This is a genomic window from Pseudomonas sp. DF5 (genome assembly GCF_058148225.1).
This window is the reverse complement of sequence record NZ_JBYVYM010000006.1, coordinates 115,344-173,014: the sequence shown is the minus strand read 5'-3', so window position 1 is coordinate 173,014 and position 57,671 is coordinate 115,344. Positions and strand designations below refer to the sequence as shown.

Genomic DNA, 57,671 nt, shown 5'->3' with positions numbered 1-57,671 from the left:
GCCACCCTCGGCGAAATGGCCACTGGGCTTGCCCATGAAATCAATCAGCCGCTGAACGTGATGCGCATGGCCATCGTCAATGTGCTCAAGCGCCTGAGCAATGGCGACGCGCAAATCGATTACCTGACCGACAAGCTCAATCGCATCGACGCACAAGTCCAGCGCGCCGCGAAGGTGGTGGATCACATGCGGGTGTTCGGCCGGCGTTCGGAGGTCGAGCAGCAGCCGTTCAATCCGGCTCAAGCCATCGAGGGCACCCTGGCGCTGCTGTCCGAAGGCCTGCGCGGCAAAGGCATCGAGCTGCGGGTCAGCGAGAGCGGTTTTGATGTGCAGGTGCGCGGTTACGTCGACCAGTTGGAACAGGTGCTGATCAACCTGATGGTCAATGCACGGGATGCGCTGCTGAGCAAACGCGAAGCCGACCCGGCGTTCAAACCGTGGATTTCGCTGTACGCCGAACGTGATGAGCATTCAGTGCGGTTGTGGGTCGAGGACAACGGCGGCGGCATCGACCCACGGTTGCTGGAACGGATTTTCGAGCCATTCTTCACCACCAAACCGGTGGGCGTCGGCACCGGGCTCGGGTTGTCGGTGAGTTACGGCATCGTCGAGAACATGGGCGGACGGTTGAGCGTAAGAAACTCGGCCGAAGGCGCGCGGTTCTGCATCGAGTTGCCGATTGTCCCGGGCGATCAGATCACCAGCGACGCGCGCCCTGAGTGACAACTGAGGTTGGCGCCGACGTCGACCTTGTTCAAGTCGACCCCAAGGCTTATCAGCACAGTGTTGATCAGACTGTCGAGCAACGGGTTGAGCACGCCGTTGATTGCGCTGACCAGCAGACTGGTCACGCTGCTCAGGATCGCCCCCAGACCGCCGACGAGACTGCCCGACGGGCCATACATATCGACGTGAAGGTTGACCGGGGTGTTGAGCAAGTTGCTGACAATGCTGCTGGTGGAAAATGAGTAGTAAAACGGCGGCTGGTTGATGTCCGGCAGGCTGTTGGCCGGTGGTGCGGAATAGACATGGGGCATGTTGGTGTTCGCCGCCACACTGGTGTCGGCAACGACATCGATGCCACCACCGACGCCAGGCACACGCGGATCGCAAGTGATGGGCAGGAACAGCAGCCTGCGACAGGTTTTGATGCCGATATCGATCAGCTTCAACGACTGCACCGTGACCGTCGGCGGTGCGGTGTTGCTACCGAACATACTGGCGGCATCGATCCGGCCGACTTTCAGGTTCACCAGCGATGTTCTGGTGTTGGTGGTCAGGGTTTTGTTGGTGTTGCTGATGCAGCTGTAAGCCGTGACGTAACTATCGGCACTGGCGACGTCCAGCGCCACGTCGAGCCGTATCGGGCCCGGTAGCACGATGACGTCGGGCGTCTGGCAGGGCACGCCGATGGCACAGGTCAGTGAATTGAGCACCGCCACCAGGTCGAGATTGAGCAAGGCGTTGAGGGTGTTGGTCAACGGTCCTGCCAGATCCGCCGCCGCATTGGCCAGCGCCGCAATGGCGTCCAGCGCTGGCAAATCGATCGACAACAACGTGCGAAGCTGTGCGGTTCTCACGTAGATCCGATTGGGCCCCAGCGGATCCAGCGCGGCGTTTTTCGGATTGCCGATCGCGGAGAGTTGCGGCGGCTCCAGTACCTGCACCCGAGCGGTGATTTGCGCCAGGCCCACCAGATTGATCGGCACCGTTGCCACCACACCGTTTTTCTTGTTGGCCAGTTGCACGACGCCTTCGATCAGGTTGAACACACTCACAGTCGTCGCGAACGTTGAGACGTCGCTGCCGTTCTCGACGTGCAGCAGATTGCCCAACACCACGGTCGTGGAGCCAGCGGCCACCTTGAGGGCTTGCAGACCGACAAGGGTCGCCGTCGCGCCGAGGGTGCCGCCGGGGTCCAGCACATTGACGGCGGTCTGGATCAATTGGCTGACGGCCACCGAAGCGCCCAATACCTGGTTATACCCGGCGGCGTTGAGGCCGAGGTCGACCTTCAGTCGATCAAGGTAACCCAGCAGGCTGATGTTGGTGTTCACCAACCCATCCCACCCTGCCACGGACACGTTCAGACTGCCGCCGAGCAAACCGCCGAACAGCGCATTGAGGGTGGCCGACTTGCTGCTATCGATGCTCAGCGCTGTGGTGCGAAGGGTCAGCGATGCCAGCGGTGGCGGCAGCCCCGCAACGGCGGTTGCCGTCAGGTTGAGGGTGGCCCCGGCCGGCGCACCGCCGAACAGGGCGCCAACGCCACCGGCGAAACTCTGCGGCACTGAATGACTGACGATCACCCGAATGGCTTCGCTGCTGCTTGGGTTAGCCACAAAAACCCGAAGACTGTTGGCGTCCAGGCTCAAGGTGCCACAGGCTACCGCCAGGTTGCGCGTGGGGTCAGGAAGGGTGAAGCCGTTGCGATTTACGCTGGCGGTGGCATAGGCGGTAGCGCTGGCACCCACGGCGCAATCACCGTTGCGCGTGGCAGCTTCCAGTGCGGCCATGTCGGCTATCCGCTGCAAGCTGCGTTTTTCCAGGTACAAGCGGCCACTGTCGACCACGAGCAGCAGGAACACCAGGGCCATGCCGAGGGTCAGCACCGCCATCAAACCGATCGCTCCCCGTTGCCGGGCCGGGCTACGAAACTGCAAGCAGGGAGACATGGCGCACTCCTTTGCCGGCGCACCGCCGAGGGCTACCTCCATTGATGAACAGCAGTGTAGACAAGGGTTTGCCGGATTGCTGGCAACTCGCCACCCCACCAACTTATTGTGGGCTTGTGTGACGACGAAGATCCTGTAGGAGCGAGGCTTGCCCGCGAAGAAGATATCGCGGTTTTTCAGGCATTACGCGTTATCGTTCTTCGCGGGCAAGCCTCGCTCCTACAGGGGCTGTAGTGTTAGAGGGTTAAGCCATTTAGCGCGGTGGATAGTTAGCCAATATGCGCCCGACCGTCTGGCGTATCGTACTGCTGCGGTCCTCTGGCTTCGGTGTGCGGCTGAGGGTTTGCTCGTCGCTGCCACGCCACACCAGTTTGCCGTCCTTGCCATCGAGCAGGTCGATCTGGATGGTCGCCACCTTGTAGCTGACGTTGCGGGTTTCGTTGTACATCGGCCCGCCCCAGTAGCCGTTCCATGGGCCACCATAACCGCCGCCATAGGAGGTGGTCACTTGTTGCTGGCGATCTTCAACGATCAGGTAGGTCTGCACCTTAAGGTCTGCCTTGGCGCCGGCGGCGGCCGGACGCAAGCCACGCTGATCCAGTTGATCGGCAACGGCCTGGCGGATGCGTTGCTCGGTCAGGTCACTCTTGATCCTTGGGTCGTCGGGACGGTATTGCACGGCGGGCTCTTTCCAGCTCCAACTGCGATAGGCGGCAAAGTCGCGACTGGCATCGAAGTCATGATTGACCTCGTTGGCGGCGCAGGCAGTGAGCAGCGCGGCGATGGCCAGTAAAACGAGACGGCGGAACATGATTTTTCTCCGATTGAAGACATGCACCTGCGGGGCGCTCCCTTAATAGGGAGCTAACTAGGAGGATACGCCGACATGGCCTTTTCGACAGCTTCGCGCAGGGCATCGGCACGTTCGCTCTGGTTGCCCTGACTGCTGGTTTCGGCACTGGCACTCCACACCGGTTGTCCGGTGCTTGCGTCGAACAGATCGACCCGCACCACCACAACCTGTACCTGATAAGTACGGACGACCGGCACGCTGTTGTACATGCCGTAACCCGTGCCGTAGCGGTTGTAACCACCGCCGTAATACCCGCCGCCATAGCCGCCACCGTAACCAGAGCCGTCCTGCACCTGACGCAAGCGGGTTTCCAGATGCAGGTCGGCGCTGACCAACAGGTCCGCCGGGCGGTTGTCGTGCAGTGGGCGCAAGCCGCGCTGGTCAAGGGCATTGCTGACGACTTCGGCCACCTGCTCCGAATCAGCCCAGGCCGTGCCCGCAGGCAAGTGCCCGTTGAGCCAGGCCCAGCTGCGGTAGCGACCGTAATCCCGTGGCGCCGCCGGGTAGGCGCTGCGGTCGAAAGTGCCGGCGGCCTGGGGCGGTGCCGGTGGCAGGGGATTGGACGTCGCGATGTAAGGGTTGTTGCCCTGACAGGCCGCCAACCCCAGACAGATCACCAGTAACCCTGAACGACTTTTCATTGCGCACTCCGGTCAGATCGGCCGACAGATCCAGTGCAAGTAGCGCCCAAGCCCGGCGAAGCTTGGGTGACGGCGGTGAGCCAATTCCATTTCCAACAAGTCGAGCAGTTCGGCGCGGGCCTGGAATTCCACCGGCATGTAGTCGTGAAAAACCCGCACTCCACTCTGGGTTTCGACCCGCCACAGACCCTCAAGTTGCGCTGCCAGCTCCCGTGGATCAAGCGGCTGTTGCGGCGTCAGGCTCTGCTTCTCGCCGGCCATGTCGTTCTTGCGCATCTTGCGGAAATGGCCCTTGAGCAGGTTGCGGTAGATCAGCGCATCGCGGTTATAGAACGCCAGGGACAACCAGCCGTCTGGCTTCGTCAGTTGATGCAACACCGGCAAAATGGCATGGGGTTCGGCCAGCCATTCCAGCACCGCGTGGCACAGCACCAGGTCGTAGGGTTCGGTGAGCTGACCAAGCAACTCCTGCCACGGCGCCTGAATGAATGTCGCGGTCTGCCCGGCTTCGGCAAAACGCTGGCGAGCGCCTTCAAGCATCGGCTCGGCGGGTTCGGCCAGGGTCACCTGGTGACCGCGCTGGGCCAGCCACAACGACATGTGGCCCAGGCCGGCACCGATGTCCAGTACGCGCAACGGGCGGTCCGGCAGGGTTTCGGCCAGGTCGGCCTGCAGCACCGCGAGGCGGATCGCCCCTTTGGCGCCACCGTAGATTTTTTCAGCGAAGCGGGTCGCCAACTGATCGAAATGACGGTCGCTCATCAGCTGAACCGCCGTTCGCTGTCCGCGAGCTTGTTACGTACCACTTCATTCATGTCCAGTCCCAACTCGCTGCACAGCAGCAGTAAATACAGCACGATGTCGCCGATTTCCTGCCCGGCATGGGCCAGTTTGTCCGCCGGCAACTGGCGCGACTGGTCTTCGGTCAGCCACTGGAAGATTTCCACCAGCTCGGACATTTCCACGCTCGCGGCCATGGCCAGGTTTTTCGGGCTGTGAAATTGCCGCCAGTCATTGCGGTCACGAATGGCGTGCAGGCGTTCGGTCAGTTCAACAAGGTTCATCGGGCTCTCCTGAAGGCGTATAGCTTCAGGGGGATGACGGGTGAAGGCAAGTGGCAGCGTTGTGCCTGCGTACTTGCGCCATACTCAAAAAAATCGCAGCCTTCGGCAGCTTCCACGGGAACCCGGGAGCACGATCAATAGCCCAAGGCTCGGATCCGGCAACCACGCCACCACTCCATCAGGACGTACACATGCAGGTAGACAGCTTTTTCGAATGGCTCGGCCAGGCAATCGGTTCGGTCATCCGTTTTATCATCGACACCCTCAGTGGCCTGTTCAACCTGTTGAGCAACGCCGGCAGCAATTTTGTCGAAGGGCTGGCCCAGGCATTGGGCATGGAAACCTCGATCATCAGCATCATCACCTTGATCCTCGGGCTGATGCTGCTGTGGTCGGCGATCCGCGCCTTCATGAACGCGTCGATCATCATGGGGATTATCTGGTTGCTGCTGGGGTTGTGGTTACTGAGCTGGATCATTCACTAAGGCAGCCACACAGGCTCGCTTCCACAATGGATCGATGCGGATTCCGAGTTCGTCGCTACAATGCAGGCGCCCCCAAGGAGCCTGCATGCCCAACCTGATTGCCGACTGGCGCGACCGCCCGACCCATCGTCGCGTCTGGGCGCTCGCCGCCCCGATGATTCTCTCGAACATTTCCGTACCGCTGGTGGCGCTGGTCGACAGTACCGTCATCGGTCACCTGCCCCATGCTCATCAGCTCGGCGCTGTCGCGGTAGGCGCCAGCCTATATACCTTTCTCGCCTGGGCCATGGGGTTTCTGCGCATGGGCTCAACCGGGTTTGCCGCTCAGGCAGCCGGGCGCGGAGATGGCGCAGCATTGCGGCAGATTTTGTTGCAAGGTTTGTTGTTGGCCGTGGGCCTGGCCACTCTGTTGGGGGCGTTGGGTGTGCCGTTGAGCGGGGTCGCGTTGCACTTCATGCAACCGTCGGCAGAGCTGGATCAACTGACCCGCGAGTTTTTCCACACACGGCTGTTCGGCCTGCCGGCGGCGCTGGCCAGTTATGCGCTGGTCGGCTGGTTTCTCGGCACCCAGAATGCCCGGGCTCCGCTGGCGATTCTGCTGAGTACCAACCTGGTCAACATCGCACTCAATTTGTGGTTCGTGCTCGGCCTGGAGTGGGGCGTGGTCGGCGCGGCGCGGGCCTCGGTGATCGCCGAGTGGACCGGCGCGCTGATTGGCCTGTTCATGACCCGCAAAGCCCTGCGAGCCTACCCCGGCCATATCGCCTGGGCAGCGTTGCGATTGTGGCAGAGCTGGCGCCCGTTGCTGGCGGTCAACCGCGACATTTTCATCCGCAGCCTGGCGTTGCAGTCGGTGTTCTTCCTGATCACCGTGCAGGGTGCGCGACTGGGCGATGCCACGGTCGCCGCCAATGCGCTGCTGCTCAACGGCCTGCTGCTGACCGCCCATGCACTGGACGGTCTGGCCCACGCCGTGGAAGCCCTGTGCGGACACGCCATCGGTGCTCGCGACCGCGATGCCCTGCGCCGCTCGCTGGTGGTGGCGTGCGGTTGGTCGCTGCTGGCAAGCCTGGGGTTTGCCCTGCTGTTTCTGTTCGCCGGGCACCTGTTCATCCAGATGCAGACCAACATCCAGAGCGTGCGCGACACCGCCTTCATCTACCTGCCATACCTCGCCGCGCTGCCGCTGATTGCAGTCTGGAGCTACCTGCTCGACGGTCTGTTCATCGGTGCCACACGCGCCCGGGAAATGCGCAATGGCATGTTGTTGACGGTAATCCTACTGCTGCCCTTCGCCTGGATGCTGCAAGGCTTGGGCAACCATGGACTGTGGATAACCTTCCTGCTGTTCATGGTGCTGCGCAGCCTGACCCTTGGCACATTCGCCTGGTACTTGCGCAAGAACGACGCCTGGCTCAAAGGATGACGAGTTGCAAGCCTCCTTCAGGGTTGATCGTTCTGCCACAGGTTGCGCAGGCTATCGAGACGCTCCTGCTGGGTGGTTCCCGATAACGGTTGCCCCGGCACGGCGTCAGGGTGCTGCAAGCGCAGCCATAACCAGCCATCGAGCACCGGGCGCTCACTGAAACCCAGTTCCAGCCCTTCCTGCAGGTGAGCCCACAAGCTGTTGTAGTCGGTCCCGGTGGACCGGCTCCAGCGCCAGGTGTGCTGTTCCAGCAGGCAGGTTTGCAAGGTGTCACGCTGACGCTGGCTGAGGTTTTCCTCGATGGCCAGCGGCCTGACGGCAAGCCGCGGATTGAATAGCTGCTGCCAGCCCTGACAGCCAATGGCCCGGTCGGCCCAGGTACCGCCGAACCAGCGTAACTGATCGATCGGACCGAGCCAGCGACTCAGCTCCCGCGCATCACAGGCATCGAAAAAGTAACTCGCCGTTTGAGGGTTGTAGTAACTCAACAAGGCCCGGTGATGAAGACTGAAGGTGACGGTGAGCATGCGGCGCAGATGCTCCAGCAACTGCGATGAAGAGACCTCACTGACCAGCAGCAAGCCGCTCCAGGTGTGCGGTTCACATAGGTACAGCTCGGCGAGTGACGGGCATTCGCGAAGGTCGACCAACACTGGTCCGCTCTCACGCAACGGATGAAATTCGGTGCCTTCGAACAGCCAGAACCATCGGGCATGAGCAAACTGTTGCCGCAGCATCGCACCGGTCTGAGGCACGCCCGGTATATCGAGCAACAGCCATCGCGGGGTCGAGTCAGGCGCCTGAACGGCAATCATGCCGCACCGCTCTGGCCAGGCAGCATCGCTGCCCGGCAAGTGCAGAGGGATTGCGCGCAATGACTGAAACTGCCCCCACCGGGCAGTAGACACAGGAGCATCAAGGGCTCGCTGGATTGCAGCAAGCCCAATAAACCATCAACCACGCGACCGGCTTCAGTGGTCGAGGCGCATAGCCGCTCGGCCATGGCTGACTCTGCGCCGGACGGTGGTCCGGGAAGAAATCCGCTGATCAAGGGTTGATCGGGATCACCTTCGATAAAGCTCACCAGCACTTGTGCGCCCTCATTCAACGGCATGACACCTGCGCTTTCCAGCTCGCCAGACAGCGGCAACCAACAGTGGCTGGGGGCTGCGCCTTCGCCCTGATAAAGCCAGTCGAACTGCACGGCAACCGGTCGGGAGGAATCGGGGCGAGACTCACCTACGTCCACTACCCATCCCCGTTGCAGGCTGTGCATCCTGGGTTTCACGACCGGATGAGCTGCGATGAAAGGCACCTCCTGCAGTGCGACGCGCAGCTGGTTGCGATACAAAAAATCTGGCTGCTGTCCTCCCTGGTGCTCGACATGGGTCAATAGCCAGAGTCGATTCCAGTCTTCACACGGATGGCCGGACAACGGCATCAGTTGACCGCTGCGCAGCGTTGCCAGGTTCGTCTGCGCCTCGGCAACCTGCCCGCAGCCATGCAGCTTGAACTGATGCACTCCCGGTCGTTCGCGCCCCTCCTCGAATCCCCTCTCGTCGCCTTGGCAAAACTGCCCCAGACCGTCACCCAGGACCAGACAATGCCCGAGCGCGCGGTGCTCGAAGTAGTAATGAAACCGCTCCTGGGCGCATAGACGCTGAAGAAACTGCAGGTCCGATTCCCGATACTGCGTGCAGAAATCACGAGGCGGGTAATCGCCGTTCAGATCGAAACGACGATCCTTGCCGGCAATCCCATGCTCCTTGAGCACCTGAGCAAGAATCTCCGGCACCGAGCGATCGCTGAAAATTCGCTGATTGAAGCGCTGTGCCAGGAAAGCAAGCCTGGGGCCCAGACGCACACGACAAAGCCTGGGTTCGTCGCCATGACCGTGTTGAACGAGGCCAAGCAACTGCCCGTGAATACCCTCCCCCTCAGGCCCGAAGTGCAAAAAGGCCGAGCGGTACAGCAGGCTTGCAAGGTCCAGCGTCGGGTCATCGTTCAGCAGATCCACGTCGAACGCAAAAGGCTCGCTGATGGCTTCACTACCGGTAAAGGCCAAGACCTCAAAGGGGTCGGGAAGACCCGCTATATCCAGACGAAATGACGGCTCGTTGACTGGATCGAACATCGGCGATTCTCTACAGGAGGGGCGGCCGGGGATTCTCGCTGAGAGACATGGCCGAGTAGAGTGCCGAAGTACAACTTAGGAAATGACCTACGTGAAAAGAAGACCACATCGCTTGGATTGCTCGGAATGTGGGTCATTTCGCAAGAAAAAAGAGAAGCCCCACACCAGGTCATCTGAAATTTCCGCAACGTATGGAGAAATTTCAGACAACCTGATGGGCGCGGCGCCTTACCTCAAGAAGACAGGTAAGACGAACGGGTCAGGCCCAGACGCAAGGCATCGAGGAACTGGGTGCGCTCGCTGGCGCTGATGCGGGCACTGGCGCACTTGTCGCGGTAGTGGGTCATCAGCTCTTCCGGCGACAAGTGCACATAACGCAGCATGTCTTCGATGGTGTCGTGGGTTTCGATACCGGCGTGGTATACGCTGCCGTCAGCATTCTGATAGATGTTCACCGAGTCGGTGTCACCGAACAGGTTGTGCATATCGCCAAGAATTTCCTGGTAGGCACCGACCAGGAAAATCCCCAACAGGTAGTCTTCTCCCTCGTTCAGACCGTGCACCGGCAGGCTGGTCTCGATGCTCTGCTCGTCGACGTACTGCTTGATCTTGCCGTCGGAGTCGCAGGTCAGGTCTTGCAGCACCGCACGACGCAGCGGCTCTTCGTCGAGACGGTGCAGCGGCAGGATCGGCAGGACCTGGCCGATGGCCCAGGTGTCCGGCAGGCTCTGGAAGACCGAGAAGTTGCAGATGTACTTGTCGGCCAGCTTGTCGTTGAGTTCGTCGAGCACCTGACGGTGGGAACGCTGACGGGCCTTCAACGAGTTGTGCAGGCGGCGGCAAACGGCGAAGTAGCATTGCTCGGCCAGGGCTTTTTGCGCCAGGGTCAGCTTGCCATCGGCGTATTGGGTGGCCACGTCGCTCATGTAGTGCGTGGCGCGCCAGTAGGTCTCGGTGACCATTTCGATGTCGGTCGGGCCGAGCAGGTCAACCAGCCACTGCACGGTTTCCGGCAGTTCTTCCTTGTTGTCGATCTTCGGCACGTCGTCGTTGTGTTTCTCGACGTCGGTCACCTGCACCACCAGCATCGCGTGGTGGGCGGTCAGGGAGCGGCCGCTTTCAGAGAAGATGTTCGGGTGCGGCAGGCTCTGCGCGTCGCAGAATTCCTTGAGCATCCCGACCACGACACCCGCGTAATCGTCCATGTCGTAGTTGATCGAACTGGCGTTACGCGAGTGAGTACCGTCGTAGTCCACGCCCAAACCGCCGCCGACGTCGATGTGATCGACCGGCAGGCCAAGGTTGCGCAGTTCGCCGTAGTAACGAATCGCTTCCTTGAAGCCGTGCTGGTAGTCCGCCAGGTTGGCGATCTGCGACCCCATGTGGAAGTGCAGCAGGCGAATGCCCTGGTCCAGGCCAGCGGCACGGAAACGCTCGACCACCGACAGCAGTTGCGCCGCCGACAGGCCGAACTTGGATTTTTCGCCACCGGTGTCCGCCCACTTGCTCGACGCCAGGGACGACAGACGCACACGCAGGCCGACCTGCGGCTTGACCTTGAGCGACGCCGCTTCTTCGATCACCAGACCGACTTCGGATTCTTTCTCGATCACGATGAACACGTTGTGGCCCAGCTTCTGGCCCATCAGCGCCAGACGGATAAACTCGCGGTCCTTGTAACCATTGCAGACGATGGTGCCGCCCTTCGGCGCCAGCGCCAGTACCGCCAGCAGCTCAGGCTTGGAGCCGGCTTCCAGACCGATCGATACGTTCTGGGTGGCGATGATGTTCTCGATCACCGCTTCCTGCTGGTTGACCTTGATCGGGTACAGCGCGGTGTACTTGCTCTGGTATTCCAGGCGCTCGATGTTGGCATCGAACGCGCCGGTCAGCTGACGCACGCGGTCTTGCAGGATGTCTGGGAAACGCACCAGCAACGGCAAGGACAAACCGCTTTTGCGCAGTTGGTCGACTTGCTCGAACAGATCGATAGGCGAACTGGTCGGGCCGTTCGGACGAACTTCGACGCGACCGGCGTCATTGATCGCGAAATACCCGGCCCCCCAATGGCGAATCCCGTAAACACTGCGGCTGTCCGCAACTGTCCATTGGCTGCCATCGTCTTTGCGTGTGCGTCTTACGGACATCGAAGTCCCCTATAAAGAAGTCATAGAGCGTCGCCTTGAGTTCAGGCCGGCGCAGTCTAAAGAATGAAAATGACGTTTCGTCAACGAGGGGGTAGACCTCGCTGACCGCAGTGAGTTTAGAAACCGGTCATGAACAGGCTCTGTGAAAACCATGGAGACGACGCCAGACCAGAATGAAATCAGGACTGGATCAAGCCGCGGGTGGCTTTCACAGAGGCTGCTAGCCGCCGGACTTCTTCGCTTTGAAACCGTGTTTGATCAGCTCAGCCAAGAGTAGCTCGACATGATCGCCCTGGATTTCGATGATCCCGTCTTTCAACGCCCCACCGGTCCCGCAACGTTTCTTCAACGTGGTGGCCAGTTCCTTGAGCGCGTCTTCGGCCAACGGCACGCCGGTGATGGTCGTCACCGTCTTGCCGCCACGGCCCTTGCTTTCGCGACGCACGCGAGCGATGCCGTCGCCGGCCGGGATAACGGTTTGTTTGCAGATGCAGGCATCCACCGGTTTACTGCATTCCGGGCAATGACGACCTGCGTCGGTGGAAAATACCAGGCCACCAAGGGCGGCGAAGGATGCGGCTTTTTTGGCCACCGGCAATCCTCTTGGGAGGACAAAGACTGATCGCAACCTTGGGCAAGGTTATCGACCGCGAAGCCCCACTCAGGCAGGGGCAGCGCTACTGAGCCGGGCACTGCCGGTTCAGCTTGAAAAGGTCGCGCAGTGTAACGGCAAAAAGCCGACTTGCTAAGAGCCAATCGGCGCCAATTTACAGCTCTTTTGCGACGTCATCCCCTTGGGCGCGAAGATAGCGCTTCAGGGCTGCCAAAGAGTCCGGGCAGTACGGTTTTTGCTGGATTTCCAGCAGGACCTGATCGATCGGGATAAAGCGCGCTTCCAGCACCTCTTCCGGTTGCAGGATCAATGGGCCGTCCCACACCGCCGAAAACGCCGAACACCAGAGCCGGTTGCCGGTGTCCTCGAAGAAAAAGTGATCGTGGGCGGTCAGTTCCACACCGCTCACCCCCAGCTCTTCTTCCAGCTCACGGGCCGCCGATTCGGCGTAGGTCTCGGTGGCCAGCACCATGCCGCCGGCCGCCACGTCCCAATAACCGGGATAAATCGCTTTGCTCAGGGTCCGCCGGTGAACGCACAGCTCACCGGCAGAATTGAACAGCATGATGTAGGTGCCGCGCCCGATCAGCCCACGCTCACGCAGGTCGGAGCGCACCAGGGCGCCGAGCAGGTTGTCCTGCTCGTCGACCCAGGCGATCTGTTCGGCATCGGAGGCCGCGCGGTGGGCGGCCTCTTTAGCGCTATCTACCATGACTCAGCCCTGATTGAGCAGTTGACGCAAGTCGATCACCGCGGCGTTGGCCCGGGAGATGTAATTGGCCATGACCAGCGAGTGGTTGGCCAGCACACCGAAGCCGCTGCCGTTGAGGATCATCGGGCTCCAGACCGGCTCTTGCGAAGCCTCCAGCTCACGGATGATCTGGCGCACGCTGACCGTGGCGTTTTTCTTCGCCAGCACATCGGCGAAGTCGACTTCGATGGCGCGCAGCAGATGGGACAATGCCCAGGCCTGACCACGGGCTTCGTAGAACACGTTATCGATCTGCATCCACGGGGTTTCAACGACTTCTTCGTCAACCTGCGGCACCTGACCGAGCGCCGGGACTTCGGTTTTCAGCGCAGTGTTGAGCTTGACCCGGCCAACGCTGGCCGACAGCCGTTGCGACAGCGAGCCCAGACGAGTCCCGACATCACCCAGCCAGTTGTTCAGGTTGTCGGCACGGGCGTAGAACAGCGCGCTCTTCTGGTCAGGCCCCGACAGACGTGCCTGATAGCGGCTCAGGGAGTTGATGCCCTCCTGATACTCGGACTCACTGGATGGCAGCACCCAGCTCTTGTTGTCGAAGTTGAAGCGCGGCTCGGCCTTGGCCAGGTCGGCGTCTTCGGCGGACTGCGACTGGGAACGGGCGAAGTCTTTACGCAGCGCACGGCTCAGGTCGCGGACCTGGACCAGCACGCCATATTCCCAGCTCGGCATGTTGTCCATCCACAGGCCCGGCGGGAAACGGTCGTTGGAAATATAGCCACCCGGTTTGGTCAGCAAGGTACCGGCGACAGTCTTGAGAGTTTCCACCGTGGTGTACCCGACCACCATCTGCTTGCCTTCTTTCTCGGCTGCCACCTGGGCATTTTGCTGAACCGGAAAGAGCGCGGGCTCCTGGCTCCAGTACCAGCCCAGCGCGATAGCCACCAACAGGTAAAGGCAAATCAGAGTGGCCAGCGCCCGACTGAACAACAGGCCACCAAAATAACTGCGGGTGGCCGATTTCGGTTCAGCGGCACGCTCAGGCGCGCTGCCCGTGCGGTTCTTCCAGTCCAGCATGGCGATATCCTTTCAATCACTTGAGTTCATCGGTTCGACTACAACCCTACGCCATCGTGCCTCATTTGCCGCACATTAAATCCTGAGGGACACAGCGAACACACAATGACTGCAATCGAGCCGCCACTATAAATGAAGCACAGCGTTGAGCCTATGCGACCAGTCGGTCGGGAACTGAATGATGTCGCTTTGCAGATTATTGACGTAGGACACTCATGCAATTGAAAAGAGGTGCTAGCATAGAGCCACCAGTCGATCTCAGCATGCACCCTAACTAGTAGTCAGGATATGACCGAGCCAGAAGACCCCAGCCGTGAGCGCCTCAAGCACCACTTTGCCCAGCGGGTAATTCATCAGGCACGTCAGATTCTTGAGATATGGCAACGCCTGCAGCGCAACGAATGGTCCACCACCGACTTGTCGGAGCTGAGCGAGGCCAATCTGCGCCTGCTGCGCTTTGCCGAACGTTTCGAACAACCGGAACACACCCTGCTGGCCCGTCATATCGGCCAGTCGCTGGAGGCCGTCGACGCCAATCGCGGACGCCTGAGCAGCGGATTGATCACCGACCTCAACCGCCTGATGCAGCGCTTGTCCCGCACCGGCCTGCGCCATGGCGATCAGCTCGAACACACCTTTCTGCCACCGCTGCGCAAACCGATCTACGTGATGTTGCAGGATCACGACCGGGCTGAACGGCTGGCCAAGCAACTTGAATTCTTCGGGCTCAGCGCCCAATCCCTGGGCAGTGTCGCCGCGTTCCGCGCCTCGATGGTCGAGCGGTTGCCGGCGGCGATTGTCATGGACGTCGACTTCAGTGGCGCCGGCATCGGCCTGAAACTGGCGGCCGAAGCCCAGCAAGGCCTTGAGCAGCCCTTGCCGCTGTTGTTTTTCAGCCTGCACGAAACCGATACCCCGACCCGCCTCGCCGCCGTGCGCGCCGGTGGCCAGGAGTTTCTCACCGGCACCCTCGAAGCCTCGAGCCTGCTGGAAAAGATCGAAGTGCTGACCTGCGTCGCCCAGTACGAACCTTATAAAGTGCTGATCATCGACGACTCCCGCGCACAGGCCTTGCACACCGAACGCCTGCTCAACAGCGCCGGGATCGTCACACGGACCTTGATCGAACCGATCCAGGCCATGGCCGAACTGGCGGATTTCCAGCCTGACCTGATCATCCTCGACATGTACATGCCGGCCTGCACCGGTACGGAACTGGCCAAGGTGATCCGCCATAACGACCGCTATGTCAGCGTGCCGATCATTTATCTGTCGGCCGAAGACGATCTGGACAAGCAGCTCGACGCCATGAGTGAGGGCGGCGACGACTTCCTGACCAAACCGATCAAGCCGCGACACCTGATCACCACCGTGCGCAACCGTGCGGCGCGGGCGCGCAATCTGAAAGCGCGGATGGTGCGCGACAGCCTGACCGGTTTGTACAACCACACCCATATTCTGCAGCTGCTCGAAGACTGTTCATTCCGTGCCCGTCGCGAAAACAAGCCGCTGAGCTTTGCGATGCTCGACATCGACCACTTCAAACGGGTCAACGACAGCCACGGCCATCCCATGGGCGACCGGGTGATCAAGAGTCTGGCGCTGTTCCTCAAGCAACGGTTGCGCAAGACTGACTTCATCGGCCGTTACGGCGGTGAAGAGTTCGCCATCGTCATGCCGGACACCGATATTGAATCGGCCTACAAGGTGCTCGATGAAATCCGTCAGCGCTTTGCCGAAATTCACTACCCCGCCCAGCCACAGGACCTCTGGTGCACCTTCAGTGCCGGCGTCGTAGAGCTGCACGAAGGCTCCGACAGCCTGATGATGGCCACACAGGCAGACGAGGCGCTGTACCGCGCCAAGGACGCCGGACGCAACCGCGTGCAAGCCGCGCGGGAGTCAAAGCAAAGTGCCACTTTTTCATCGGAATCGACCGATTCGGTCATAACGCTGTAACAGAAACGCAATAACTTCAGGCACTTACCATTCTGCCGTTGGTAGTCCGCAATGCGCCTGAAGCTGTTGACCAATCTCAATACCCTCCTTCTGGTCGCCGTGTGCGTGGCCCTCGGCGCTACCCTCTGGTGGTCGCAAAAAGCCCTGGAGCGCCCCTATCTGTTGATGGAGCGTTACCTGGGCCTGTCCCAGCAGTTTCAAAATGAAGTGGCGCGCAACGTCGAGGATTACCTGGCCAGCGGCGATGCCCTGCGCCTGAGCAGCGCCAGCCAGGCCATCGACAGCCTGCAAAAGGAGCTCGGCGAATTACCTCCGAGCCTGGCCGATACCTTGCACCCCAGCCTGTCGAACCTGGAAGAGTTCAGCAAGACGGACTTGCTGGCTGCCGGCAAACTCGCCGGCGATCCACAAGCCCTGCTGCTGCAAGCCGAGCGCGAGCTCGGCGCCAGTCTCGATCAGCTCAGCCGGTACGCCAGCGGCAACGCAGCGTACCTTACGCCCCTGCTCGAGGCCGCCCAGCATCTGGGCAAGCTGTCGCTGGCCCGGGACAAACTGGTCAGCAGCGGGCGCAGCGAACTGGCCGCCGATGTCGAGCGCGAAGTCGCCAGCATCCGCGTTCAAGCTGAACAATTGAACAGCTTGCCGCTGCTGGGGGTGACTGCCAGCAGTGAATCGAACACCGATGACTTCTCCGCCATGATGGGCCTGGAGAACACCGAGAAAGCCGTCGCCGAAGACGCCGGTGTCAGCCTCAAGCGTGAACTCAATAGCCTGCTCACCCGCTACCCGGCTGAACTGGCACGCACGCGCGAGCAGATCCAGAAACGCGCCGACCTCAGCGCCGCGACTCACTTGAAAATCACCGCCGTGCAGCAGGCCATCGCCGGGCTGGAACCGGTAGTGCGCGCCCAGCACGGGCAAATCCAGGGCGAAGTGCGGCTGATGCAGGGCGTGATGATCGGGCTGATTCTGCTGATCGCCTTGCTCATTGATACCTTGCAGCGACGCCTGGCCCGAACCCTGACCAATCTGGCACCAGCCCTTTCGATCTGGGCCGAGGGCGACTTCAGTCGCGACATTCAACTGGGTGCGACCAACCGCGAACTGCATGACATTCAAGCCTCGCTCAATCGCTTGCGTGCCTATCTGGTTGATCTGGTGGGGACCATTCGCCTCAATGCCGAGCAAGTCGCCGGCAGCAGCCGGACGCTGGCCGAATTGAGCAATGACCTGCACAGCGGCGCCGAGCATCAGGCCGGCGACACTGCGTTGATCCGCGACTCTCTCGGTGAACTCGAGGCGACGATTCAACAAGTCGCCGGTGATGCCAGCCAAGCCGCGGACGCCAGTCGTCATGCAGGGTTGGCGGTGGAACATGGTCAGAAGGTCATCGGCCTGAGCCTCACCGGGCTGCATGCGCTGGTGGGTGAAGTGCAAGGCAACGCGCAGATGATCGAACATCTGGCCGAAGAGTCGGCGACCATCGGCGGCGTGCTGACGGTAATTCGTTCGATTGCCGACCAGACCAACCTGCTGGCGCTGAATGCCGCCATCGAGGCGGCCCGCGCCGGGGAGATGGGCCGGGGATTTGCGGTGGTGGCCGAAGAGGTTCGTTCACTGGCGCAGCGCACCGCCGGTGCCACCTCCGAAATTCAGACGCTGATCGCCGGCCTGCAAACCGCCGCGCGACAATCGGTCGAAGGCATGCGCGCCCAAGTCGAACACGCCGAAGCCACGGCCAACCAGGCCCAGGCCGCCGACGGTGCATTGGATAAAATCGTCGGAGCGATCCAGACCATTTCCGACACCGCCGTGCGCATCGCCGATGTCACTGCCCAGCAGAGCGGCGCTGTCAGCGAAATCCGCGATCACAGTGAGCGGATTCATCAATTGGGTGGGGATAACTTGCTGAGGATTGGTGAAGGGCGCAGCCAAGGCGAACATTTACTGACATTGGGTGGGCAGTTGCATACAGCGGTGCAGGCATTTCGGGTTTAAGGGTTCGGGCCTGAACGCTACCAACGAGCAAGATTATCGACACCTGAGTTCTTGTATGAAAACTCCTGTTTATCTATACGGTGCTTTTAGTCATCGTTTTGATGCTAGAGTTTAGCGCTTCAATCAATCGAGCGTGCACAGGAGTGCCCCGTGATAGTTCCAACGTCGCCCCCTGGTGTATCAACGCCCGATACAGGAACTACTCAAAAAACTGCATACACAATCGTCGCCTCCTCCCTGCTAGTTGTATGCTTGGCTTACATCGGCTGGACATGGCTCATGTCTTCCGGCAACCCGGTGCTGACCGATGTAGTACTCAAACTGCCCCTTGGCGAAAACAGCTTCATCTACGGCGTCAAGGATGATCGAGGCGGAGCAACAGTACCGTTCAGCTATCGATACTATGTCTATCGCGAACTGACATCCAACGAGCAAATAGCGTCTGAACTCAAGACCGCTGGTCCGTTTTTAGTCACCCGAGATCCAGCCATAAAGGTCGATATCCAAGGTTCAACTATCAATGTATCGACCAACCAGGAAGTCTACGAGTATCACAGCAGCACGCTGTTTCGACATACCAACAGTAACCACTACACCCCTGTAACAATCAACTTGTGTAAACACTCCAGCGATCAACCAACAAAGTAAGCCCGAAGCCTGACTGAAACACCTCCCTGCAGGAGCTGCCGAAGGCTGCGATCATTTGATGTTGATCCTGGCGGCGGATCGAGCGTTGAAGATCAAAGTCAAGATATCGCAGCCTTTGGCAGCGCCTACGGGAGATCGGCGTAGTCGCATACATTGCACACTCAGCTATCATGCCCGCACCTCCAATACGCGAGATTGTCATGCGCCGTTTGCTCTGCCTGCTGTTTTTAGTGCTCGCCCTCCCGGCCTCCGCCGCCGGGCTGCTGGACAGTCGGCCCAGTTCCACCCTGGGTTCGATCAACAACAGCACCGACTTCCTGCCGGTGCGCGAAGCCTTTCAGTTGAGCCTGGTAGAAAGTACGCCGCAATCGATCAAGCTGCGTTTCGTCGCCACCGAGGGTTACTACCTCTATCGCCATCGCTTCCAGTTTCGCGCAGATCCGGCCGACGTTGGCCTCGGCGCGGCTCAACTGCCCAAGGGCGAACAGAAGCACGATGAATACTTCGGCGATGTCGAGGTTTACCACGGCATTCTCGACGTAGAACTGCCACGCACCGATTCCCGCGCCTTTACGCTGGCCGTGACCTATCAAGGCTGCGCCGACAAAGGCCTGTGCTACCCGCCCGAAACCGAACGCCTGAGTATTGATGGCAGCGGTGCCACGACCACAGCCTGGGGCTGGCGCGAACTGGCGCTGTTCTTCCTCGCAGGCCTCGGGCTGACCTTCACCCCCTGTGTGCTGCCGATGCTGCCGATCCTCTCCGGGGTGGTCCTGCGCGGACAGATCGGCGGTTTACGTGGTTTCAACCTGTCGCTGGCTTATGTGCTGCCGATGGCCATCTGCTTCGCCCTGCTGGGTGCCTTGATGGGCATGTTCGGCGCACAGCTTAATCTTCAGGCGCGCTTGCAATCGGCCTGGGTGCTGGTGCCGTTCGCGCTGTTTTTCGCAGTGTTTGCCTTGGCGATGTTCGGGGTGTTCGAACTGAAACTGCCCTACGCCATCAGCAGCCGCCTGGACCGGATCGCCGGGCGCACCGAAGGTGGCTCACTGTGGGGCGCGGCGGTGCTGGGCGTGGTGTCGAGCCTGCTGGTTTCGCCTTGCGTCTCGGCGCCCCTGGCCGGTGCGCTGCTATACATCAGCGCCAGCGGCGATGCCTTGGGCGGCGGATTGAAACTGTTCATGCTTGGCCTGGGCATGGGCGCGCCACTGTTGCTGGTGGCAACCGGCGGCGCGGCCTGGCTGCCGAAAAGCGGGCCGTGGCTGATCTACGTGAAAAACGCGATTGGTGTGCTCTTGCTGGGGCTGGCGATCGGTTTGCTCAGCCGAGTATTGCCGGGCCAGATCACCTTGCTGTTGATCGGCTTGCTCGCCGGTGGCGTCGGTTTGTTCATGGGCGCGCTGGAGTTTGTCTATAAGCCGCCGAGGAAACGCCTGGGGCAATTGCTGGGGATGTTTCTGCTGTTTTATGCACTGGCCTGTTGGTACGGCGCGTTCAGCGGTCAGTCCGATCCATTCAACCCCATTGGCCAGCCGCGCCTCGTCGCCAGCAACGAGCAGCAAACGCCAATCGCCAGCACCTGGCAAACCATCAGCACTCCAGCCGAACTGGATCGCGTCCTCGCCGAAGCCAAATCCTCCGGCACGCCGCTGCTGCTCGACTGGTACGCCGACTGGTGCATCAGTTGCAAAGTCATCGAACACCAAGTGCTCAACGATGCCAACGTCGTCGAACGCCTCAAAGGCTATCGACTGATCCGCTTCGACATCACCGCCAGTAACACCGAACAGCGCGCCCTGCTCGACCGCTACAAGCTGTTTGGCCCTCCGGCGCTGATGTTTTTCGGCAGGGACGGCGTCGAACGCACCGATGTGCGAGTGATCGGCGAGATAAACGCCACGGACTTCGCCGAACGTGTTGCGAAAGCAAATGACCGGATTTAATCACCCGGTCACATATTTCGCGCAAACATCGGCCATCGTGCTGCCTATTGCATAGAACTGGACAGTCACAAAGGCTTTGCGGCATAGTCGCCGGGTTCTGACAATTGCACACGGATAACAGAGGAGCAGCAGATGGCGACCCTATTGGTTTTGCACGGCCCTAACCTGAACCTGCTCGGCACCCGGGAACCGGGCGTCTACGGTGCAACCACCCTGGCGCAAATCAACCAGGACCTGGAACAGCGGGCGCGCAATGCCGGCCACCATTTGCTTTACCTGCAAAGCAACGCCGAGTACGAATTGATCGACCGCATCCACGCTGCTCGCGACGAAGGTGTGGACTTCATTCTGATCAATCCAGCAGCTTTTACGCATACAAGTGTCGCATTACGTGACGCGCTGCTGGCGGTGAGCATCCCATTCATCGAAGTGCATTTGTCCAACGTGCACAAACGCGAACCTTTCCGCCATCACTCTTACTTCTCCGATGTAGCGGTGGGAGTGATCTGCGGCCTTGGCGCCAGCGGTTATCGACTGGCCCTGGAGGCTGCACTAGAGCAGCTTGAAAGACAGGCAACGGCTTGAACAACAAGCGTTAAACGCCCCTGACCGACCCTTGGGAGTTGATGATTCATGGATATCCGTAAAGTTAAGAAACTGATCGAATTGCTGGAAGAGTCCGGCATCGACGAGCTTGAGATCAAGGAAGGCGAAGAGTCCGTACGCATCAGCCGTCACAGCAAGACGCCGGCTCAGCAGTACTACGCACCGGCTCCAATGCATGCACCGGCACCTGCGCCAGTTGCTGCTGCAGCTCCAGCTGCCGCTGCGCCTGCGGCTCCAGCTGCACCTACGCTGAACGGCTCCGTTGCCCGTTCGCCGATGGTCGGTACTTTCTATCGCAAATCTTCGCCGTCCTCGCCGTCCTTCGTTGAAGTCGGCCAGACCGTGAAGAAAGGCGACACCCTGTGCATCGTCGAAGCCATGAAGATGATGAACCACATCGAAGCTGAAGCCAGCGGTGTGATCGAATCCATCCTCGTCGAAGACGGCCAGCCGGTTGAGTACGACCAACCGCTGTTCACCATCGTTTGAATCGCGGAGAGCCTTTGATGACTGCGAAGTTGGAAAAAGTTCTGATCGCCAACCGCGGTGAGATCGCCCTGCGGATTCTGCGTGCCTGCAAGGAAATGGGCATCAAGACCGTCGCCGTTTACTCCAAGGCCGACAAAGAGCTGATGCACCTGGGCCTGGCAGACGAATCCGTCTGCATCGGTCCGGCCTCCGCCGCGCACTCTTACCTCCACATTCCGGCCATCATCGCCGCCGCCGAAGTGACCGGCGCTACCGCCATTCACCCAGGCTACGGTTTCCTTGCGGAAAACGCCGACTTTGCCGAACAGGTCGAGAACTCCGGTTTCGCGTTCATTGGCCCGAAAGCCGACACCATCCGCCTGATGGGCGACAAGGTATCGGCCAAGCACGCCATGATCGCCGCTGGCGTTCCAACCGTTCCGGGTTCCGACGGCCCACTGCCTGAAGACGAAGAAACCGCTCTGCGCATTGGTCGCGAAGTCGGTTATCCGGTGATCATCAAAGCCGCTGGCGGCGGTGGTGGTCGTGGCATGCGCGTGGTGCACAAAGAAGAAGACCTGATCTCCTCGGCGAAACTGACCCGCTCCGAAGCGGGCGCAGCGTTCGGCAACCCGATGGTCTATCTGGAAAAATTCCTGACCAACCCACGTCACGTGGAAGTTCAGGTGCTTTCCGACGGTCAGGGCCACGCCATCCATCTGGGCGACCGCGACTGCTCGCTGCAACGTCGTCACCAGAAGGTTCTCGAAGAAGCGCCGGCACCGGGCATCGACGAGAACGCGCGCGAGGAAGTCCTCGCCCGCTGCGTCAAGGCTTGCATCGACATCGGCTACCGTGGCGCCGGCACTTTCGAGTTCCTGTACGAGAATGGCCGCTTCTACTTCATCGAGATGAACACTCGTGTCCAGGTAGAACACCCGGTATCGGAAATGGTCACCGGCATCGACATCGTCAAGGAGATGCTCAGCATCGCCGCCGGCAACAAGCTGTCGTTCACCCAGGATGACGTGGTCATCCGTGGTCACGCGCTGGAATGCCGGATCAACGCCGAAGACCCGAAAACGTTCATGCCGAGCCCAGGCACGGTCAAGCATTTCCACGCACCAGGCGGCAACGGCGTTCGCGTCGACTCGCATCTGTACAGTGGCTATGCCGTTCCGCCGAACTACGATTCGTTGATCGGCAAGCTGATCACCTACGGCGCAACCCGTGACGAAGCCATGGCGCGCATGCGCAATGCGCTCGACGAAATCGTTGTCGACGGGATCAAGACCAACATCCCGCTGCACCGCGATCTGACCCGCGACGAAGGCTTCTGCAAAGGAGGTGTGAACATTCACTACCTCGAGCACAAGCTGGCTGGCGAAAAGCACTAAGCTTCAGCCGGAACATGACAAGGCCGCCTTCGGGCGGCTTTGTTGTTTCTGGGGATTTCATCCAAATTGAAGCAACACACATAACCTGTGGGAGCGGGCTTGCTCGCGAAAGCGGTCTGTCAGTCACATCAATGCTGGATGTGCCGACGCCTTCGCGAGCAAGCCCGCTCCCACAAACGCTCCGCGCTCGCGTAAACTTACGCGCTTCTCGCAGCCCGCCAGGCTGCAATCCATATTTTTCAAAGGTGCCCGCCATGCCTTGGCTGCAAGTCCGTCTCGCCATCAGCCCAGAACAAGCCGAAACCTACGAAGACGCTTTCCTTGAAGTGGGCGCCGTGTCGGTGACCTTCATGGACGCCGAAGATCAGCCGATCTTCGAGCCGGAACTCAACACCACCCCGCTGTGGTCGCACACGCACCTGCTGGCCCTGTTCGAAGGCGGCACCGACGCAGCCAGCGTGCTGGCCCACCTCGAGTTGCTGACCGGCAGCCCGCTGCCCGAGCATCACAGCGAAGTGATCGAAGACCAGGACTGGGAACGCAGCTGGATGGACGGCTTCCAGCCGATGCGCTTCGGCCAGCGCCTGTGGATTGTCCCGAGCTGGCACGCCGCTCCTGAGCCTGACGCAGTGAACCTGCTGCTGGACCCGGGCCTGGCGTTCGGCACTGGCACTCATCCGACTACCGCGCTGTGCCTGGAATGGCTCGATAGCCAGGACCTGAAAGACTGCAACGTGCTGGATTTCGGCTGTGGCTCGGGGATTCTGGCGATTGCTGCCCTGTTGTTGGGTGCCAAACAAGCCGTCGGTACCGATATTGATGTGCAGGCCCTTGAGGCTTCCCGCGACAACGCCGGGCGCAACAACATTGCCGACGAGCTGTTCCCGCTCTATCTGCCGGAAGATTTGCCGCAGGTTAAAGCCGACGTGCTGGTGGCCAACATTCTTGCCGGCCCACTGGTCTCCCTGGCGCCGCAACTGTCCAGCCTGGTCAAGCCCGGCGGACGCCTGGCGCTGTCGGGCATCCTCGCCGAACAGGGCGAAGAGGTCGCTGCCGCTTATGCCCGGGACTTCGATCTGGATCCGATCGCCAATCGCGACGGCTGGGTACGCATCACTGGCCGTCGGCGCTAGAATGAGCGTCTGCATAAACCGGATTGCCGCATGACCGATAGCTTCGTCACCCAGTGCCCCCATTGCCAAACCAGCTTCCGCGTCAGCCATGCTCAGTTGAGCGTGGCCCGTGGGATGGTTCGTTGCGGCTCATGCTTGCAGGTGTTCAACGCCGCCAGGCAGTTGCTCGAGCAACGGGCCGGAAAGGAAGCGGTAAAACCGGTTGCATCGGCGCCTGTAGAACCTACCGTGCAGCGGGCCATCAGCCAAAAGCAATGGACCGCTGCCGAAATGGATCTGGACAGCCTGGACCTGGACGAAGAACTCGCCCGGCTCGAACAGCGGGAAATCCAGCCGACGACGGAGTTCGGTCGCCCTCGCGAAGACAGCCTCAGCGCTCGTCGCGACAGCGTCGAGCACGACGAAGCCCCTTGGTCCGACAGCCTCTTCAGTGAATCGGCCGCCGATCGCGCGCAAGCCGCCGACATGCAGGCGCCCGAACCCATGGTCGAGCCGACGATCGAGCCGAGCAAACACTCGCGCACCGAGCCTTCGCTGTCCCTGGAGCCTGCGGCGCTGGACGATGAGCCCGAAATACAGCAATTGCGCCTGCACGACCCGCTCGACGCCCCGATCCCCTTTGGCAGCCTGTCGGCGAAAACCGATGACGATGAGATTGACGACGACCTGCCCTCGGTCGAGCCCCTGCGCAAGCGACGCGAACGCAGCGAACCGGCCCTGCGCGCTGAAGCACTGCAGGATCTGACCGACGACCCGTTGCAACTGGATTGGCAAAAGCGCCGCTCCCCCTGGGGTCGGCGCTTTTTCTGGTTGTTGCTGATCCTGCTCGGCGCCGCCGGCCTCGTCGGCCAATACGTCGCCTATCACTTCGATGAACTGGCGCGCCAGGACCAGTACCGTCCGTGGTTCCAGCAACTGTGCCCACACATCGGCTGCACAGTGCCGTCCAAGGTCGACATCGCGAAAGTCAAAAGCAGCAATCTGGTGGTCCGCAGTCACCCGGACTTCAACGGTGCGCTGGTGGTCGATGCCATCATCTACAATCGCGCGACCTTCTCCCAGCCGTTCCCGCTGCTGGAGCTGCGCTTTGCCGACCTCAACGGCCATCTGATCGCCAGCCGTCGCTTCAAGCCCGGCGAGTACCTCAACGGCGACCTCGAAGGCATGGCGGAAATGCCACCGCAAACGCCGATCCACATCGCCCTGGACATTCTCGATCCAGGCCCCAAAGCGGTGAACTACAGTCTGAGCTTCCACTCCCCCGAGTGAAACACGCAAGCGTTACAGGCTTGACGGCGGTTTCCTGACCTTGGCCGTCAAACCAAACTGCTGGCGATAACAGAATAACTGTTCAGATTTTGTTCAATTCAGCCTTTATCCGGTCATCGAGAGCGGGTATCATGCCAACCCTTTTTCGAACTCTCATGATCCGGCCCCACAACAGGGAAGTCCTATGTCGGCGGTACGCATCGGTCCATATACATTGCACAACGGCTTGATCCTCGCCCCCATGGCGGGCGTCACCGACCAGCCCTTTCGTCAGCTGTGCAAACGTCTGGGCGCAGGACTTGTAGTCTCGGAAATGGTCACCAGCGACATGAGCTTGTGGAACACCCGCAAATCGCGGATGCGCATGATCCACGAAGGTGATCCCGAGCCCCGCTCGGTACAGATCGCCGGTGGTGATGCGCAGATGCTGGCGGATGCGGCCCGGGCCAACGTCGAACTGGGTGCACAGATTATTGACATCAACATGGGCTGTCCGGCGAAGAAGGTCTGCAACAAGGCTGCCGGCTCCGCACTGTTGAAAGATGAAGCATTGGTGACCGAGATCCTGCAGGCCGTGGTGGCTGCGGTCGATGTGCCGGTCACCCTGAAGATCCGCACCGGCTGGGACCGGGCGAACAAGAACGGTCTGACGGTGGCGAAGATCGCCGAACAGGCAGGCATTACGGCGTTGGCGGTGCATGGCCGCACCCGTGCCGATCTGTACACAGGGGAAGCCGAGTACGACACCATCGCCGCGATCAAGCAGGCGGTGTCGATTCCGGTCTTCGCCAATGGCGATATCGATTCGCCCGAGAAGGCCCGGTACGTGCTCGACGCGACCGGTGCCGATGGCCTGTTGGTGGGTCGGGCTGCCCAGGGGCAGCCATGGATTTTTCGTGAGATCGACCATTATCTGCGTACCGGCGAAAAGCTCCCGGCACCGGAACTGATCGAGGTGGAATGCATTCTGCTTGAGCATCTGGCCGCGCTGCATGCCTTCTATGGCGACGTCATGGGCGTGCGCATAGCTCGCAAGCATGTGGGCTGGTATCTCGCAACCTTGCCGGGCGCCAGGGAGTTTCGCGCCCACTTCAATCGTTTGGAAGATACGGAAGCACAATGCGCCTACGTTCGGGGCTTCTTCGCCGAACGTTACAAGAGCCTGACAGGGGACGGAGAAGGGGTGGCCGCATGACGATGATGACCGAGACTTTAGTGAGTGGAACAGCACCCGTGAGCGACAACGTGAATTTGAAACAGCACCTCAATACACCAAGCGAAGAAGGTCAGACCCTTCGCGGAAGTGTCGAAAAGGCGCTGCACAATTATTTCGCCCACCTTGAGGGCGCTGCCGTCACGGATGTGTACAACCTGGTGCTCTCCGAAGTCGAGGCTCCCCTGCTCGAATGCGTGATGAACTACGTCAAGGGCAACCAGACCAAGGCCAGCGAGCTGCTCGGACTGAACCGTGGCACCCTGCGCAAGAAACTCAAGCAGTACGATTTGCTGTAAGCATTCAATCAAACCAGAAAGGCGCCCGCGTAAAACCGGTCGCCTTTTTTGCTGACTCCTTTGCTTTTGATGGAAATTGAAATGACCGACCAGACTACCCGCCTGCCGATCCGCCGCGCCTTGATCAGCGTTTCCGACAAGACCGGGATCCTTGAATTCGCCAAAGAACTCGAAGCCCTGGGCGTAGAGATCCTCTCCACCGGCGGGACATTCAAGCTGCTGCGCGACAACGGCGTTGCCGCAGTGGAAGTCGCGGATTACACCGGTTTCGCAGAAATGATGGACGGTCGGGTGAAAACCCTGCACCCGAAAATCCATGGCGGGATCCTCGGTCGTCGCGGTATCGACGACGCCATCATGAACGAGCACGGCATCAAGCCGATCGATCTGGTCGCGGTCAACCTCTACCCGTTCGAAGCCACCATCAACAAGCCAAGCTGCGACCTGCCGACCGCTATCGAGAACATCGACATCGGCGGCCCGACCATGGTTCGTTCGGCGGCAAAAAATCACAAAGACGTGGCCATCGTGGTGAATGCCAGCGATTACGCCAGCGTCCTGGAAAACCTCAAGGCCGGTGGCCTGACCTACGCTCAGCGTTTCGACCTGATGCTCAAGGCCTTTGAACACACCGCCGCCTACGACGGCATGATCGCCAACTACATGGGCACCGTGAACCAGGCCGCTGAAACCCTCAGCACCGAAGGTCGCTGCGAATTCCCGCGCACTTTCAACAGCCAGTTCATCAAGGCTCAGGAAATGCGTTACGGCGAGAACCCGCACCAGAGCGCGGCGTTCTACGTTGAAGCCAAGCCTGCCGAAGTCGGTATCGCCACCGCGACCCAACTGCAAGGCAAAGAGCTGTCGTACAACAATGTGGCCGACACCGACGCCGCGCTGGAATGCGTGAAGAGCTTCGTCAAGCCGGCTTGCGTCATCGTCAAGCACGCCAACCCGTGCGGCGTGGCCGTGAGCCCGGACGCCGAAGGCGGCATCCGTCAAGCCTACGAACTGGCCTACGCCACCGACACCGAGTCGGCGTTCGGCGGCATCATCGCGTTCAACCGCGAGCTGGATGCTGAAACCGCCAAGGCCATCGTCGAGCGTCAGTTCGTCGAAGTGATCATCGCCCCGTCCGTCAGCGCAGAAGCCCGCGCCATCGTGGCAGCCAAGGCCAACGTACGCCTGCTGGCCTGCGGCGAGTGGTCGGCTGACCGCGTTCCGGCCTGGGACTACAAACGCGTCAACGGCGGTTTGCTGGTACAGAGCCGCGACATCGGCATGATCGGCAGCGAAGACCTGAAAGTGGTGACCAAGCGCGCGCCAACCGAACAGGAAATCAACGACCTGATCTTCGCCTGGAAAGTTGCCAAGTACGTCAAGTCCAACGCCATCGTCTATGCCAAGAACCGTCAGACCATCGGTGTCGGCGCCGGCCAGATGAGCCGCGTGAACTCCGCGCGTATCGCCGCGATCAAGGCTGAACACGCAGGCTTGCAAGTGCAGGGCGCGGTCATGGCGTCGGATGCATTCTTCCCGTTCCGTGATGGTATCGACAACGCGGCCAAGGTCGGCATCACTGCGGTGATCCAGCCGGGCGGCTCGATGCGTGATAACGAAGTGATTGCTGCTGCCGACGAAGCCGGTATCGCCATGGTGTTCACCGGCATGCGCCACTTCCGTCACTAAGTACGACGATCAACTGTGGGCACTGGCTTATGTGGGAGCTGGCTTGCCTGCGATGCAGGCAACTCGGTGCTTCAGTCATACCGAGTTGATGCCATCGCAGGCAAGCCAGCTCCCACAGTAAAGCGGCCCGACAAGTTCTCCAGAATTAGCGTCATCCGAGGTTTTTGAAATGAATGTTTTGATCATTGGCAGCGGTGGCCGTGAACACGCCCTGGCCTGGAAAGTGGCTCAGGATCCGCGCGTGCAGAAAGTGTTCGTTGCCCCTGGCAACGCAGGCACCGCCATTGAAGCCAAGTGCGAGAACGTCGCCATCGACGTGCTGGCCCTCGAGCAGCTGGCTGACTTTGCCGAGAAGAACGTTTCCCTGACCATCGTCGGCCCGGAAGTGCCGCTGGTTGCAGGCGTTGTCGATCTGTTCCGCTCCCGCGGCCTGGATTGCTTCGGCCCGACCGCGGGTGCCGCGCAACTGGAAGGCTCAAAAGCCTTCACCAAGGATTTCCTGGCGCGCCACAAGATCCCGACCGCCGACTACCAGAACTTCACGGAGATCGAGCCGGCCCTGGCTTATCTGCGTGAAAAAGGCGCACCGATCGTGATCAAGGCTGATGGCCTGGCCGCCGGTAAAGGCGTGATCGTGGCCATGACATTGGCCGAAGCCGAAGACGCAGTGCGCGACATGCTCGCTGGCAACGCGTTCGGTGATGCCGGTTCCCGCGTGGTCATCGAAGAATTCCTGGACGGCGAAGAAGCCAGCTTCATCGTCATGGTCGACGGCAAGAACGTGCTGCCGATGGCCACCAGCCAGGACCACAAACGCGTTGGCGACGGCGACACCGGTCCGAACACCGGCGGCATGGGCGCTTACTCCCCGGCACCGGTCGTCACGGCCGAAGTCCATCAGCGAGTCATGGACCTGGTGATCTGGCCAACCGTGCGCGGCATGGCGGATGAAGGCAACGTCTATACCGGTTTCCTCTACGCCGGCTTGATGATCGACAAGGCTGGTAACCCAAAAGTTATCGAGTTCAACTGCCGTTTCGGCGATCCTGAGACCCAACCGGTGATGCTGCGTTTGCAGTCGAGCCTGGTGTTGCTGGTTGAAGCGGCCCTGGCGCAAGCGCTGGACAAGGTCGAAGCACAATGGGATCCACGTCCGAGCGTCGGCGTCGTACTGGCCGCTGGCGGTTACCCGGGTGACTACGCCAAAGGCGTCGCCATCAATGGTCTGGATGCAGCCGCGGCACTGGAAGGCAAAGTCTTCCACGCCGGCACTGCACTCAAGGACGGTCAGGTGGTGACGGCCGGTGGTCGGGTGCTGTGCGCAACCGCCATGGGCACCAGCGTCGACGCCGCCCAGCAGCAGGCTTACAAACTGGCGGCTAAAATCGACTGGGAAGGCTGCTTCTATCGTAAGGACATTGGCTACCGCGCCATTGCCCGCGAGCGTGGCGAAAATCAGCAATAAGCCGTCCTTTCGGCCAGGCAAGGGCTTGCAGCCCTTGCCTGACTATTCTGGCGCCGCGCATAGTTATATTCTGGCATCAACCTACGAAGGGATTTCGCCGTGCGCTGGCTCAGGATTGCCATAGGCTTCACCGTCACTCTGCTGACCTTGTTCTGCATGCTCCCGGCCCAGGCCACGCAAGGCAGTGGCTGGGCGGTATTGCTCGACGAGCAGGGCGATTTGCAACTGAGCGATATCCGCTCCAGCCGCTACACCAATCAATTCAGCCCCACCGAGCTCGAACGCCTCACGGCAGCCGGCCCCGAGGGTGCGCTTTGGGTGCGCTTCAGGCTGGCACCCGGCAAACACGAACAGTTGCTGAAGGTGTTCGCACCCGACCTGTCGCACCTCAATCTATATGTGCTCGACGGCGACCAGCTGATCGATCAATTGAATACCGGCACCGGGCAGCCGCAGACTGAGCGTCCCCTGCCCAGCAGCGACTTCATGTTGCCGCTGCCACAAAGCGACAAAACCCTCGACGTCTACCTGCGACTGGTCTCGGAACACCAGTTGCGGCCTTACATCACCCTGCAATCGGCAGTCATGAGCGCAGCCACTCAGAACCAGACGCTGATCTACGGTCTGCTCTTTGGCTGTCTGGGGATGCTGATCCTGCATAACCTGACCCGCTACACCTACACCCGCTCGCGCAGCAGTCTCTGGCTGGCAGCGTGCGAAGGGTTGTTGCTGCTCAGCCTGGCACTACTGCTGAACCTAGCCCGACCATGGTTGCCGAACTGGTCCGTCGTGCAGACACCTGGTGCCTATATCGCCTTGCTGTTGACCGCGCCTTGCGGACTGATGTTCGCCTACCGCTTCTTCGCCCCGCTCGGCCCACACCCGCTGAACAAGCTGCTGCTGGGGGATATCCTGTTCATCGTGGCCTGCGGTCTGCTGTTGTTGTTCGTCAACACGCTGCCGCTGAACCTGATCACGTACGCACTGGTTGCCCTGGCCGGCCTGAGCATGTTGTTCGTCAGCGCCCATCACTGGCAGAAAGGTTATCGCCCGGCCCGCCTGTTCGTGGCGGCCATGGTGGTGTTCAACCTCGGCACGTTGATTATCCTGCCGGCACTGCAGGGGCTGACGCTTGTCGCCCCGCAAGGCCTGATCATCACCCTGCTGGTGTTTATCTGTATCAGTGGCCTGTTGATGAGTGTGGCCCTGGGCGAGCGACAGCGCAGCATCACCGAAGACCGTTTCAGCGTCAGTCGCGACCTGGCTGCCAGCAATGCCGAAATCAACGCCAAGGCCGAATTCCTGGCGAAGATCAGCCACGAAATCCGCACCCCGATGAATGGCGTGCTGGGCATGACCGAACTGCTGCTGGGCACACCGCTGTCGGTCAAGCAGCGCGACTATGTGCAGACCATCCATAGCGCCGGCAACGAACTGCTGACGTTGATCAACGAAATTCTCGACATCTCCAAGCTCGAGTCCGGGCAGATCGAACTGGACGACGTGCAATTCGACCTCAATGCCCTGATCGAAGATTGCCTGAGCATCTTCCGCGCCAAGGCCGAACAACAGAACATCGAGCTGATCAGCTTTATCCAGCCGCAGGTTCCGCGCGTCATCAGCGGTGATCCGACGCGCCTGCGCCAGACCTTGCTGAGCCTGCTGGAAAACGCCCTGAAAAAAACCGACGAAGGCGAGATTCTGATCGTTGTTGCCCTGGATGAGCGTAGCGCCAAACCGCGGCTGCGCATCGCCGTGCAGGACAGCGGCCAGCCGATGGAAGCTGAAGAACGCGACGCGCTGATGCACGCCGAGCTGCACAGCAAGCACTTCCTTTCGGCCAACAGCCTGGGGGGCAACCTGGGGTTGGTGATTGCCCGTCAGCTGATCCGTTTGATGCAGGGCGAATTCGGCATCAAGAGTGGCGCCAACCAGGGCAGCACATTGTGGCTGACCCTGCCTCTGGACCCGGACCGTCTCGAACATCCGACCTCGGACCTGGACAGCCCGTTGCAAGGCGCACGGGTATTGGTGGTGGACGACAACGACACCTGTCGCAAGGTGCTGGTGCAGCAGTGCAGCGCCTGGGGCCTGAACGTCAGCGCCGTACCGTCCGGCAAGGAGGCCCTGGCGCTGCTGCGCACCAAGGCCCACCTGCGCGATTATTTCGACGTGGTCCTGCTGGACCAGAACATGCCCGGCATGACCGGCATGCAACTGGCCGCCAAGATCAAGGAAGATCCAAGCCTGAACCACGACATTCTGCTGATCATGCTCACCGGCATCAGCAACGCGCCGAGCAAGATCATCGCGCGCAACTCCGGAATCAAGCGCATCCTCGCCAAGCCAGTGGCCGGCTACACCCTCAAGACCACCCTGGCGGACGAACTGAACCAGCGCAACAACGGCCCGGCCACCTCGCAGCACTTGCCCACAGGCCCTACCCTTCCGGTCAAGGTGCCCAGCGATTTCCGCATCCTGGTGGCTGAAGACAACAGCATTTCGACCAAAGTCATCCGCGGCATGCTGGGCAAGCTCAACCTGCAACCGGATACCGCCAGCAATGGTGAAGAAGCCTTGGTGGCAATGAAGGCCCAGCGTTACGACCTGGTGCTGATGGACTGCGAAATGCCGATCCTTGACGGTTTCTCCGCCACCCAGCAATTGCGTGCCTGGGAAGTCGGCAACCAGCGGATTCGCACCCCCGTGGTGGCGTTGACCGCGCACATCCTCGCCGAGCACAAAGAGCGCGCGCGTCAGGCCGGCATGGACGGGCACATGGCCAAACCGGTCGAGCTATCGCAGTTGCGCGATTTGATCGAGCATTGGGTTGCTCAGCGCGATCAGCACAATCGGGCAGCAGCTCACACCCCCTGAGCAGCCTTGTGGTGCGATTCGGTCAGACCCGAAGCGTCGTCGGTCAGGCTCAACATCGCAACCTGGCCCTCAAGTTTTTCCCTGATCTTAAAGGCGACAGCCTCACGCGCAGGACCGTAGAGGACTTCGGACAGATTGGCCCGGGCGTAACGCACGCTGACCGTGCCTCGCACATCCTCGGCCCGATACAGCTGCGCCAGAGGATTGGGGCTTATCTCTAAAGGAGTCTTGAACTCCAGGTACATACTTGTGACCGAGGTTGGCGTTCTCGCCAGAATCACCAGCAGACGCACAACCTTGGGTGGCGCAGTCACTTCAGTCGATTCTTCTGCGGACTCTTTTTGCACGTAACGACGCAGCAAGCTCATTGCAGGTTCAGCGCCCGATACCTTTGCTACCTGTGCCAGTGTTGCGGCAACAACCTGGCCATCGTCTGAAGAGCCTTTGGCTATCGCAGCGGTCATCCATTCGAGAGCAGACTCGCCGCTGTGTTGGGTGACAAGCCTTTCCTCTCGCGCCTTTGTGTGCCGCAGCCAGAAATCATCCAAAACGCTCACATAGGCGTTGTACCAGTCAGCCCCCGGGTCTTTTTCAACCTGTTTATTGGCAACCAATTGCGCCAAGAATACCGAATTGACCAAATCATCATGACCCGCCAACCCATCAGATACAGGAACAATCATGATAGCAGCCCCAACAACCACCACTGCATAAACACAACTCATAGTATTCCCTCGCGAATAAAAAGGGCGGCCGATAATTGGCCGCCCTTATTCATTCAATTAGATGTCATAGTCAGCAATTTTGCCGGCATGCTTGATAAGTATGTTCGCAATAAGTTCACGAGTGGCTTTGGCGACCAGATCATTTTTTTCAAATACGGCTTCACCGCGATACAGTTTCACATTACGAGTATCCACATCCACAAACAGCACTTTGGTCGACGTGTTCCTGCGTAAAAACCGCACTGCACCGAGGGCCATCGTGGCGACACCATTATTTTCGGTGCACGCACCGGCCGCTATCCCGCCTACGCCATGTGTCAACAAGTTTTGCTCATAGACGGTCAGTGCCGTATCGCGCTTTTGCAGGGCGGAAATGGCATCCCCCGCCACTTTCAGCATCAATGCAGTCGTCGGACCAGGCAGCGCAACGCCAGCGACCACCGAGCCAAGAATCTCCAACACCAGTTTGTCCATGCGAACACTGGTCCCGCTGACATACAAGTCGCTGTGGTAAAGGCTGGTGCTCGACCAACCCGCGTTGCCCATGACCTCCTTAAACAGCTCATACCACTCTTTGCCCTGGTAGTCCTGCGGAAATGCCTTGTTCGCTACAAGGGTCGCATACAGATAGGCATTCTGCGCATCCGACCGGTTCTCACCGCTGAGGCCGGCGCTAAAGGACAACACGCCTTCGCCCACAATAGAGGCTTTCGATGGTTCTGCTACATTGTCACCCATCGAAAACATACTACGAGGGCGAATAGTCAACACATCATCAATATCATATTCCCGCAAAGATTTAATACAGTCAGAAATATAACGCTCACTAACGACCAAGTTACTCATAACAGATTCCTTTCCAATATATAAGCAAGCCCCTCATGAACTTGCGAACAAAACAATAACCAATAAAACCAACATCGACAAATACAAACATGTAACACCATATCCAACCACTTGTTAAATCAAGACCACATTCTTAGTCCTAGACAACGCCTACGAAGATGAAAACAACAAAGTCTTTAAAACCGGATACCCACACGCATTTGTCGACTGATAGACTTCGCCTCACCATTCTCTTGCTGCGAGCCGAAACCATGCTCCACGTGTTGTTCAGCGTTTACCTGAAGATGCTGGTGCTCTACAGCCCGTTCTTCGTGTTGTCCTGCTTCATCAGCCTGACCCGCGGTTATTCGCGCAAGGAACAACGTCGCCTGGCCTGGAAAGTGGCGATTGCCACACTGGTTTCCAGCGTCTTGCTGTACCTGTTCGGGCGTGTGATTTTCAGTGTCTTCGGTATCACCGTGGATGCCTTTCGCATCGGTGCCGGCAGCGTGCTGTTCATCTCGGCACTGGGCATGGCCCAGGGCAAGTCGGCGGTGCAGACCGATAACGTGCAGCAAGACGTGACCATCGTCCCACTGACCATCCCCCTGACAGTCGGCCCCGGCACTATCGGCGCCTTGCTGGTGATGGGCGTGAGCCAGCCGCATTGGGACGACAAACTCACGGCCATTCTCAGTATTGCCCTCGCCAGCTTCACCGTTGGCGTGGTGCTGTATTTGTCGAACCGCATCGAACGGATTCTGGGTGACCAGGGGTTGCAGATTGTCAGCCGGTTGATGGGACTGTTCGTGTGCGCTCTGGCGGCACAGATAATCTTCACCGGGGTGAAAGGTTATCTGGTGCCTTAATCGGCCAAGGAGTTCTAAAAAGCTGGTTCTGCGAGCGCCTCGATCTGATAACTCGACATCAGCTCCGTTAGCATTGCGCTGCCCGAAACGCCTTTTTTCCTTAGCAACTCGGTCACTATTTCCGAAACCGCGCGCGATCGATAACCACTGAGCGCAAGGAACACGTCCCCCCGCAACGTCACATCCGATGAGTAAACACCGCGAAAGATCAGACTGTGCCCGCTGTCCAGGCCGTTCATTACCAAGTGTTCATTGACCAGGCTGACCCATAACTGATCCATGATTGAAGCGTCCAGAACCAGCTTCCCCGGAATCAAGGGTGGAAGCTCAAGCGGGTAACGGCAGTCGACGATAACCGATTCAAGTTTCAACCACGCGGCTCGGGTCAGCCGGCTAGTCGTTGCCCCTTGCCCCATTTTGAGCACCAGGATGCTGACATCATCGGCAATCAACGGGATGAGGTCGTCGGCCGTCTTCAGCCCCTCAACCACCAGTACTTCGGCGTTTCGCTGAATATACTCAAGCGGCCCGACCGTAGTTTTTTGCGGATAGGTGTGCAACAAACCATCCTCGATCTGGTGCAGCATCACGTTGGTTTGATGCCGGGTGCCCACCAGTGTGTATTGCGTAGGAAAGGTGGCTTTCGGAATCCGGATCAGTCGTCCGGTCCTGACCACATACCATTGAAGGTAGTCAGGATCTTTGACGGACAGAAAATCGGCGCATCGGACTTGGCTCGCCAGCGCCGCCAGCCGCTCACTCAATGGACCGTCCAGTGCCGCGACCCAGAGGCTGTCCACGCCCGTAATCCGCACCGGTTCGTTGTGCTGTAAATCCATCTCCACGCCTTCGAGAGTCGTCGCCCTCAGACCCGCGCCCTCTACCGTCACGTCGTCAAAAGTCCAGGATGCCCACACCTGCATCGGGGCCGGCAATGCCTCAACTTGTAAAAGTCTGGTGCCTTGGGCAAATGCTGTACTCAAATGTTTCGTATCGATAAAGCGCTGGCTGAAAATCTTGCCCGTTGAAAGATCGAACAACCAGGCGGCCTGATTGTCTGGAGCAATACTCAGTAGGCGTACTTCTTTTCCATGGCCAAGATCCGAGAGCAACAGCCGATCGTCCAGGTACCAGGCGCACAAACCGACGTCTCCCGTAAAGTTGGTCAGGCCAAGGAGAGCGAAACTCGACACCGGATAGCGCGTCGACACTTCCGGCAGTGCGGACCACCACTGGGCTCGATCCTTCAACCAGGTGTCGGTGAGTCCGCCCAATCGAAGCGTGCCATCAGGCATCACATTGAAGAACAGACCGGATTCGGTCAGAGCCAGGTAGCCCTGCTCAACGGCGACAACACCATTCAGGCCCGAGGGTGCAATTTCTGTGGAAGACCATTGCACGCGACCATCCACCATCGATCTTTGCTGTCGCACAAGGCGTCGATCAGGCTGGTCGTAGGTAACAAATACTTCACCCTCGGCACTGGCAGGAACAATCAGTAGAAGATCATTCAGAATCGAACTTTTCCATCCCCGCGCATGGCGACGTCGGGTCGGCGCACGGATGATCAACCCGTCAACCTCTCGGACCCAGACCAGATCGTGCCACTTGTCTTCGAACTGCCAACAAATCGAAACCAGAGCGCCGGGGCGCCAATTCACGGTATCGATAGACTCTGCCGGCAACACATAGTGACCCAGCACCTGCTTCCAGTCCGTGAGCGCGTCGACCTGCAAAACACCCAACAAAGCAGGATCCAGACCGCGTTTGATTGAGCCGAGCAGCAGTGCCCCGTCATGGATCATGTAGGTCAGCTCATCGCGCTGACCGTTCTTGTGAGTGAGTCGCTGAATGATCTGAATGCCGCCGCTGGCCACCGCCTCACAACGGACAATCGCCTGATCATCGCCTATTAGCAAACGGTAACGCTGAACCAGCGTTCCCGTCGTTGCATCTACCTGCCAGATATAGAAGCTCTCGGGATGATAGAAGTACGCCGAGCCCTCGATCACCGCACCCAACACGACGGCATCGGACAGCAGCACGTTCGGGTCGCGTACGTACAGAAAACGATCCTGAGCCGAATCGTAGTACGCGACCACTTTCCTGGGCTCATCCTGTTTTTCGTAGGGAACGATAAACTCATGTACGGGAAGATAAGGGATAGCCAGACGATGTTCACGAGCCAGTGATTTGAATCGATCCAGCAGCGCTTGCTCTCCGAGCGCCGGGTCGGCTGTTTCTTCGACCACCTCCAATTGCAGGGCAACAAGATCAACGCGCACGATCTTGTTACCTGCCAGTTTGAGCAACACATCGTGAACCCCTCCACCCGTGAGCTTCACAGCCAGCGCGCCCAACATGAGGCTGCCCGCGGGTTCTACCTGGACATCTGCCTCTGTCAGCCAGGTAGCCAGTAACACCCAGTGCATGGCCGTGTGGCCCGGCGCGTCGAGCTCAAGGCTCACCCCCTGATTGAGCAGCACGGAACATTGAGCACCGGCACCGGCTATCCGATAGGAGACCAGGCCGTGCCATGCCTTGGGCAGCACAGGCACTACCAGCGAGCGCTCAACGTTGTCGAGACGAACGTTGAAAACTGTTGGTTTGCAGACAGGGTTCAGTCGGTTTACGACGTACTCACCCGGAAACGAATAAAAGGAAAACAGGAACTGCCATTCCCCACGTTCGTTCTTTTTCTCCAGACGACGTGCCGTATCGAATCCGCCGGCATGACGAAACGTGACAAACGGCAGCAACTTGTATTCATAGCCGTACCAGGTCTTGGGTGTGCAGGGCAGAACGATTGTTTGCCCTGCCTGCGGGGAGAAAGGCGCCGAGTCCGACAACTCAAGGCCCAGGCGTATATCAATGGCGTGGTTGTAATCGTCGTCGAAATCCGGAACCCCGAAATGATCCCGAAGCGGGAACAGTTTCGGGCTGTCGAAATGGACCGTGGATGCGCGAAAATCCAGTTCGGCGAACACCAGCAAGGGATGTGCAATCCAGGCATTCGACACCTTGTCCAAGTGAAAGCCGCCCTGAAGATACGCCTTCTCCAGTCGTTCAAAAAAGAGGCCGACCTCTTTGGCCTCCTCGGCAATGGTGGCAAACCCTTCGGCCAGCGCAGCAACACCCACCGCCAACCCACCCAGAATCACCCCTGCACCACCCAGCACCGCAGCTACGGTACCCGCGCCGGCCAATCCCGCGCCCAACCCGGCCGCACCCAACACGGCGCTCGCGGAGTCGAACGCCAATTGCGTCCCGAATTGCGCCTTTTCAATGTCATTGCCGGCATGGCTCAACTGGTAAATATCAAACCCGACATTCACCATTCCCAACACCGTGCCAACGCCTTCATTCGCCACATGTCCCAGCGCCTTTTGCACCAATGGCGCGCTGGTGCGAGCGATCAACTTTTCATCATCCAGGGCCTGACGCACCAGTGTCACAACACCAATCACATCCACCACATTGCCATGGACCAGTTGGGCGTAGTTGACGTAGGCATGCAGGCGAATGGCGGTGGTCAGTGCCTTGTCGCTACCGCCGGCCGCGCCCTCGTGATGACGCAGTGAGTTCATCAAGGCTTGTACGGTGAAACCGGCATTGAGCGTATGAACGCTACCGGCGTCCACAGGATCAGGCGATTCGGCCGGCGAACGCGGTTGAGCCGCCAATGAATGGAAGGTTTGCGAGAGGAAATTTTTAATCCTGAGGAGTCGATGATCATCGGTGGTGACACGCACAATGGTCTGCGCAGAATCGTTGTCGACCAGACTGATGTTGTAAGCGCCTGTCGGGGTTATCTCCAATGTCTCAAACAACGCAACGGCACCCGACGACAGCCCGTGTTTCTCCTGTAGCTGCCATGTCGCCTGCGCGATCTGCCCGCCCCACCAGTGAGCGTCCAGTTCCAGCAACGAACTGCCCAATACCCCATTGTTGACCAGCGACCGCCCTCGCGCGCTGGCCAGCCGCTGTCTTGCCCGGGGCGTCTGTTCAGGCAGGCTGCCTGACTCGGAAAGACTGGACACCCGGACACCCGACGGCAGTATCCGTTCATTGAGTCGGCCAGCGTCGAGCTCAATCAAATCGAAGGTCGGACGCGTCGGCTCTCCATAAGCGGCGTAAGGTTTGGCCATCTCTTGCCGAACGAAAAAATGTGTCAATGCGCTGCTGAGTGCTTCAGCGGTATCAAACTCGAAAACACTAAAATTCGGATCGTAGAAATGGTAAGTACCGCGGCCTCCACTGAATGTTTTGGCCACCAGCATCGAGTGGTTGTCAGAGTTGAGCATCAAGGTGCTGCTGCCGGTTTTACCTTCGAGCGTCGCAATGACCTGTGCCAGATCGGAGCGCACCACCGCTCCACCCAAGTCATGGACGTCAACATCGCGCAGCTCCTCGATGATGCTCACAAACGCTTTCGAAGCGCCGGTGTCAGGCTCAATGACCGCCAGGTAAAACCGCTCACGCAAGGTGTTGGCGGCTTCGTCACCCTTGCTGATCGACGCCGCCATGGCCAATGCCAGTGGGTAGCAACGCCCCGCGATCCGGTCACCGGCCCCTTGAAGCAACAAATCCTGCGGCACCAGTTTGAAGCTGCCGTGATCGAAACTTTCCAGCACATCAGCCATGCGCTCGGCAATCCGGTCACGGAATTCGAGTTTTGCTACCTGCTGAATGCGGGCGACCCGACGTCCCCATTGCAGCAAGGTCAGTGCCCCTTCCAGCGCCTGCTTCTTCAGTTCAATGCTGGTCTCGGACAATGCCAAGGAAGGTACCGAAGCGCTGGCCAAACCAGCAGCGAATGCAGGGTGATTTTCTTTGAACAGCTCCCGCTCAATCGCCCCGTAACGGTGTGACACGCCCAACTCAGACACGTTGTTGGCGAGGTTTTCCAGGCGCGCGTTGACGTGATCAAAGTTGCGTTGATCCATTGCCCGCGCGCCCAGCAACGAACCGATCAACAACCGCTGCAAGGGGTTAAGCTGTTCAACCTGCAAAGTGCCCCGGCCAATTCGATGAAGCAACTCATCAAGCGGTAGATCCAAGGTTGCTGGCTCCCCGACCAACGATGGCGGTAGCGTGATCTCCTGTGTGAGGATGGACTGGCGCTCGTCAAAACTCAGCTGCACTTGCCTGTCGAAAGTCACTTCGCCGGAGACCCGTTGGCCCATCGCTCGCAAAAAGGGTTCACCAAGGTGCTGCGCCAAGGACTGCAACAATTCGGTCGACATCACATGTCGACCTTCGATGACTGGCCAGCCATGGTCGAAATGGATTGTCTGACTCTTTAGTAATTGATCCACCTTGCCGACGTAGCGCGCCTTGAATTGCCCGGCCTCCCAACGTTGTTTTTCCTTGCGCAGCCACTCGACGGTGTCGTTTTCGTTTTCTTTCCAGGAATGATCCAACTCCTCCTCGGTGGCCCGGTTCACCATGGCGGCGGCGACAATAGCCACATCCTCTCGCCACACGCCCGCTGCACGAGGCGTGAAGTGGATTTTTGCGTAATCCGCGAGTGCATCGCGCATCGCAGCGGGCCCCGTCAGATAAATGGTCACTTCGCTCTGCGGGCGAATGCCGTCGCTGTAGTAGATCGCAGCGGCTTCCATCAAAAAAGTGAGGGCGAGTTCTTCTTCAGGTGGGAGTGCATTCAACGGGCCAAATTTTTTCTCGACCACCTCCTCCGCTAAACCACTCATGGCCTCGCTATCAATCAAGGCGACCTGCTTCTCCACAGCCAAGCGGATCGTGGCATCAACAATCTCATAGTTGAGCTTGAAACGATCGATGACCGCGCTCAACATTGCCGACCCGGCATGGGCCATGAGAAACGCATTACTCAGGCTGGCCTGCTCGGCCACCGCGCGCATTCCGTTCGGACGTACGAGACGTTCGACGGGGGCGCGGAAAACGCTGTTCAAGTCCGGGCGACTTTTCGCGAAATGTTCCAGTGCCGGACGATGCTCTACAGGGATGACATCGAAATAGTTTGTATATTTACCTCTTAGCGCCTCTCGACCTGGCATCCATCCAGGATTTTGATCGAGCAACAACTGCAACACGCCCAGGCGCTCATCACTGCTGAATTGATTGATCTCCACATCGCCCAACTTTTCCACAAGAGGTGGCAAGTTATCGACATCTGCATAAAATCCGCCTTCAGCCATCAACGCTTCAATACGCACCACATCGGAGGCGGCGGCAAAATTGCCTCGTAAGCTTATTTCCCGCTCATAAATAGTCTGCAAGTGCAGCGGTGTTGCATTCTCCGCCAGGTTGCGAAGTTCCACTCCCGCCTCGACCAATGCCAACAGGCTCTGACTGTTTTTTTCCCGCAAATTTTCCAGGGTCGTTTTATCCTGGCCGTAGCCACGGACCAGAAGATCAATTCGGGCATCATCCGCTTTAACACCGCGCTCTACCGCCTTGTTGATATGGGCGAACATCTGCTGCTTAAGAACAATGGCTCGCTCTTCATATTTGTCACCCAGCTCAAGAAATGTTCCCGTGCTATGTCCGCCATTAATCATCGCATCGGCCTTCGCGGCCTCGACAATGATCCGGTTGGTTTCATAGGCCAATAATGCGTCGCCGTCATACCAGAGCTTCACGGCATGATCGTGCCCGGCCAAAACCCGGCACCACACATTAATGTAGTCACGCTGAATATTTCCAAGCCCCCCTCCAAGCCAAACGAAGTGCAGATTTTTAGGCACTTCGGTTGCTGCGGCAGACAGCTCTGCAATGCTATTGGACAGGCGCGTGTGAAAGCCTTCGACCCTGTCGCGGATTTCAGTCAGCCCCGGAACTGCTGCGCCCTGCGGCGCAGCTTTCGGCTCCATCTCTACTGCACGTCGATGCCGGCTCCTGGATTCAACAAAAGCCCTCAGGGCCTCGCGCAGCAAACCAAGCGGTGGAAGCATTCTCGGAAAATCGAGCAGGCCGATACAAGAAAAGTAATATCGAAATACCGCGTCATATTCCTCTGTACCTTTATGTTCCTGTAACGCCTGCTCAAGATCAGACAGTTTAAATAAATCAATAAAATTGACGTAACCGCTCACACGACGAGCCGATTGCTCACCCATAAAGATACTTCCCTGTAAAAATAAGATTTCTCATCCGTTAAAATGGATGGATGCCCCGACGCTCAAACAACATTAACTGAACAAAACTTCAGCCCGGAAGCAAAAAACAAACAACTGATGACCAACCGAACACTTAGAAATATTAAAGCCGTCAAACACAACAAAAAAAAAGACAAGCCAAAAGGCAACCCTCAACAAACGCGACAGTTTCTTTTGTGCCAGAGAAAAATAAACTTACATCAAGACATCTAACCGCCTGCCGCAAAAACTTCCTGTTTATCAACGCCAGGCCATTATGAAACGCGGCCTCCAGCGAGGCCGCCGACACTCATGAAGTTGGCTTGTCGCCATACCAACGAGGCGTATACACCCACTTGCCCCCCTCGGCGCGAGGGAACACGCAGGTGGTGGAGGAACCGATCAGCACCATGGTGCGCATGTCGACCTGATCGGGGGTCAGTGCGCCGAGCGTCGTGACCCGGAGCGTCTGGCCAGGGCGACCGATGTCGCGGCCCAGCACCACCACCGTTTCCGGCGTTCGATGCCGGCCGACAATGTCCAGTGCCTGGCCCAGTTGCCATGGCCGTGCGCGGGAGATCGGGTTGTAGAACGCCAGCACCAGATCGGCCTCGGCCGCCAGGTCCAGACGCTTTTCGATGATCGCCCATGGCTTGAGGTTGTCCGACAGCGACATCACACAGAAGTCATGTCCCAGCGGCGCACCGGCCTGCGCAGCAGTGGCCAGAGAAGCAGAAACGCCAGGAAGGATCTCCAGATCAACGCTGTGCCATGCAGGCTCACTCGACTCGTGCAACGCCTCAAGCACCGCCGCCGCCATGGCGAATACGCCCGGATCCCCGGACGAAACCACCACCACCGAGCGCCCTTGAGCCGCCAGTTCAAAGGCGTGGCGAGCGCGCTGCATTTCCTCGCGATTGTCGGTGCAATGCAGCACCTGATCGTCGCGAAATGGCCCAGCCATACGTACGTAGGTTTCATAACCGAGCACGTCATCAGCGCGAACCAGTTCGGCCTTGACCGCCGGCACCATCAGTTCGGCAGCGCCTGGGCCCAGACCGATCACAGCCAAACGACCGCGCGCACGACCGATCTGCGCAAGTTCCAGTGGCTGACTGGCCACCGCGATGGCGATTCCGTTATCCGCCGTCACGACTGTGGCGTTCGGTACGGTGTGGCGGGCCAACTCGCTAACGCCGCTGGCCGACGCAAACCGCAGTGGCACGCCCAACTCAAGCGCCGCTTCGCGCAACGCAGGACTGGCCATGTCCAGGTCGCTGGCCAACAGGCACGCCAGCGATTGCACGGCGATTTTCGCCTGATGCAAAGCCATTCGGACTGCGTTCGGCAGGTCCGCCACCTCGGCGCTCACCGCCACCAGTACGCTGCGCGGGTAGATCATCAATTCATTGGCCGCTGGCGTGCGCTCGGCACTGCCGACATGAATCGACAGCTGCGCCTGCGGGTCTTCCGGCAACTGCGCCTGATCAAGCCACGGCGCAGCCCCTTCAATGCGCACGCGTTGGCCCGCTAGCAAATCCGAGACGAAGCGCTTGCCCAACTCCAGATCACCCAGGGCGTAACCGCTCGGTGGATTGAGCAGGCAAGTACCGAAGCGCAATTCACCACTCGTGGTGATCGCCGCCGCGACGTCTAGGCTGGCGGCAATCGCGCGCGCCATGACATTCACCCCGCCGAGGCCACCGAGCAGCGGCACCACCGCGCTGCCGTCTTCAGCCACCGCCAGCACCGGCGGTTCGGCGCCCTTCTCCAGCAGTAACGGCGCCAGGGTGCGGATCACGATCCCTGCCGCGCACAGGGCGATGATCGGCGTGTCCTGTTGATAAAGCTCGCGCAGCGTCGCGCCGAACTCGTGATAAACACGGTCCGCGCCGTCGACCCGTTCGGCCAGTCCATGGATCAGCGCACCGGGGTATAGCTGCGCAATCTTGCGTGCGGTCGCGAGGCTGCCATTGCCGAGAATGACAATCGCCGGAGCAGAATGGGCCATCAGCCTTGCCACCTTTCACCAGGGACGATGATCAGCGAGAAATACGGCGAGGACATCGGCTCGACCTGATCCAGCGGCACGATTTTCTGGTTGGCCATGGTCGCGCGCTCGACGTACAGCGCACGCTGCGCCAGACCGAGTTCTTCCAGCACCTGACGGACCTTGGGAAAGTTGCGCCCCAGTTTCATGATCACCGCCGCATCGGCATCGGCCAGGCGACGCTTGAGGTCTTCGTGGGGCAGCACGCCGGACAGCACCGACAGGCTCTGATTGCGATACACCAGCGGCGCGCCCAGTACGGAAGCGCCACCGAGCATCGAGCAGACACCCGGCACGACTTCGGTCTCATAACGCTCGGCCAGTCGATCGTGCAGATACATGTAGGAGCCGTAGAAGAACGGATCACCTTCGCAGATCACCGCCACATCACGGCCGGCGTCCAGATGCGCCGCGAGTTGTTCAGCGGCCGTATCGTAGAAATCGCTGATCACTTGTTCATACGACAACGGTGCCGGCAGCGCTTCGGTGGTCACCGGGTAAACCAGTGGCAACAGGGTTTGTGCATCTTGCAGATGCGCTTCGATGATGCCGAATGCATTGCCCTTCTTGCCCTTGGCGACGAAGTACGCCACCACCGGCGATTCGCGCAGCAGGCGCAAGGCCTTGACGGTAATCAGTTCCGGATCACCGGGGCCGACGCCCAGGCCAATCAAACGTCCAGGTTGCTGCATCATTCGATCTCCGTGGCGAGGGCATTAACGGCGGCGGCGGCCATGGCGCTACCGCCCAGCCGGCCTTGCATGATGACGAAAGGCACGCCACGGCTGTCCGCCGCGAGCATCGCCTTGGATTCGGCGGCGCCGACGAAGCCCACCGGGAAGCCAAGAATCAGCGCCGGTTTCGGTGCGCCGGCGTCGAGCATTTCCAACAGATAGAACAGTGCGGTCGGCGCATTGCCAATCACCACCACGCTGCCTTCAAGATGCGGACGCCACAGTTCCAGCGCGGCAGCGGACCGGGTGTTGCCCAACTCGCGGGCAAGCTCCGGCACGCTGTCGTCGCGCAGGGTGCAGATCACCGGGTTGTTGGCCGGCAAGCGCGCACGGGTCACGCCTTCGCTGACCATCCGCGCGTCGCACAGAATCGGCGCACCGGCCGCCAGCGCATCGCGCCCGGCCTTGCCCGCGCCTTCGGAAAACTGCAGACCGTCGATGGCCTCGACCATGCCGCAGGCGTGGATCACCCGCACGGCGAGTTTCTCCAGATCGGCCGGAATACGCGCAAGGTTGGCCTCGGCGCGAATGATCGCGAAGGAGTTGCGATAGATCTCCTGACCGTCGCGGATGTAATCAAGCATCAAGGGAACTCCGTGAGCGGGCGTCAAGCAAGGCTGCGACCGCTTCAATAGTAAGGTTGTGTGCGTGCAGGGCGCCGAAACCCGGCTGCCCTGCATCGCGAAAATAGAGGTCGTAGTGACCGGGGGCGGCAGCCAGCAGCGTGACCGGTGCTACATGCGCCGCGGCGCAAGAACGCTGGCAGCCGGACAAATGCACTGTTTGATCGTGACGTTGCAACAGCGCGGCCAACTGCATGGCGTCGCGCTTGGTATCGGCCAGGCCCTTGCCGCAGCCAGCGGAACCGGTGCAGGCGATCAACCGTGACACAGGCTGATCAACGTCACATAGCAGGCCCAGTTGCTCCAGACGCCTAATAACTTCTGGCGCCCGCTCTTTGCGAACGTTGGGCAGCAACAGACTTTGCCACGGAGTAAAACGCAGACTCGCGTCACCGAATTCGCACGCCAGTTGCGCCACGCCTCTGAGCATCGCGGGATCGAGCCGTCCCAAAGGCGGCACGGCGCCGATGTAGACGTGTTCGACTTCACGTTGCGGATGAGCGCCGATGTGCAGAGTGTCCAGGTTCAGTGAACGCTGCCAATCGGTAATCGACTTCAAGGGCACACGCTCGGCCAGGTGAGCGAGAAACTCTGCGAGCGGATACTCGGCCAGCAAATGACGCATCCGTGTTTGATCCGGACGCGCCAGATCGAGAAACAACTCCAGCACCGCAACCACCAGTGCGTGCCCCTGCTCGAGTGACACCGCGCCTACGTGCCTGTCCGTGGGGCAACCCGCCAGACCGAACGCCAGCAACAACTCGCCGCTTCGCTCAACAGCAGACAACCAAAGATCATGCGGGTGTTCGAGCATCGCCAACGCCTCGCCACCATCGAGTTGCACGGCAAACTTGGCGCTGAGCTCATGGAAACGTTCATGGCTTTGCAGCGTGGCTAGGATCTGTTCCGCCAGCGCACGCGTGTCGAAGAGCATGTGTCGGTCAATCCCGGCAGACGGGCTGAGCATCAGATTGCGCACATCGTCGCCCGCCGCCGTGCGCGGACCCAACCCTGCGACGAGCAGGCTATCGATCAATGCTGCCTGTTCTGCGCCAATCCCGCGAATCTGCAGGTTGGCCCGGTTGGTCGCCTCGATCACGCCCCCGGCAAACCGTTCGGCCGCGCAGGCTACCGCTTCAGCCTGGGCCGCGCTGATCGAGCCGCCGTTCAGCTTGATCCGGCAGATACCGCCATCCAGCGCCGGGACGATACGCAGCAACCCCGGGCAGGCCGAGGGGCGTAAGGCGGTAGACATCGGGCGTTCGTTCAATGAGTGACCGGCTGACTGGATGCAAGTGAAGGGCGAAGGGCTGCCATTATGCCTGCTTTGCCCAAGCGCATGAAAAGTCTGCCGGTCGGAAACGCTGCCGAAGTATCAATCAAGCAAAAGAAGGCTTCGGCCTGCGTGGAATCAGAGTTCGTACTCGCTGAACTCGAGTGCAAGGGCTCGAGTGGCTTCTTCCACACGCTGTCGAATGGCGTCCATGTCTCGACGCTTGATTTCCAACCGCCGAATCCGGATATCCAGTTGAGACAGACTCTGATTTATCGTCCAGAACAGGTAGGGTGTAGTGATACCCAGCTTGATCAACCTGACATGACTGACCACCATTTCCAGATCTCCGTTGGACTTATAACTGACCGGGACGATGTTGAATCCGAATATTTTCCCGCTCAAGCCCGCGATCTTCGCCAGCAATTCGGCGTCACTCTCCAGTTTTCCAAGTACTGACTCAACCTGTGCTATTTGAGCACTCGTGAGGTAGGGACGTGCGACTTTCAACCAGACCTGTTTCAAACTCCCCGAGAACTGCGGCTTGATGTACTCGACGGGCTCGGCAAGCGTCCAGTCCATTGACCAGAACATACCGGAGTAATGGTCGAACCAAGGCCCCGGCTGCGTCTCGCTCTTTGCAACTTTATCCGCGCCATGCCGGGCCAGAAAAATGCAGTTTTTGACAAAGCCATTGTCGGCGACGGTCTGGCCAGCCGTGCCGATAAGCAGCACATTATTTATCATCAGCGCATCATGTTCGATGATGCCTTTGGCTAACTCGTTATCCATATAAGTTTCTTTTCATCCTTGATAGTGTCGCGACCGACATCAACTACTGGCCAGCGATTTAATACATATAAGATTGCGTAACCCGAACAAAAACCAAACTACCAAAACCATCATTACAACAGGCATTTTTTCGTCGACATTAAGTGTCTGCAAACTGAAGTACGCTTTCCCGGCCATAGACCCGCGTCAGATGACAGAAGCCGCGCTATCATGTCGCCTTTGACGATGAACATTGGACTAAGGAACAACATGGCCTCCTGGCTGACAGTAGTGGGAATCGGCGAAGACGGCTTCAAGGGCCTGGGCAAAAATGCCCGGCACGCCCTGTTGCGCGCTTCGCGGATCATTGGCGGTCAGCGACAACTGGATCTGCTGCCGGCCTGCATCCGTGGCGAGCGGCAATTGTGGCCCAGTCCGTTTTCCCTCGACCCTTTGCTGGCGCTGCGTGGCGAACCGGTCTGCGTGCTGGCCAGCGGTGACCCGATGTTCTTTGGCGTCGGGGCCAGCCTTGGCCGGCAAGTGCCCAGCGATGAAATGCTGATTTTGCCAGCGCCTTCCTCCTGCTCACTCGCTGCCGCGCGAATGGGTTGGCCGTTGCAGGAGGTGGTAACGCTTTCGGTGGTTGCCCGGCCGATCGCCGCACTCAACGCGCAGTTCTTCAGTGGCGTGCGTTTGCTGGTGCTGAGCAACGATGGCCAAAGCCCGGCCGCCGTTGCAGCACTGCTGCGTGAACGCGGTTTCGGTCCGAGCCGTCTCAGCGTGCTGGAACATCTGGGCGGTGCAGCGGAACGGCGCATCAATGGGATCGCCAATGACTGGAACGCCCCATCGGTCGCCGATCTGAACCTGATCGCCATCGAATGCATCGCTGAACCCAACACACCGCGCCTGTCGCGCCTGGCAGGCCTGCCAGACTCCGCCTTCCAGCACGACGGCCAACTGACCAAGCGCGACGTGCGCGCCATCACCCTTGCGCGCCTCGCCCCGATCCCCGGCGAACTGCTGTGGGACGTCGGCGCCGGCAGCGGCTCGATCGGCATCGAATGGATGCGCGCTCACCCGAGTTGCCGGGCGCTGGCCATCGAAGCGGATGAGGGACGGCAGGCGTTGATCGAACACAACCGCGATGCCCTGGGCGTTCCCGGCCTGCAATTGATTCGCGGCAGTGCGCCGCAAGCCCTGAGCGGACTCGAACGCCCGGACGCGATTTTCATCGGCGGTGGCGTCACTCGTGAAGGCGTGCTCGATACTTGCTGGGCGCAACTCAAACCCGGCGGCCGGTTGATCGCCAATGCTGTGACACTGCAAAGCGAAGTGACCTTGATGGCCTGGCGTGAACGGCATGGTGGTGAGCTGACCCGCATTCACGTCGCCCAGGCGCAACCGTTGGGCGAGTTCGATACCTGGCGTCAGGCGCTGCCGATTACCTTGCTGGACGTGACGAAACCCCTCGATGCGTGACGAAACCGCCGAACAACCCGCCCCGCTGCGCAGCGGCCTGACCACCGGCAGCTGCGCCACCGCCACCAGCCTCGCAGCCGCCCGCTTGCTGCTCGGCGGCGTGGAAGCGGACGCCGTCGAGATCATTCTGCCCAAAGGCAAACGGGTGCAGATGCGCCTGGAATTCTGTCGACTGACGGACGACGGCGCCGAAGCCGGAACGATCAAGGACGCCGGCGACGACCCCGACGTGACCCACGGCGCCCTGCTGTTTTCCCAGGTGCGCTTGCACAGCGAACCGGGTATCCGCTTCAGCGCCGGCCGTGGCGTCGGCACCGTCACCCGGCCCGGGCTGGTGCTGAACGTCGGTGAACCGGCGATCAACCCGGTGCCGCGCAAGATGATCACTGATCACCTGACGTTGCTGGCCGAGGAACTGAATTACCAGGGCGGCTTCGAGGTCACGGTAAACGTCGAGGACGGCGAAGCCCTGGCGCTGAAGACCATGAACCCGCGGCTGGGCATTCTCGGCGGCTTGTCGATCCTCGGCACCAGCGGCATCGTCCGGCCATTCTCCTGCGCGGCCTACATCGCCTCGATCCACCAGGGCATCGACGTCGCCAAAACCAACGGTTACCTGCACATCGCCGCGTGCACCGGCAACGCCAGCGAAGACACCATGCGCCGGGTTTACGACTTGCCGGAAATCGCCCTGATCGAAATGGGCGACTTCGTCGGCGCGGTGCTCAAGCACCTGCGCAAAGTGCCTGTGGATAAACTCAGCCTGTGCGGCGGCTTCGGCAAGATCAGCAAACTGGCGGCCGGGCACATGGATTTGCACAGTCGGCATTCAAGTATCGACCTGCCGCAACTGGCTGAATGGGCCGCAGCAGTCGGTGCCGATGCGGCGTTGCAACAGGCGATCCGCGAAGCCAATACCAGTCAGCAAGCCTTGGCCATGGCCAGCGCTGCCGGGATCGCCCTTGGCGACGCAGTGTGCCAGCACGCCCTCGACTTTGCCCGCAGCGTGGTGCCGGCGCAGGTTCAGGTCGAAGTGTTCGCCATCGATCGCCAGGGCGGGATTGTCGGCCATGCGGGAGTATTTCAATGAAGCGCGTGTTGTTGCTCGGCGGTGTCACTGAGGCATTGGCCATCGCCCGAACCCTGGGGCCGGAGCACATCTACAGCCTGGCTGGCGTCGGTCGTGTGCCGACGGATCTGAACTGTCAGGTCCGCGTTGGCGGCTATGGCGGCGCCGAAGGTCTGGCGCAGTTCATCCGCGATGAAGGCATTGACCTGCTGCTGGATGCGACCCACCCCTACGCGGCCCGCATCAGCCACAACGCCGCCACCGCCGCGAAGTTGAGCGGCATTGCCTGCTGGGCCTTGCGCCGTCCGGCCTGGCAGCCACAAGCCGCAGATGACTGGCGCGAAGTCAGCGACTGGGGCGAGCTGATCGAAGCGCTGAAACCCTTTCGCCGACCGCTGTTCACCCTCGGTCGCGAGCCATTGCAACACCTGCACGAAATCCCGCCGGAGCAATTCTGGACGTTGCGTGCACTGGACGTTTATCCGGGCAACGAGCGCTGCGAAGTGATCGGCGCCCGTGGGCCGTTTCTGATCGAGGATGAACGCGCGCTGTTCGAGCGGCGGCAGATCGACGTGCTGATCAGCAAGAACAGCGGCAGCACCGCCACCGAGCCGAAGCTGGAAGTGGCGCGGGAACGTGGGGTGCCGGTGCTGGTGTTGAAGCGGCCGGTGTTGCCGGGGGTTGAGCGGGAGTTTGGGGCGGTGACTGAGGTTTTAACGGCCCTCACACAAAACTGGTAGCAGCTGGCGAAGCCTGTGTTCGGCTGCGCAGCAGTCGTAAAATCAAACACCACGGTCTGCCAGGTTGACTGCGGCGCATGGGATCACGACTGCTACGCAGCCGAACGCAGCCTTCGGCAGCTGCTACAGAGAATGTGCAACGCCCTACATATCCGTCGGACCTCACGCACAACATTATCCAAATCGGCTGACTTGTGGGCTCATAACCCCATCCCTATATTTCAGAGCTCCACGAATGTAGCGAGAAGTGCCGAATGCCCGAGAAATTCACACGCTTCGATATCACTGAGTTTCTCCTGGCACCTGCCGACTTGCGGAACTACATCAAGGCCTGCGAAGAGGAAGACCCGGGCGATGGAAGTTTCAATCGTGTGGCGCTCAGGGACGTCAAACACACAATCCGGGCAAGAATCCAAAGCGACCCTCAATTCGCTCAGGCATTAAGAGTCGAAGTCGCTACACTCTTTCAAAACGGCGAGGCTGAGCTTGCACGCCGGCTGCTCGATATGCTGACTGACTCGCTGCGACACCACACCGCACGCGGTCTTTTTACTTATCGCCCCTGATCAGGCTAAATAGCCGCGCCTGATCGCCCACTCAAACGGATCTGTCCCATGTCCCGACAACGGCTCGCATTTGCCTGGATCGCCTGCTTTGCAGTGCTGTTCAACATGCTCGCCATGCCGATGTCCGGAGCGATGGCGCAAACGGCGAAATCGCCGGCCGAACAGTTACTGTGGGGCAGTTTCTGCTCTTCCAGCGGCACGAAGCTGGTGGCGATTTCCCTGGGCGACATCGAGCAGAAAGCGCCGCAGAGCGACGATCATTCCAACATGCAGCATTGCTGGTGTTGCTCGGGCTCCGCGCCATTGGTGGCGTTGCCGGGGCATACGCCGCAGTTGTATTACGCGCGTTTCGACGCCAATCGAAGCGTGCCGCCGGCCACGCTCGACACACCGACACCGCGCCAGCAATGGCCGAGTCTCAACCCCCGCGCGTCCCCTCTGGTGTGATTCCTTCTCGCAATTGACCTGCGTTTTGAATCGTTCTGGAGAACTGCCATGTTGAACAAACTCATCGTCCTGGCTGTGTTGCTGCTGCCTGCCTGTTTTGCCAATGCCCACGAATACAAGGTTGGCGAGCTTGAGATCGCCCATCCGTGGTCGCAGGAGTTGCCGCCCAACGCGCCCACCGTCGCGGCGTATTTCGTGATTCACAACGGCGGCAAAACCGCTGATCGGCTGCTTAGCGTCGGATCGCCAATATCCGGCAAGGCCGAGTTGCACGAACATGTGATGCAAAATGATCTGATGAAAATGCAGCAAGTGCCCGACGTCGAAATCCCGGCTGGCGGCGAAGTCACCTTCGCGCCGATGGCGTACCACGTGATGCTGCTGGAGCTCAGAGACCGCAGCCTGTTGAGCGACGGCAAGCACTTTCCGCTGACCCTGCACTTTGAGAAGTCCGGTGATGTAACGGTCGAGGTCTCGGTGCAGAAAAAGGCACCGGACAGCATGCAAGCGCACATGCACGCCCAGTAATCGCCCCCGTTGAAAACGTCTATGCGCCCGCATAGCGCCAGGCCATCCGTGCGCCGCCGTCAGCCAATGAGCCTGACCCGCGGCAGCTGGATCAGCCTGTTCGCCATGCTGATGATCTTTATCGGCCCGCTGATTTCTCAGTCGATGCCGATGGATTCGCGCGCGGCTGCTTCGAGCATGGCGATAGGCATGTCCATGAACATGTCGATGGACATGGGCTCGGACATGTCGGCGATGGAGCAAGCCGACCACGACGCACAACCGGTTGCCGAACACTGCCGGCCGACAGCCGAACATCACGCGCTGTGGGAAAAATGCGGCTATTGCAGCCTGCTGTTCAATTGCCCGGCACTCACCGGTGGCGCTTCATTCACCGCGTTCGACACCCCGTCCGCCACCACCTTCACCACACCCGCCACCCGCCTGGGCCACGCCCGGCAAACCTTCTTCCCTGGCGCCCGCACCCGCGCCCCGCCCATCGTCGCGTAAACACCTACCTCCGATCCCACACGGTCCGCAAGTCAACCCAAGCAACCTGTGGGGGCGAATTTTTTGTGGCGAGGGAGCTTGCTCCCGCCTGAGTGCGCAGCACTCACAAAAGGGGCCGCTGCGCAGCCCAGCGGGAGCAAGCTCCCTCGCCACAAAAGCTCGCTCCTACAGGAATTTGCGTCGGCTGCCGGCCGTGTCGTTTACGACTGTTCGATGGAAATTTTCATGTCCAGGTTTTCTGCTGACACACGTTTGGGCGCTGCCCAGGCTTTTTTTGCCCTGAATCAATCCCGCGTTCGTTTCAGGCAGGCCACCGCCGCTCTTTGCGGCTTGTTGCTGACGCCAATGGTGCTCGCCGATGAACACGCCGGCCACAGCGAAGAACTGAGCCCGACGGTGATCACCGCCATCGCGCCGAGCTCGCCGCTGACTGTCGTCACCAACCCCAAGGACCCGCGCCAACCGGTGCCGGCCAGCGACGGTGGTGATTATCTGAAGACCATCCCCGGCTTCGCGCTGGTGCGCAACGGCGGCACCAATGGCGATCCGGTGCTGCGCGGCATGTTCGGCTCGCGCCTGAATATCCTCACCAACGGCAGCATGATGCTCGGCGCCTGCCCCGGCCGGATGGACGCGCCGACCTCGTACATCTCACCGGAAACCTACGACAAACTCACCGTGATCAAAGGCCCGCAAACCGTGCTCTGGGGCCCCGGCGCATCCGCCGGCACCATCCTGTTCGACCGGGAGCCGGAAAGCTTCGGCGAACTCGGTACCCGGGTGAATGCCAGCGTATTGGCCGGCTCCAACGGCCGCTTCGACAAAGTGGTGGACGCCGCCGCCGGCGGGCCACTGGGTTACGTGCGCGTGATCGGCAACACCGCGCATTCCGATGACTACAAGGACGGCAACAACGACACCGTGCCCTCGCGCTACGACAAGTGGAACGGCGATGTCGCTGTCGGCTGGACGCCGAACGCCGACACCCTGCTGGAATTGACTGCCGGCAAGGGCGACGGCGAAGCCCGTTACGCCGGGCGCGGCATGGACGGTTCACAGTTCTTGCGCGAAAGCCTCGGCCTGCGCTTCGAGCAGTCGAACATCGGTGAAGTGCTGGATAAGGTCGAGGCGCAGGTCTACTACAACTACGCCGACCACGTGATGGACAACTACACCCTGCGCACGCCGTCCGGCACCGGGATGATGGCCGGCCCCATGGCTTCCAACGTCGACCGCCGGACCCTCGGCGCGCGAATCAAAGCCACCTGGCGCTGGGCCGATGTGCAATTGATCAGTGGCCTGGATGCGCAGACCAATGAGCACCGCCAACGCAGCGCCATGGGCATCGACACCTACAAGGATGTGCCCCGCAACAAGGACGCCGACTTCCACAACTACGGCGTGTTCAGCGAACTGACCTGGTACGCCGCCGACCGTGATCGACTGATCACCGGCGCACGACTGGACCGTGCTTCGGCCAAGGATTATCGGCAGACCATCGGCTCCGGGATGATGGCCCGCCCCAACCCGACCGCCGACGACACCCGCGCCGACACCCTGCCCAGCGGTTTCGTGCGTTACGAGCATGACCTGGCCGACAGCCCGACCACGCTGTATGCGGGCCTCGGTCATGCCCAGCGCTTCCCGGACTACTGGGAGCTGTTTTCGCCCAAGTCCGGCCCTGCCGGTTCGGTGAACGCATTCGACTCGATCAAGCCGGAAAAAACCACCCAGCTCGACTTCGGCCTGCAATACAAGACCGCCGACCTCGAAGCCTGGGCCTCGGGTTATGTCGGGCAGGTGCGTGACTACATCCTGTTCAACTATATGCCGGGAATGATGGGCATGACCTCGCAAGCCGAGAACATCGACGCGCGAATCATGGGCGGCGAACTCGGCGCGGCCTACAAGCTGACGGCCAACTGGAAAGCCGACGCGACCCTGGCCTACGCCTGGGGCAAGAACAGCAGCGACGGCACTGCCCTGCCGCAAATGCCACCGCTGGATGCACGTTTCGGCCTGACCTACAGCGAAGACAACTGGAGCGCCGGCGCCTTGTGGCGGGTGGTCGCGGCGCAAAACCGCATCGACCGGAACAAGGGCAACGTGGTCGGCAAAGACTTCGACAAAAGCTCGGGGTTCGGCGTGTTCTCGCTCAACGGCGCGTACCGGATCAACAAGAACTGGAAGGTCAGCAGCGGCGTCGACAACTTGTTCGGCAAGGCCTACGCCGAACACCTGAACCTGGCCGGCAACGCCGGTTTCGGCTTCCCGGCCAATGATCCCCAAGCCATCAACGAACCAGGGCGCACGCTCTGGACCAAGGTCGACATGAGCTTCTAAGAGCATCGCGGGCAAGCCCGCTCCCACAGGTTCAACACCGTCCATGTGGGAGCGGGCTTGCCCGCGATCGGTTGCGCAGCAGCCGCACTAAACAACAAAGAACAACGCCTAGCGGAGCACACGAATGAAACAGCCCAAACCGAATTTCTACAACCTGGCCTGGCGCTGGCATTTCTATGCCGGTCTGTTCGTCGCGCCGTTCATGGTGATGCTGGCCCTGACCGGCATCGTCTACCTGTTCAAACCGCAACTCGATCCATTGATGTACGGCAGCCTGATGAACATCCCGGCCGGTCATCACAGCGTGGCCGCCGACGACCTGCTCAAACGGGTGAAAGAGGCGTATCCACAAGCCCGGATCAAACAATACCTGCCGCCGGTCAACGCTGAACGCAGCGCGCAATTTGTGGTGATCAATGAAGGTCATGAACTGAACGTATTCATCGATCCGTACCACGGCGACATCCTCGGCGAGCAGGATGCGAAGAACAATCTGCAGGCGCTCGCACGCTCGATTCACGGCGAGTTGATGATCGGCACCGTCGGTGATCGGCTGGTGGAGCTGGCCGCCGGATGGGGTGTGGTGTTGGTGGTCTCCGGGGTGTTTTTGTGGTGGCCGCGTGGCCAGCGAGCCGGCATTCTCTGGCCGCGTTTGAACAGTCGCGGCCGCGTGCTGTGGCGTGATCTGCACGCAGTGACTGGCTTCTGGGGCGCGGCGTTTTTGCTGGTGATGCTGCTCAGCGGCATGACCTGGACCGGCTTCTGGGGCAAGCAATACGCCGACCTCTGGAACCGCTTTCCGGTCGCCATGTGGAATGACGTGCCCAAGTCCGACGTCGAGGCCCGCAGCCTCAACAGCGCCACACGCCAGACCGTGCCGTGGGCCATGGAAAACACGCCGATGCCAATGTCTGGCGACCATGCCGAACACATGGCTCACGCCAGCACGCAAGCCGGCCCGGCGGCACCGACCATCAGCCTGCAAGACGTACAAAACATCGCTGTGCAGCGCAAGGTCGAGCCTGGCTACAGCATTACCTTCCCGACCACCGCGACCGGTGTGTTCACCATCGCGGTGTTCGCCGATGACCCGCGCAACGATGCCACCCTGCACGTCGACCAGTACACCGGCGACGTCCTCGCCGACGTGCGCTGGCAGCATTACAGCAACGTCGCCCGCGCCACGGAAGTCGGCGTGATGCTGCACGAAGGCAAGATGTTCGGCCCGTTCAATCAGATCATCGTGCTGCTGATCTGCCTGATGATTTTGCTCAGCGCCGTCAGCGGCGTGGTGATCTGGTGGAAGCGTCGGCCACAGGGCAAGTTCGGTGTGCCACCGTTGCGTCACGACCTGCCGAAATGGAAAACCGCAATGGTCATCATGTTCGCCCTGGCGGTGATGTTTCCGTTGGTGGGGGCTTCGCTGGTGGTTGTGTGGCTACTGGATTGGGGGCTGCTGTCGCGCTTGGGCCGGCAAATTGAATCCACTTCAGCTTCATCATGAAACAGGCGAGATACGCGTACGCGTAAAGCCAATACAATGCGGGCCCGCCAAGCTTTTGTGGCGAGGGAGCTTGCTCCCGCTGGGTTGCGCAGCGACCCCAAACCTGACGCCGCGGTTTCTGAGGGTATACCGCGTTGTAGGGTTTTACGACTGCTGCGCAGCCGAGCGGGAGCAAGCTCCCTCGCCACCGGTGTGTGCTGGCTTGAACGATCATCAGGAATGAAATGACTTCGCTGAACCTCACCAACCTCGCCTGGACACCCCTGGGCCACGGCCACTGCCATCACCAGTTCCAGCTGCGTGACGCCTCCTTGCACGTGGCCGCCGGTGAGTTCGTTGGCTTGATCGGCCCCAACGGCAGCGGTAAGACCAGCCTGCTGCGGTGCGCTTATCGCTTCAGCAAACCCGAGAGCGGTGAGGTAAAACTCGACCATCACAACGTCTGGAAGCAATCTTCACGCTGGTGTGCGCAACGCATCGCCGTGGTGTTGCAGGAATTTCCCGACGCCTTCGGCCTGACCGTCGATGAAGTGGTCGCCATGGGCCGCACGCCGCACAAAGGACTGTTCGACGGCGACACCGTGCACGACCGCAACCTCGCGGCCCACGCCCTGGAATCGGTCGGCCTCAAGGGCTTCGAAGACCACGCCTTCGCCACCCTGTCCGGCGGTGAAAAGCAGCGCGTGATCCTCGCCCGCGCCCTGGCCCAGCAACCGCAATTGCTGAT

The 57,671-nt window shown here is 60.1% G+C and carries 47 protein-coding genes (2 of these 47 cut by a window edge); 28 read left to right on the top strand and 19 right to left on the bottom strand.

What is annotated here, in order from left to right:
- A protein-coding gene (locus AC30D7_RS08090) for a PAS domain-containing sensor histidine kinase (RefSeq protein WP_490133669.1) crosses the window boundary here: on the top strand, nt 1-723 show its final stretch. The gene continues 2,046 nt to the left of window position 1, outside the view; the window shows 723 of its 2,769 coding nt (coding positions 2,047-2,769); its start codon lies beyond the left edge, outside the window; the stop codon is at nt 721-723.
- On the opposite strand, the gene AC30D7_RS08085 is transcribed toward AC30D7_RS08090, so the two are convergent.
- The 5 genes from AC30D7_RS08085 to AC30D7_RS08065 all read right to left on the bottom strand — a co-directional run bounded on the left by AC30D7_RS08085 (nt 693) and on the right by AC30D7_RS08065 (nt 5,233).
- Entirely contained in the window at nt 693-2,675 is a 1,983-nt protein-coding gene (locus AC30D7_RS08085) for a pilus assembly protein TadG-related protein (RefSeq protein ID WP_490133668.1), read from the bottom strand. The genes AC30D7_RS08090 and AC30D7_RS08085 overlap by 31 nt on opposite strands.
- A gap of 253 nt (nt 2,676-2,928) precedes the next feature.
- Nucleotides 2,929-3,486 carry a DUF4136 domain-containing protein gene (locus tag AC30D7_RS08080; RefSeq protein WP_018928408.1) on the bottom strand — a complete coding sequence of 186 codons (558 nt, stop codon included), beginning with the start codon at nt 3,484-3,486 and terminating at the stop codon, nt 2,929-2,931.
- 53 nt (nt 3,487-3,539) lie between these two features.
- Complete coding sequence (locus AC30D7_RS08075; RefSeq protein WP_430954342.1) at nt 3,540-4,169, bottom strand: DUF4136 domain-containing protein; 630 nt, start codon at nt 4,167-4,169, stop codon at nt 3,540-3,542.
- A 12-nt stretch (nt 4,170-4,181) separates the two neighbouring features.
- Entirely contained in the window at nt 4,182-4,931 is a 750-nt protein-coding gene (locus AC30D7_RS08070; RefSeq protein ID WP_019582282.1) for a methyltransferase domain-containing protein, read from the bottom strand.
- Entirely contained in the window at nt 4,931-5,233 is a 303-nt protein-coding gene (locus AC30D7_RS08065) for a MazG-like family protein (RefSeq protein ID WP_007937232.1), read from the bottom strand. The genes AC30D7_RS08070 and AC30D7_RS08065 overlap by 1 nt, the downstream gene beginning before the upstream one ends.
- A gap of 191 nt (nt 5,234-5,424) precedes the next feature.
- Here AC30D7_RS08065 and AC30D7_RS08060 point away from each other — a divergent pair, with 191 nt between their 5' ends.
- Nucleotides 5,425-5,718 carry a hypothetical protein gene (locus tag AC30D7_RS08060; protein WP_018928411.1) on the top strand — a complete coding sequence of 98 codons (294 nt, stop codon included), beginning with the start codon at nt 5,425-5,427 and terminating at the stop codon, nt 5,716-5,718.
- Between the two features lie 85 nt (nt 5,719-5,803).
- The gene (locus tag AC30D7_RS08055; RefSeq protein ID WP_490133667.1) at nt 5,804-7,144 is read left to right on the top strand and encodes an MATE family efflux transporter; all 1,341 of its coding nucleotides are present in this window, start codon (nt 5,804-5,806) and stop codon (nt 7,142-7,144) included.
- A gap of 17 nt (nt 7,145-7,161) precedes the next feature.
- Here AC30D7_RS08055 and AC30D7_RS08050 read toward each other — a convergent pair whose 3' ends face one another.
- The 6 genes from AC30D7_RS08050 to AC30D7_RS08025 all read right to left on the bottom strand — a co-directional run bounded on the left by AC30D7_RS08050 (nt 7,162) and on the right by AC30D7_RS08025 (nt 13,821).
- Nucleotides 7,162-7,959 carry a DUF4123 domain-containing protein gene (locus tag AC30D7_RS08050; RefSeq protein WP_490133666.1) on the bottom strand — a complete coding sequence of 266 codons (798 nt, stop codon included), beginning with the start codon at nt 7,957-7,959 and terminating at the stop codon, nt 7,162-7,164.
- Nucleotides 7,956-9,278 (bottom strand): contractile injection system protein, VgrG/Pvc8 family, encoded by a 1,323-nt coding sequence (locus tag AC30D7_RS08045; RefSeq protein ID WP_490133665.1) that lies wholly within the window; start codon nt 9,276-9,278, stop codon nt 7,956-7,958. The genes AC30D7_RS08050 and AC30D7_RS08045 overlap by 4 nt, the downstream gene beginning before the upstream one ends.
- Nucleotides 9,279-9,511: 233 nt before the next feature.
- Nucleotides 9,512-11,425, bottom strand: a complete 1,914-nt coding sequence (gene speA / locus AC30D7_RS08040) for an arginine decarboxylase (RefSeq protein ID WP_018928415.1) — start codon at nt 11,423-11,425, stop codon at nt 9,512-9,514.
- Nucleotides 11,426-11,645: 220 nt separating this feature from the next.
- Entirely contained in the window at nt 11,646-12,017 is a 372-nt protein-coding gene (locus AC30D7_RS08035; protein ID WP_007914613.1) for a translation initiation factor Sui1, read from the bottom strand.
- 175 nt (nt 12,018-12,192) lie between these two features.
- A complete protein-coding gene (locus tag AC30D7_RS08030) occupies nt 12,193-12,750 on the bottom strand; it encodes an NUDIX hydrolase (RefSeq protein WP_019582277.1) in 558 nt (185 codons plus the stop codon).
- A gap of 3 nt (nt 12,751-12,753) precedes the next feature.
- On the bottom strand, nt 12,754-13,821 hold the full coding sequence (locus AC30D7_RS08025; protein ID WP_019582276.1) for a DUF2333 family protein: 1,068 nt from the start codon (nt 13,819-13,821) through the stop codon (nt 12,754-12,756).
- Nucleotides 13,822-14,109: 288 nt separating this feature from the next.
- On the opposite strand from AC30D7_RS08025, the gene gcbA reads away from it, so the two are divergent.
- The 14 genes from gcbA (at nt 14,110) to AC30D7_RS07955 (ending at nt 32,785) form a co-directional block, all read left to right on the top strand.
- Nucleotides 14,110-15,780, top strand: coding sequence for a diguanylate cyclase GcbA (gcbA, locus tag AC30D7_RS08020; RefSeq protein ID WP_490133664.1), 1,671 nt, complete (start codon nt 14,110-14,112; stop codon nt 15,778-15,780).
- A 51-nt stretch (nt 15,781-15,831) separates the two neighbouring features.
- Nucleotides 15,832-17,778, top strand: a complete 1,947-nt coding sequence (locus AC30D7_RS08015) for a methyl-accepting chemotaxis protein (RefSeq protein ID WP_490133663.1) — start codon at nt 15,832-15,834, stop codon at nt 17,776-17,778.
- Between the two features lie 279 nt (nt 17,779-18,057).
- Nucleotides 18,058-18,426, top strand: coding sequence for a hypothetical protein (locus AC30D7_RS08010; protein WP_490133662.1), 369 nt, complete (start codon nt 18,058-18,060; stop codon nt 18,424-18,426).
- A 200-nt stretch (nt 18,427-18,626) separates the two neighbouring features.
- Complete coding sequence (locus AC30D7_RS08005; protein WP_490133661.1) at nt 18,627-20,369, top strand: protein-disulfide reductase DsbD; 1,743 nt, start codon at nt 18,627-18,629, stop codon at nt 20,367-20,369.
- Nucleotides 20,370-20,501: 132 nt separating this feature from the next.
- A complete protein-coding gene (gene aroQ / locus AC30D7_RS08000) occupies nt 20,502-20,954 on the top strand; it encodes a type II 3-dehydroquinate dehydratase (protein WP_048396184.1) in 453 nt (150 codons plus the stop codon).
- Nucleotides 20,955-21,002: 48 nt separating this feature from the next.
- Nucleotides 21,003-21,464, top strand: coding sequence for an acetyl-CoA carboxylase biotin carboxyl carrier protein (gene accB / locus AC30D7_RS07995; protein ID WP_490133660.1), 462 nt, complete (start codon nt 21,003-21,005; stop codon nt 21,462-21,464).
- A gap of 17 nt (nt 21,465-21,481) precedes the next feature.
- Nucleotides 21,482-22,840: an acetyl-CoA carboxylase biotin carboxylase subunit gene (gene accC / locus AC30D7_RS07990; protein ID WP_018928422.1), complete on the top strand. Its 1,359-nt coding sequence runs from the start codon at nt 21,482-21,484 to the stop codon at nt 22,838-22,840.
- Between the two features lie 254 nt (nt 22,841-23,094).
- Nucleotides 23,095-23,973 carry a 50S ribosomal protein L11 methyltransferase gene (gene prmA / locus AC30D7_RS07985; protein WP_490133659.1) on the top strand — a complete coding sequence of 293 codons (879 nt, stop codon included), beginning with the start codon at nt 23,095-23,097 and terminating at the stop codon, nt 23,971-23,973.
- A 30-nt stretch (nt 23,974-24,003) separates the two neighbouring features.
- Nucleotides 24,004-25,242: a DUF3426 domain-containing protein gene (locus AC30D7_RS07980; RefSeq protein ID WP_490133658.1), complete on the top strand. Its 1,239-nt coding sequence runs from the start codon at nt 24,004-24,006 to the stop codon at nt 25,240-25,242.
- A 184-nt stretch (nt 25,243-25,426) separates the two neighbouring features.
- Nucleotides 25,427-26,437, top strand: coding sequence for a tRNA dihydrouridine synthase DusB (gene dusB / locus AC30D7_RS07975; protein WP_018928425.1), 1,011 nt, complete (start codon nt 25,427-25,429; stop codon nt 26,435-26,437).
- A complete protein-coding gene (gene fis / locus AC30D7_RS07970) occupies nt 26,434-26,754 on the top strand; it encodes a DNA-binding transcriptional regulator Fis (protein ID WP_007945216.1) in 321 nt (106 codons plus the stop codon). The genes dusB and fis overlap by 4 nt, the downstream gene beginning before the upstream one ends.
- 81 nt (nt 26,755-26,835) lie before the next feature.
- The gene (gene purH, locus AC30D7_RS07965) at nt 26,836-28,443 is read left to right on the top strand and encodes a bifunctional phosphoribosylaminoimidazolecarboxamide formyltransferase/IMP cyclohydrolase (RefSeq protein ID WP_490133657.1); all 1,608 of its coding nucleotides are present in this window, start codon (nt 26,836-26,838) and stop codon (nt 28,441-28,443) included.
- A 169-nt stretch (nt 28,444-28,612) separates the two neighbouring features.
- Nucleotides 28,613-29,908 (top strand): phosphoribosylamine--glycine ligase, encoded by a 1,296-nt coding sequence (purD, locus tag AC30D7_RS07960; protein WP_490133656.1) that lies wholly within the window; start codon nt 28,613-28,615, stop codon nt 29,906-29,908.
- A 99-nt stretch (nt 29,909-30,007) separates the two neighbouring features.
- Nucleotides 30,008-32,785 carry a hybrid sensor histidine kinase/response regulator gene (locus tag AC30D7_RS07955; protein ID WP_490133655.1) on the top strand — a complete coding sequence of 926 codons (2,778 nt, stop codon included), beginning with the start codon at nt 30,008-30,010 and terminating at the stop codon, nt 32,783-32,785.
- On the opposite strand, the gene AC30D7_RS07950 is transcribed toward AC30D7_RS07955, so the two are convergent.
- Nucleotides 32,773-33,468 carry a hypothetical protein gene (locus AC30D7_RS07950; RefSeq protein ID WP_490133654.1) on the bottom strand — a complete coding sequence of 232 codons (696 nt, stop codon included), beginning with the start codon at nt 33,466-33,468 and terminating at the stop codon, nt 32,773-32,775. The genes AC30D7_RS07955 and AC30D7_RS07950 overlap by 13 nt on opposite strands.
- A gap of 99 nt (nt 33,469-33,567) precedes the next feature.
- On the bottom strand, nt 33,568-34,356 hold the full coding sequence (locus tag AC30D7_RS07945; RefSeq protein WP_490133653.1) for a hypothetical protein: 789 nt from the start codon (nt 34,354-34,356) through the stop codon (nt 33,568-33,570).
- Between the two features lie 251 nt (nt 34,357-34,607).
- Between AC30D7_RS07945 and AC30D7_RS07940 the strand changes: the two genes are divergently transcribed.
- On the top strand, nt 34,608-35,204 hold the full coding sequence (locus AC30D7_RS07940; RefSeq protein WP_096513619.1) for a MarC family protein: 597 nt from the start codon (nt 34,608-34,610) through the stop codon (nt 35,202-35,204).
- Between the two features lie 14 nt (nt 35,205-35,218).
- Here AC30D7_RS07940 and AC30D7_RS07935 read toward each other — a convergent pair whose 3' ends face one another.
- The 6 genes from AC30D7_RS07935 to AC30D7_RS07910 form a co-directional block, all read right to left on the bottom strand.
- Nucleotides 35,219-42,307 (bottom strand): TcdA/TcdB pore-forming domain-containing protein, encoded by a 7,089-nt coding sequence (locus tag AC30D7_RS07935; protein WP_490133652.1) that lies wholly within the window; start codon nt 42,305-42,307, stop codon nt 35,219-35,221.
- A gap of 328 nt (nt 42,308-42,635) precedes the next feature.
- The gene (gene cobJ, locus AC30D7_RS07930) at nt 42,636-44,336 is read right to left on the bottom strand and encodes a precorrin-3B C(17)-methyltransferase (protein ID WP_490133651.1); all 1,701 of its coding nucleotides are present in this window, start codon (nt 44,334-44,336) and stop codon (nt 42,636-42,638) included.
- Complete coding sequence (locus AC30D7_RS07925; RefSeq protein WP_490133703.1) at nt 44,336-45,067, bottom strand: precorrin-2 C(20)-methyltransferase; 732 nt, start codon at nt 45,065-45,067, stop codon at nt 44,336-44,338. Before AC30D7_RS07925 ends, cobJ begins: the two co-directional genes overlap by 1 nt.
- The gene (locus AC30D7_RS07920) at nt 45,067-45,693 is read right to left on the bottom strand and encodes a precorrin-8X methylmutase (RefSeq protein WP_007937188.1); all 627 of its coding nucleotides are present in this window, start codon (nt 45,691-45,693) and stop codon (nt 45,067-45,069) included. Before AC30D7_RS07920 ends, AC30D7_RS07925 begins: the two co-directional genes overlap by 1 nt.
- Nucleotides 45,686-46,987: a precorrin-3B synthase gene (gene cobG, locus AC30D7_RS07915; protein ID WP_490133650.1), complete on the bottom strand. Its 1,302-nt coding sequence runs from the start codon at nt 46,985-46,987 to the stop codon at nt 45,686-45,688. The genes AC30D7_RS07920 and cobG overlap by 8 nt, the downstream gene beginning before the upstream one ends.
- Before the next feature lie 156 nt (nt 46,988-47,143).
- On the bottom strand, nt 47,144-47,797 hold the full coding sequence (locus AC30D7_RS07910) for a hypothetical protein (protein WP_490133649.1): 654 nt from the start codon (nt 47,795-47,797) through the stop codon (nt 47,144-47,146).
- A 249-nt stretch (nt 47,798-48,046) separates the two neighbouring features.
- Between AC30D7_RS07910 and cbiE the strand changes: the two genes are divergently transcribed.
- The 10 genes from cbiE to AC30D7_RS07860 form a co-directional block, all read left to right on the top strand.
- Nucleotides 48,047-49,258, top strand: coding sequence for a precorrin-6y C5,15-methyltransferase (decarboxylating) subunit CbiE (gene cbiE / locus AC30D7_RS07905; protein ID WP_490133648.1), 1,212 nt, complete (start codon nt 48,047-48,049; stop codon nt 49,256-49,258).
- Nucleotides 49,251-50,348, top strand: a complete 1,098-nt coding sequence (locus AC30D7_RS07900) for a cobalt-precorrin-5B (C(1))-methyltransferase (protein ID WP_428634494.1) — start codon at nt 49,251-49,253, stop codon at nt 50,346-50,348. The genes cbiE and AC30D7_RS07900 overlap by 8 nt, the downstream gene beginning before the upstream one ends.
- Nucleotides 50,345-51,067, top strand: a complete 723-nt coding sequence (locus tag AC30D7_RS07895; protein WP_028940136.1) for a cobalt-precorrin-6A reductase — start codon at nt 50,345-50,347, stop codon at nt 51,065-51,067. The genes AC30D7_RS07900 and AC30D7_RS07895 overlap by 4 nt, the downstream gene beginning before the upstream one ends.
- 254 nt (nt 51,068-51,321) lie before the next feature.
- Entirely contained in the window at nt 51,322-51,633 is a 312-nt protein-coding gene (locus AC30D7_RS07890; protein WP_490133647.1) for a hypothetical protein, read from the top strand.
- Nucleotides 51,634-51,681: 48 nt separating this feature from the next.
- Nucleotides 51,682-52,080 (top strand): DUF2946 domain-containing protein, encoded by a 399-nt coding sequence (locus AC30D7_RS07885; RefSeq protein ID WP_490133646.1) that lies wholly within the window; start codon nt 51,682-51,684, stop codon nt 52,078-52,080.
- Between the two features lie 48 nt (nt 52,081-52,128).
- Complete coding sequence (locus tag AC30D7_RS07880; protein ID WP_490133645.1) at nt 52,129-52,608, top strand: copper chaperone PCu(A)C; 480 nt, start codon at nt 52,129-52,131, stop codon at nt 52,606-52,608.
- 21 nt (nt 52,609-52,629) lie between these two features.
- Nucleotides 52,630-53,097 carry a DUF2946 domain-containing protein gene (locus AC30D7_RS07875; RefSeq protein WP_490133644.1) on the top strand — a complete coding sequence of 156 codons (468 nt, stop codon included), beginning with the start codon at nt 52,630-52,632 and terminating at the stop codon, nt 53,095-53,097.
- A 225-nt stretch (nt 53,098-53,322) separates the two neighbouring features.
- Nucleotides 53,323-55,440 carry a TonB-dependent copper receptor gene (locus AC30D7_RS07870; protein ID WP_490133643.1) on the top strand — a complete coding sequence of 706 codons (2,118 nt, stop codon included), beginning with the start codon at nt 53,323-53,325 and terminating at the stop codon, nt 55,438-55,440.
- Between the two features lie 124 nt (nt 55,441-55,564).
- Nucleotides 55,565-56,944, top strand: a complete 1,380-nt coding sequence (locus tag AC30D7_RS07865; RefSeq protein WP_490133642.1) for a PepSY-associated TM helix domain-containing protein — start codon at nt 55,565-55,567, stop codon at nt 56,942-56,944.
- 224 nt (nt 56,945-57,168) lie between these two features.
- Nucleotides 57,169-57,671 carry the 5' portion of an ABC transporter ATP-binding protein gene (locus AC30D7_RS07860; protein ID WP_490133641.1) on the top strand. The gene runs 286 nt beyond the window's last position, so only the first 503 of its 789 coding nucleotides appear in the window; its start codon is at nt 57,169-57,171; its stop codon lies beyond the right edge, outside the window.

Bases quoted from the DNA above. Each gene is read 5' to 3' on its own strand.
- AC30D7_RS08085 (WP_490133668.1), bottom strand. From the start codon at position 2,675: ATGTCTCCCTGCTTGCAGTTTCGTAGCCCGGCCCGGCAACGGGGAGCG.
- AC30D7_RS08080 (WP_018928408.1), bottom strand. From the start codon at position 3,486: ATGTTCCGCCGTCTCGTTTTACTGGCCATCGCCGCGCTGCTCACTGCC.
- AC30D7_RS08075 (WP_430954342.1), bottom strand. From the start codon at position 4,169: ATGAAAAGTCGTTCAGGGTTACTGGTGATCTGTCTGGGGTTGGCGGCC.
- AC30D7_RS08070 (WP_019582282.1), bottom strand. From the start codon at position 4,931: ATGAGCGACCGTCATTTCGATCAGTTGGCGACCCGCTTCGCTGAAAAA.
- AC30D7_RS08065 (WP_007937232.1), bottom strand. From the start codon at position 5,233: ATGAACCTTGTTGAACTGACCGAACGCCTGCACGCCATTCGTGACCGC.
- AC30D7_RS08060 (WP_018928411.1), top strand. From the start codon at position 5,425: ATGCAGGTAGACAGCTTTTTCGAATGGCTCGGCCAGGCAATCGGTTCG.
- AC30D7_RS08055 (WP_490133667.1), top strand. From the start codon at position 5,804: ATGCCCAACCTGATTGCCGACTGGCGCGACCGCCCGACCCATCGTCGC.
- AC30D7_RS08050 (WP_490133666.1), bottom strand. From the start codon at position 7,959: ATGATTGCCGTTCAGGCGCCTGACTCGACCCCGCGATGGCTGTTGCTC.
- AC30D7_RS08045 (WP_490133665.1), bottom strand. From the start codon at position 9,278: ATGTTCGATCCAGTCAACGAGCCGTCATTTCGTCTGGATATAGCGGGT.
- speA (WP_018928415.1), bottom strand. From the start codon at position 11,425: ATGTCCGTAAGACGCACACGCAAAGACGATGGCAGCCAATGGACAGTT.
- AC30D7_RS08030 (WP_019582277.1), bottom strand. From the start codon at position 12,750: ATGGTAGATAGCGCTAAAGAGGCCGCCCACCGCGCGGCCTCCGATGCC.
- AC30D7_RS08025 (WP_019582276.1), bottom strand. From the start codon at position 13,821: ATGCTGGACTGGAAGAACCGCACGGGCAGCGCGCCTGAGCGTGCCGCT.
- gcbA (WP_490133664.1), top strand. From the start codon at position 14,110: ATGACCGAGCCAGAAGACCCCAGCCGTGAGCGCCTCAAGCACCACTTT.
- AC30D7_RS08015 (WP_490133663.1), top strand. From the start codon at position 15,832: ATGCGCCTGAAGCTGTTGACCAATCTCAATACCCTCCTTCTGGTCGCC.
- AC30D7_RS08010 (WP_490133662.1), top strand. From the start codon at position 18,058: ATGTCTTCCGGCAACCCGGTGCTGACCGATGTAGTACTCAAACTGCCC.
- AC30D7_RS08005 (WP_490133661.1), top strand. From the start codon at position 18,627: ATGCGCCGTTTGCTCTGCCTGCTGTTTTTAGTGCTCGCCCTCCCGGCC.
- aroQ (WP_048396184.1), top strand. From the start codon at position 20,502: ATGGCGACCCTATTGGTTTTGCACGGCCCTAACCTGAACCTGCTCGGC.
- accB (WP_490133660.1), top strand. From the start codon at position 21,003: ATGGATATCCGTAAAGTTAAGAAACTGATCGAATTGCTGGAAGAGTCC.
- accC (WP_018928422.1), top strand. From the start codon at position 21,482: ATGACTGCGAAGTTGGAAAAAGTTCTGATCGCCAACCGCGGTGAGATC.
- prmA (WP_490133659.1), top strand. From the start codon at position 23,095: ATGCCTTGGCTGCAAGTCCGTCTCGCCATCAGCCCAGAACAAGCCGAA.
- AC30D7_RS07980 (WP_490133658.1), top strand. From the start codon at position 24,004: ATGACCGATAGCTTCGTCACCCAGTGCCCCCATTGCCAAACCAGCTTC.
- dusB (WP_018928425.1), top strand. From the start codon at position 25,427: ATGTCGGCGGTACGCATCGGTCCATATACATTGCACAACGGCTTGATC.
- fis (WP_007945216.1), top strand. From the start codon at position 26,434: ATGACGATGATGACCGAGACTTTAGTGAGTGGAACAGCACCCGTGAGC.
- purH (WP_490133657.1), top strand. From the start codon at position 26,836: ATGACCGACCAGACTACCCGCCTGCCGATCCGCCGCGCCTTGATCAGC.
- purD (WP_490133656.1), top strand. From the start codon at position 28,613: ATGAATGTTTTGATCATTGGCAGCGGTGGCCGTGAACACGCCCTGGCC.
- AC30D7_RS07950 (WP_490133654.1), bottom strand. From the start codon at position 33,468: ATGATTGTTCCTGTATCTGATGGGTTGGCGGGTCATGATGATTTGGTC.
- AC30D7_RS07945 (WP_490133653.1), bottom strand. From the start codon at position 34,356: ATGAGTAACTTGGTCGTTAGTGAGCGTTATATTTCTGACTGTATTAAA.
- AC30D7_RS07940 (WP_096513619.1), top strand. From the start codon at position 34,608: ATGCTCCACGTGTTGTTCAGCGTTTACCTGAAGATGCTGGTGCTCTAC.
- AC30D7_RS07935 (WP_490133652.1), bottom strand. From the start codon at position 42,307: ATGGGTGAGCAATCGGCTCGTCGTGTGAGCGGTTACGTCAATTTTATT.
- cobJ (WP_490133651.1), bottom strand. From the start codon at position 44,336: ATGGCCCATTCTGCTCCGGCGATTGTCATTCTCGGCAATGGCAGCCTC.
- AC30D7_RS07925 (WP_490133703.1), bottom strand. From the start codon at position 45,067: ATGCAGCAACCTGGACGTTTGATTGGCCTGGGCGTCGGCCCCGGTGAT.
- AC30D7_RS07920 (WP_007937188.1), bottom strand. From the start codon at position 45,693: ATGCTTGATTACATCCGCGACGGTCAGGAGATCTATCGCAACTCCTTC.
- cobG (WP_490133650.1), bottom strand. From the start codon at position 46,987: ATGTCTACCGCCTTACGCCCCTCGGCCTGCCCGGGGTTGCTGCGTATC.
- AC30D7_RS07910 (WP_490133649.1), bottom strand. From the start codon at position 47,797: ATGGATAACGAGTTAGCCAAAGGCATCATCGAACATGATGCGCTGATG.
- cbiE (WP_490133648.1), top strand. From the start codon at position 48,047: ATGGCCTCCTGGCTGACAGTAGTGGGAATCGGCGAAGACGGCTTCAAG.
- AC30D7_RS07900 (WP_428634494.1), top strand. From the start codon at position 49,251: ATGCGTGACGAAACCGCCGAACAACCCGCCCCGCTGCGCAGCGGCCTG.
- AC30D7_RS07895 (WP_028940136.1), top strand. From the start codon at position 50,345: ATGAAGCGCGTGTTGTTGCTCGGCGGTGTCACTGAGGCATTGGCCATC.
- AC30D7_RS07890 (WP_490133647.1), top strand. From the start codon at position 51,322: ATGCCCGAGAAATTCACACGCTTCGATATCACTGAGTTTCTCCTGGCA.
- AC30D7_RS07885 (WP_490133646.1), top strand. From the start codon at position 51,682: ATGTCCCGACAACGGCTCGCATTTGCCTGGATCGCCTGCTTTGCAGTG.
- AC30D7_RS07880 (WP_490133645.1), top strand. From the start codon at position 52,129: ATGTTGAACAAACTCATCGTCCTGGCTGTGTTGCTGCTGCCTGCCTGT.
- AC30D7_RS07875 (WP_490133644.1), top strand. From the start codon at position 52,630: ATGCGCCCGCATAGCGCCAGGCCATCCGTGCGCCGCCGTCAGCCAATG.
- AC30D7_RS07870 (WP_490133643.1), top strand. From the start codon at position 53,323: ATGTCCAGGTTTTCTGCTGACACACGTTTGGGCGCTGCCCAGGCTTTT.
- AC30D7_RS07865 (WP_490133642.1), top strand. From the start codon at position 55,565: ATGAAACAGCCCAAACCGAATTTCTACAACCTGGCCTGGCGCTGGCAT.